This is a genomic window from Clostridium sp. AM46-21, from assembly GCF_003480025.1.
Lineage (GTDB): Bacteria > Bacillota > Clostridia > Lachnospirales > Lachnospiraceae > Coprococcus > Coprococcus ammoniilyticus.
This window is the reverse complement of record NZ_QUIB01000012.1, coordinates 57,672-110,728: the sequence shown is the minus strand read 5'-3', so window position 1 is coordinate 110,728 and position 53,057 is coordinate 57,672. Positions and strand designations below refer to the sequence as shown.

Sequence of the window (53,057 nt, the reverse complement as noted above, 5' to 3'; positions counted from 1 at the left end):
GAGAAAATTAATTTTTTTGATTTTCCGACCAAAATATCTACATGTCATACTTCTTTCTATATTCCTATCTGTTAGCTTTATCTAACAATTTTCCACATGTGGAAAATTTAGGCACTTATTATTTCATTTCTCTTGATTGTCAATATTATATTTATATTTCTTAACCAAATCCTAACCGTCCTAGAATTGACAGGTCAAAGCTCTATAAGCTATAACAAATTGAGTCCTTTAATCACCCCTTCTGGTTTACGTTTTATCTAACCAGAAGGGATTTTTAATTTATTCTTTTATAGTCTTTATAATCATCCACTTACCAAAATTTACATCAAACAGTACCATTTATTACATTTATGAACTTTTCTCTTTTATTTCTGATATGGTAATTTTGTCGACAAATCAGGTACCGGAAATTAAGAGGAATTTTTATGCATAATAAGGACACAAACACCACTTCACAGAACTCAAATACCAAACATTCAACGTTCAATATTTATCAGCTTTTTCCACAACGAACGGAAGATGAATGCCTTGCAGAGTTAAAACAATACCCAGAACTTTATTGGACATATAAGAACTGGCCTGATGACTGGAAAAACGTTTTATGGAATTTATGGAAGGCAAAAAAAGTCTGCCACTAACCTATGATCCATTTTTCAAAAAAATTTTCAACCCGGATATATATCCAGAACGATTATCACGACTGATCAGCAGTATTATCGGCACAAATGTAACCGTTAAATATATTCTGTCAAATGAATATAGCATGCTTCCATCAACCTCTCTCCTACTTCTGGATATTATCGTCCAGTTAGAAGACGGTTCTATCGCAAATGTAGAAATACAAAAAAATCCATATACATTTCCCGGTGAGCGAATGTCATGCTATTCCGCCGATCTACTACTTCGCCAATATACACGCGTAAAAAGCAAACTTGGGAAAGATTTCACATATAAGGATATGAGAACTGTTTATACAATTGTTATGTATGAAAAGAGTCCAAACGAATGTCTGAAAGACCGTTTCGCAAATATCTATCTGCATCATGGAAAAACCATTTTTGATACTGATGTAAATCTGAATCTTTTACAGGAATACTATATCGTTAACCTTGACGTATTTAAAAATAGCAAGTATGCTAAAGATATCAACGAGCTAAATGCATGGTTGTCTCTACTAACCACGGACTCTACAGACAACCTTGCCACACTGATATCCAACTATCCATGGATGGAATCTATATGCCAGGATATATCTGAATATCTGTATCGTCCTGAGGAGGTTATTAGTATGTTTTCAAAAGCATTAAAAAAGATGGATGAAAATACTGTTAATTTTATGATTGAACAGATGAAGAAAGCATTGGAAGAAAAAGATGCCACAATATCTGAGAAGGATGCTGAAATTGCTGCATTAAAGGCTAAACTTGCTGCGTTAGAACACTAACGCACGGTTCTTTAGCATAATTATTTTCCAACAATGTGATCATATAAAATAAAGTAATTTCGTTACAACGGATACTACAAAAAAGGGCTGCCGCACTAAGTGATTGGTGCGACAGCCCTTTTTTTCGGCGTCATTGCTCATAATACCATATACACAGCCGTACTGCCTATAATACTGACAAATGTATTCTTTTTCCACACATGAAGGGCGACACAAACTGCGGCTGCGATCAACTTCTTATAGCCGCCGCTTAAGAATTCGGTCGGTACTTCCTTCAGGCAGTATACGATCAGCACAGCCATGATGGCTGCCGGAAGGATTCGTCCGAGATACCGGATTTTTTCGGGGATTTGTTTTCTCTTTCCAAGAATGGTAAATGGGAGCGCCCGCATAAACAAAGTCGCCGCTGCAGACACAAGGATGTAGATCAGTACCTATCGATCATTCATGGGCTTCCACCTTTCTTTCACAAATCAGCAACAGACCTGATACCAGAATCAAAGTTGGAAGAAGGAAATAATCTTTTCCTATTAACAGAAGCAACAGCACACCTCCGATAAACCCGGCAAGTGCTGGCAAATGCACTTTCACACTTCTCCATTGATCGATCGCGATCGTAATAAATAACGCTGTCATACAGAAATCGATCCCCTCTAATTTCACCGGAAGGATCTGACCGAGTATTCCGCCAAGCACAGCACCTACCATCCAGGATATACGACTGAATAATGCCACATAAAACATAATATCAAATCTGCGCTTCCGGTCATTTTCCTTCTCTGCGTTACGATCTCTTATCACCTCAGAAGACAGCATGGAACAATTGACGGCATATGTCTCATCCGTCATTGTATGAACCATATATGGATAACGCTTACCCATTTTCTTGAAATCTTCAACAAATGTCAGTCCGTAAAAGAACTGTCTGCTGTTCATGAACAATGCAGTCAGTGCGATCGTGAGGATCAATGCACCGCTACTTAAGAATGTTACCAGCACAAACTGAAATGCGCCGGTATATACCGTCAGGCTGGTAAACAACGACCAGAACCATGAAAGTCCTGCTTCCTGCATCGTAAGTCCATATGCCATACTGACAAAGAGATAACTTCCGGTGATCGGCAGAGCTTTCACAAATGCCTGTTTTAATACTTCTTTTCTGTCTACAGTCTCCCCAGCCATAATTTTTCTCTGTACTCCTAACTCACATTACAATATCTCTGAAATCTTTTCCAGTACCGCTTCTGCAAGCGCCTTATGTCCATCTTCATCCATGTGCTCCTGATCCCGTTCCGATGGTACGGCATAATCAGAAGCCGCCAGATAATAAAGTCCTTCTTCTTCTGCAATCTGCCGGTAAATCTCCGGCAGCTCTTTGGACACTTGTACAGAATTTTTCCCAAATTCCGGATCAAATCCATCCCAGACCTTCTCGCCCAGTGCGATCGGTGACATCAGAAGGATCTTCGCTGATGGCGCACCATCCCGGATCTGTCGCACCAGTTTACGAATACCCAATCCGATGCTGCCTGCCGTTGCACCATAAAATGTCTTACAATCATTTGTTCCAAGCATTAAAATGATCAAATCCTCCGGCTTATGGGTTTCTAATATGATCGGAAGGAGTTCACTGCCACGTCTGCCCGGACGAAGCGGATCGTCAAATACTGTGGTTCTGCCACACAGACCTTCCTCCTGTACAATATATCCCTTTTCCATCAGTCCGGTTCCTACGATTCCGGTCCATCTGGTATCCCAGTCATAACGTTCTGCCGTTCCCGGCACATAACCATATGTGTTTGAATCACCAAAGCATAATACCTGTCGCATGGCATTTCCTCCTTCTTATATTTTACTAATGCAGTAACGTAATATCATCATGTTTGAACACTTTCGGCATTACTAATCCAGAGGACGCTTCCGCTCGTTTCGTCCTGCAACGGTACTAAGCTGCCGCTTACAGCGCCACCTAAGAACCGGCGGACTCAAATGCCTCTGTCTTGGTAATCCGAAATGTTCAACCTTAATACATTTTTTGTTTCTTTACATTATTATTTTACTATTCCTATTTGGAATGTATGAATTATATAATAAATTCCAACTAAAATACAATACATAAAATTTAGAAGTTGTTATAACTTTCTCTTATAGCCAATTCAAGCATGTTACAACATAGAAATTCCGTAGCGCAAGATTACAATATTATGCAGCAAGCCTATCGACATGTCGGTCCTTAGTGAACTGCCAAAAGCAGTGAACTTAGTACCGTTACATGTAGATAGAGCGAAAGCGCCTTGCGGAATAATGATTATGATCTCGCACTGTTGAATCCCTATGGTTATTCTAATTCAAATGCTCCGGTATAAAGCTGGTAATAGGTTCCTTTCTTTGCGATCAGATCCTCATGTGTACCACGTTCAATGATCGCACCATGATCCAGTACCATGATAACATCCGAATTCTTAACTGTAGACAAACGATGTGCAATGACAAATACGGTTCTGCCTTCCATCAGCCGATCCATTCCCTGCTGAACCATTGCCTCCGTCCTCGTATCAATCGAGGAGGTTGCTTCATCCAGTATCATAACCGGCGGATTGGATACGGCTGCTCTTGCGATTGAGATCAACTGACGCTGTCCCTGTGACAATCCGCTTCCATCTCCGGCAAGCACCGTGTCATATCCATTTGGCAGCATCATAATGAAGTTATGCGCATTTGCAAGCTTGGCGGCTGCAATACATTCCTCATCCGTGGCATTTGGATTTCCATATTTCAGGTTCTCCATAACCGTTCCGGTAAACAGATTGACCTCCTGCAATACGATACCGAGGGATGCCCGCAGATCCTTCTTGCGGATCTTATTAATGTTGATTCCGTCGTACCGGATCTTACCATCGTCTATATCATAGAAACGATTGATCAGATTGGTGATCGTCGTTTTTCCTGCTCCGGTCGCACCTACAAATGCGATCTTCTGACCCGGTTTCGCATAGAGCGTCACATCACGCAGAATCTGTTTGTCCGAATTGTAACTGAAATCCACATGATCCAGAACGATATCGCCCTCTAATTTCTGGTAAGTAAGACTGCCATCCTCATGTGGATGCTTCCATGCCCAGATTCCGGTTCGTTCTTTCACTTCCATCAGCTCACCATTTTCCTCTTTGATATTTGCAAGTGTTACATAACCATTATCCACTTCCGGTTCTTCATCGATCAGCTTAAAGATACGCTCCGCGCCTGCAAGCGCCGTTACGATCGCATTAAACTGATTCGAAAGCTGTGAGATCGGATTGGTAAAGTTCTTCGACAACGTAAGGAAGGATGCGATCATACCAAGAGTGGCTGTATTCGTTCCGACCAGCGTCAGATTCGTTGCACCGGAGATCGCAAGCCATGCACCAACAACCGCAACAACTACATACTGCACATAACCAAGTGCATTCATCATCGGCATCATTCCGCTTGCATAACCATTTGCACTGGCTGCTGCCTGCTGCCATTCCTGATTCTTTTTCTGGAAATCTTCTCTGGCTTTCTCTTCGTGGCAGAATACCTTAACAACCTTCTGGCCATTGACCATTTCCTCGATATAACCATCTAATGCACCAAGTGTCTGCTGCTGTTTTATAAAATAAAATCCACTCTTGCCACCGATGACCTTCACCAGCTTCATGATAAAGAACAGCATCACGACAACGATCAGCGTCAGATAAATGCTCTGATATAACATACAGCAGAATACCGCAACAACCGTACAGATCGATGAGATCATCTGTGAAAGGGACTGTGCGATCATCTGGCGGAGCGTATCGGTATCGTTGGTATAGCAGCTCATGATATCTCCGTGTGTATGCGTATCAAAATAACGGATTGGCAGGCTCTGCATCTTCTCGAACATCTCATCTCGTATGGTTTTCAGAGTTCCCTGTGCGATTCCTACCATCAGGTAGTTATAAAACCATGTAGAAAATACACCGATCAGGTAAATAACGCCGACCATGCAAAGTGCCTTGATCAGCCCGGTATAGACCGGATGATCCATTGCAAGGATCGGGGTGATATAATCATCGATCAGTATCTCGATAAACATTGCTGACGCTACACTTGCAAGTGCACTTAAGATAATACAGATAAATACAACAACCAGCGTCTTCTTATATGCTCCGATATAGGACAGCAGCCGTTTGGCTGTATCTTTATTAATCCTGCTGCCCTGCTCTCTGTCGGGTGCGTTCATCTGGTTCTTCTGTTTACTCATCCTGGCCGCCTCCCTTCTGCTGTGATTCATATACTTCTCTGTAGATCGGACTCTTTACGATCAATTCTTCATGTGTACCTACATCCATGATCTTACCATCATCCAACACCACGATCTTATCCGCATGCCGGACAGAAGAAATTCTCTGCGCTATGATAATCTTGGTCGTATCCGGCAGATATTCGGCAAATGCTTTCTGGATTATCGCATCAGTCTTCGTATCAACCGCACTGGTCGAATCATCGAGGATCAATATCTTCGGTTTCTTAAGGAGTGCTCGCGCAATACAAAGACGCTGCTTCTGTCCACCGGAGACATTTGTTCCTCCCTGCTCAATGTAGGTATCATATCCATCCGGCATCGCCTCAATGAATTCATCCGCACAGGCAAGGCGACAGGCTTCTTTTACTTCTTCATCCGTCGCCTGTTCATTTCCCCAGCGGAGGTTCTCTTTTATTGTTCCTGAAAACAGTTCATTCTTCTGAAGAACCATTGCAACCGCATCCCGAAGCACCTGCAGATCATATTTGCGGACATCTATGCCACCAACCATAAGTGTTCCACCTGTCACATCATACAGGCGAGGGATCAACTGGACAAATGAAGACTTTGACGAACCGGTTCCACCGATAATGCCAACGGTCTCACCGGATCGGATCTTAAGATCTGCTCCGTCAATAACTTTCTTATCCGCACGCTTACTGTAAGAGAAATCTACATGATCATACACGAGCGAACCATCTGCAACTGTCTGAACCGGATTCTCCGGATTCTGTATCGTAGTGGTCTCTCCAAGCACCTCAACGATACGTTCCATTGAAGATCTGGATATCATAATCATGACAAATACCATTGATAACATCATAAGTGACGTCAATATCTGCATCGCATATGTGATAAGTGCAGTCAGCTTACCGGTCGTAAGTCCAAGTGCTTCATTATTTCCACTTGCTACGATGGCTTTTGCTCCGATCCATGAAATCGCAATCATACATCCATACATGAAGAACTGCATTAAAGGTGAGTTAAATGCCAGAATCCTCTCTGCCTTTACAAAATCCTTATAGATGTCGCCTGATGCATGCTTGAATTTGCCGATCTCGGCTTCCTGTGAATTAAAGGATTTGACAACCCGCATTCCCTTTACATTTTCCTGAACGATATTGTTTAATCCATCATATTTGTGGAATACCCGTTCGAAGATCGGGTGAACCTTGGCTGCTATAAATATCAGACCGAATCCCATAAACGGAATAACGATCAGGAATATCCATGCCAGCTTTGCATTGATCGTAAAGGAAACGATCACAGAAAAGATCAGCATGATCGGTCCTCTGACTGCGATACGAATGATCATCTGATATGCGTTCTGAATATTCGTTACGTCTGTGGTCAGTCTTGTTACGATAGATGAAGTAGAAAACTTGTCTATGTTAGAAAATGAAAATGTCTGGACATTATCATAGATGTCCTGCCGCAGATTTGCGGAAAATCCTGCTGATGCTTTCGCCCCGAGAATGGCTGCAAGCACACCTGTTAAAAGCTGTAAGACTGCAAGCACAATCAGCCATATTCCATCCTTTACAACAATATTCATCTTTCCACCTTCGATACCAAAATCTAACAGATCAGACATACAAAGCGGAATTAAAATCTCAAATACTACTTCCATTGCTGCACAGAATATCGTAAACAATGTCGGCTTCTTATATTCCCGCAGACTTTTTAATAATTTTTTGATCATACGTCCTCCTTCTTTCTTTATCTGACATTATCATATAATTTTTCAAGCAGCTTTTTCACCTGCGCCGCCTCATCCTCTGAAAAAGAATGAAGCAGTCTCTGTTCCGACGCTCTCCTGCCTTCATACATTTTATGGAGCAGTTTTTCAGCTTCACAGGTGCTGCATACCATCTTATTCCGTTTATTATTCTCATCCAGATAACAGTTCAGATAACCTTTCTTTTCCAGACGATTCACGATGCCGACAACTGTCGGATGCGCCACATCCAGAAATACCTCGATCTCCTTCTGTGTCACCATTCCACCATTCCAATAAACATATTCAAGTACTCGTGCCTGTGAACTGGTCAGATCCACGTCACGCAAATATGCGTCAAATCCGGCCTTCAACTTATCATTGATCCGCTTGATATAATAACCAATATCCTTCTCCGGACCACACGACAGCTTTCGGTCTGTATCCATGTCTTTTTCCTGATTCATTACTGTTTTCTCCTTTTATTTACAGCTATGTATAATATCCCGAAAACGCTCTTACATCGAATGTTATATAGCTATCATATCTTATACATACCATGCATCTCTCGATGTGTAGCACGCTACATTTTATTCCAAAAAAAAGGTTGTGTCAACAACCTTTCCTGCTTTTTATATTAAAAAAACATAAAATCTTTCTCTTATAGTCAGTTATCTAATTATACAAAAAACGCTACAGCACTCAGTCACGGGAATGGCTCCTGTTATAAAATAACATTGCGAGATTTCGTTGTGAACTGTACATTGCCGGTAAATACGAGTGCTTGTCTGAGCCAAAGGCGAGTTAGCACAGAAGTATTTACGAATAGGGCAATGTCCAGAGAACAGAAATCGCAGCACGTTATTTATAACAGGAGCCATCCCCGTGACTGAGTGCTGTAGAGTTTTGAAGCTCTTTTCTATGAATCGCACATCCGGTATCCAACCCCTAATTCATTCGTTATGTAATTCTCCTTACCGGGAACTGCACCGAACTTCTTTCGGATATTCGCCATATTCACCTGCAGCTTCTTCCGGCTTCCCGAATCATTATATCCCCAGATCTCATTGATGATAAAACTGTAGGTCAGCATCTTACCTGCATGCTCGGATAACAACGCTACAATATTATATTCTGTCTGTGTCAGCTTCACTTCATTTCCGGCGATCGTAACCAGTCTTGCATCATAATTGATAACCAGCTCTCCAACCTCGAATCTTCCACCCGGCCGCAATCCATCCTCTGCCCGATGCGTAGCGATACGGAGTGCTGAACGTACCCTTGCTACCAGTTCATTTGAACTGAATGGCTTGGTTACATAATCATTTGCGCCCTCATTGAGTGCCTCTACTTTATCCCTCTCATCAGAACGTGCCGATAAAACGATGATCGGTGTAAATGATGATTGCCGCACTTCCCTTAAAAATGTCATTCCATCCCGATCCGGCAATCCCAGATCCAGAATGACCAGATCAGGGCGATGGGATGCAAACATCATCTGTCCCCCACGACAGGAATATGCGGAAACAGCCTGATATCCATTTGCTTCCATCAGCGCACTGATCAGATTATTAATATGTTCTTCATCTTCAATTATCAATATCTTATATCTGTTATTAATCATTCTCTGTTTCCTCCATATCCAGTGTAAACCGCACAACAGCACCGCCATCCTGCAGATTCTCCGCAGAGATCTCACCACCATGTGCTTTTACGATCGTGGTACATACCGACAACCCGATCCCTGCATTTTTCTTACTGCTGTCAAGTCCTGATTCACCATAAACCAGTTTCCCTGCAAATATATCCTTTACCTTATCAACCGGAATACCACATCCGTTGTCCCGAATCTCAAATACTGCAAAATGCCCACTCGTATATACACGAAGCCCAAGCTTATTCATGCCCTCTGCATGCTGAACTGCATTTTCTAACAGATTCAGGATCAACTGCTCGACTAAGATCGCATCCATCGGAATCATGATCAGTTCATCCGGAATGTCAATCTCAACATTCTGACCTTCATACCGTTTATTGAACTTAACCAGGACAGAATCTAACAGCTCATCCAGCGCGATCGGAATCTTAATGATCTTAACATTTTTTCCATCCAGTCTGGTAATCGATAACATGTTCTCAACCATTCGCGACAGCCATTGTGCATCCTGTTTGATTCCACGAAGCATGCTTTTTTTCTGCTCCTCCGTAAATTCATTCTTATCATCCAACATTGCAGAGCTTGCACCATAAATCGTTGTAAGCGGTGTCCGAAAATCATGGGATACGGATCGGAGCAGGTTTGCCCGCATCTTCTCCTGCTCACTCTCTGCCTTTAACTGTTCCTGACTCTTCAACTTATTTGTAAATCCGCAGGTAATAACTGCAATAGCTATCATGATAACGGCAGAGATCATATTTTCCGGGATCGTAAAATTAATCTTAAAATACGGAAATGTAAATGCATAATTTACCGCCAGAATGCTGATGACAGATGCGACCGCACCATATAAGAAACCATCTGTGATAACGGATACCAGAAATACATCCAACAGAAATATAGAGGGTATCAAAGTCTGATTTCCCCACTCCTTCTGCATAAACAGGGACAACAAAAATCCACATACCAATATCGCCGCTGTAATTAAAAAATTCTTCGTAAAATTCAGGAATCTGTTCATCGCTTTCTCCACTGTATCTTTTTGTAATCTGTTATAACAATCGTATCCATTTCAATCAATTCTGACAATCATTATTATATATTCATATTCTAAACTGTCACAACATATATTGTAGCACGTTTTATGGTTAAGACATGGTAAAAGGCTAAAAAAAGAAGACCTGATACCTGCGTTTCTCGGTACAACTATCAGATCTTCCTTCATCCGTTCCAATGTATGCTTTTCATATTTTGCAACCATAATCTACTGCACTCATTCTGAGTTTCCACAATCTTGCAGCAAGGAGAGCTGATTGGGCTGAAAAATATATGTCCTCTCTGACATAAATGCATATATTATGAACTTTCCCACTCAATAATATATCGGTTTTCGATATATCTATGAAGTTATTATATCAAAACATTTATCAGATACAATAAACCTGTCGTAATCTGCAATGTTTCCGTCGTAATCGACATATTTCTACAAATTCCAGATACGGTTCTCTGCTTATGCAGTCAGATACAGATGAGCTTCTTTCCTGTTATTCCACTGGAATCCCTCATGCCGCTCCATAATAAACTGGATGATCTGCTTATTATTCCGTATCTCCTTTCTGTTGTCTGAATTCATCTCAATACCCTTCATACGAAGTCCGATACCCTTAAGCACAACCTGAATATTTCCATCTGAGGATTCCGATGGTGCGATCTGAATCCGGAGTGTCCGGGGCAGTGACTCTGATACGGAATCCTGTTTATTCTCTCCCTGATCTTCATTCAACAAAATAACATTATGTACCATCCGCTCGATCAGATATCCCATGTCCAGTTCTACATTTGTATCAATCTGAATTTCTTCTGCTGCAACTTCCGGATGAATACCTGCACCCTCACAGGCAGATGTAACATTATTTAATACCAGATTCAGGATTGAAAGATCTGTGTATTTTATATACTCCTTCTGTTTTCCCGGTTTCAGATCTTCCTGTAACTGTCTGATCTGCTCCTGTTCCTTCCGGACATCTCCTGCCAGATCAAGTATATGCACATAATTATACAGATCATGCTTGATATCCCGCAGCCTGTTATAATCCGCCAGAAGCTTCTCATAATCCTCTTTCTGCTGCTTCATCTTTGCTTCCAGAAAACGTATCATTTTTCTTTGATAGCTATTATATACGATCGTATACAGATGATAAGTAGCTATAAAAGCAGATGCCCAGATTCCAAGTCCTATAAACTGTGACATCAGATTAACCTCTTTTACCATAGTCACAAAATATACAACCAACATCATATATCCGGTTCCAACAGCCAGAATCCACACCATGCTTCTGACAAATGATTGTCTCCGGAACTTCCTGTATGGCATAAATGTCCGCATAAACCAGACTTCAATGATCGTTCCTATGCCCTCACGCAAGGCTTCTACTCCAAGCCAGACAAGCAATGCTTTTGCACTGTATAATACCGGTGTATCATTATATGCATATCCAAACAGTTCCTCGATCACTGCTGACATCGTCACCGTAACAAGATCAAATGTCATAATACCCACCATAAATGATACCAAATTTATAACCATGCACTCTTTACGGTATAATACAACGCCTACAAGCATCATCGCAAATCCAAAAATATAAATGATGGCACGAAGCCATGCAGGTGCATCAAGCTGTATACTTGTATTTATTAAAACGCGGAGGAAAAACATATTTAAAATATTCAAGCCCAGATAGATCCGGTCTCTTCTTCCACGATCCATTCCCATATATGCACCCAGATAAATATTAAATTGTAATGCCGTGATCAGGGCTGCTCCGAGCACCTGCAGGAATGTCCATATGTTCATTTTTATCTTCTCGCTTTCTTTATACCATCATCAATATGCGTATATATATTTTGATATTTTTCTTGTTTTATGGCAACCTTTTTATTATAATATTACCAGTTAAGCAAATGTTTTCTACAGTGAAATTACCGGTTACAGGGGGGCTGCCATATATGAAACTCAAACTTCTAATATGTGATGATTCAGATCTACAATTAAAAGAAACAACCAGTTTTGCACATTCCTGTCTGGATGCTTTCGAATCCCTCACTTTCAAAATCGACTCCTGCGAGCCAGAGAAATTAAAAAAATTGCTTGAAACCGATACGATTAATTATGATATTGCAATTTTAGATATCGAAATGGGGGACTTCAACGGTATCGATTTTGCTTCCGAGCTTAATCAATGCTGCCCACAGTGTTCAGTCATCTTTCTCACCAGCCATACCGACTATATATCTGAATCTTACGAAGTCCGTCACATATATTATGTCACAAAGGATTCCATACAAGAATATCTGCCTAAGGCACTGGATAAAGCGGTTCAGCTTGTCATTGAACGAAAGACACGCTTTCTGGACGTTATCTCCAACAGAAAACGGTACACTCTTCCATGCGACACAATCACTCATATTGAACGGCTCAGCCGCGAGATTATTATTTATACTGACAATGGGGAAGCCTATAAAGTGTACGAATCCCTTCAGGCTGTAAGCAAACGACTGCCGTCCTATTTCTCACAATGCCATAGTTCTTTCACGGTCAATCTTAGATATGTAAAAAATTTATCCTCACAGGAAACCGAACTGACCGGCGGCATCAAACTTCCTGTTGGCAGACGCTATGCCAAACCATTCAAAGCCGACTACCTCAAATATATCTCCGAACACGCTATGTTGTAAATTACAAGCACACAAACCATGGCTGTTCTGTATGCCTTTTACAACATAATCGCTACTTCAAAGGCATCACCCTTGTCCGTGAACTCGACCGTTCCATCGTACCTGGCAACAATCTGCCTGATAATACGAACACCTCTGCCGTGGTTTTCTGCATCCAACTTCGTTGTATGGAACTGATTCTCCATAACGGCGCTCTCCGTTCTTTTGGAATTTTTAACAGTGATAAAGAAGTTACTCCCACGATTCAATATCGATACATGTATGAATCTTTTATTTTCCCCATTTGCATCCTGCACCGGCACACACTCGGCTGCTTCGATCGCATTGTCTAACAGATTGGCAAACAGACGAATCTTATCGACATCCTCCATACGAATCTCCGGTAACCCGGTTGGAATATTATAAGTAAATGCAATCTGCTTCTTTCTTGCAAGATCCCGCTTATCTGAGACCGCACAGTCAAGGATTGTGTCATTTGTCACAATCATCTGCCTGATCTCCTCAATCTCCTTCTTCTTTTTTTCTATGTACTCTTCGGTGTCTTTCTGCTCCCGGATCATTTCATTGATCTCGTTTGAAATCTCATATATCTTTTTGCTGGTGTCTTCTATACTCTTCATATGCGTATATGAAGATTGGATACTTTCTACAAACTGTTGTCTTTTTTTCTTCAGATTTCTTGCTGAAATGATATTGTAGATCAGTGATCCTATAAGCACAATAACTACTGCTACTATGATCATCCAGTTTTTCTCGTTCATCTGTGGCATATTTATCCTCTGGTCAAACATATTTTTTCATATATTCTGTTATCTGAATTCTCCAAAAAACACTATAAATTTTAGTATATCTATTATTTCTTTCCTGTCAATAATATTTTTATCTCTAGTTTTCTGTTTCAGATAACACCCAGACTGTGTTTTTCTCTTTCTATAAAAATTGTATAAACAGGTTGACTCTTTTTATTTTAAAGCTATAATAGTTCTAAAAAGAACTTAATTAAGAAATGAGGAATATATATGATCCTACAATCACCATCCAATATTTTTGATATGACAAAAAGCCTGATGAAGCTTCAGGAAAAATATCTTGAAAGCATCCGGATAGACTATAAGCTTTCACGGATTGAAGTTATCATCATTACTTTTTTACACAATAATCCGGTACATGATACTGCCAGAGATATCGTAGAGTTTCGTATGCTACAGCGCGGAAATGTATCCACAGCCATTGATTCTCTCGCCGACAAAGGCTATCTGACCAGACATCCGGATACAAATGATAAACGGATCATTCATCTGAAGCTCTCCGATCGATCAATTCCTGTTGTACATGCGATTGAGAAAAAGCAGGACGAACTGATCTCCTGCATCTTTGAAGGTTTTTCAGATGACGAAAAGAAGAATTTTGCATCCTATAACAAGCGTTTGTATGACAACGTATTATCACATTTAAAATAATATGGTCACAATACTACTGCTTGAATACCGGGCTGTTCGTACAATACTATATTCAGGCAGGCTCATATTGCAATTAACTTTTATACAATATAAAACATCAATCAAAGGAACGAGGAATATACATGAAGAAACAAAGACAAGCCTACAGCATGACCGATTCTCCAAACAACACATCAAAAGCTTCACCACCAACCGGCGGAGAATCCATATCGAAAAACATCAGGGACAATCAACCGAATCGGATTGCACACAACTCAGGCTCATCCGACCGGGAATTTCTGGCAAAAGAACCGATCGGTAAATTACTGGCAAAGCTCGCACTTCCTACAGTCGCCGCACAGATGATCAATATGCTGTATAACATCGTTGATCGTATTTACATCGGTCATATTCCACAAAACGGTTCACTGGCACTTACCGGTGTCGGTGTCTGTATGCCCCTTATCATGATCATCTCCGCTTTCGCGGCTCTGGTCGGAAATGGCGGTGCTCCACGGGCTACCATCTATATGGGCAAAAATAAAAAAGACGATGCCGAGAAAATCCTCGGTAACTGTTTTACCATGCAGATCATCTTATCCGTTATACTGACTGCTGTTCTTCTGATCTGGAATCGCGACCTGCTTCTGGCATTCGGTGCAAGTAAGAATACCATTAACTATGCAACCTCATATATGAATATCTACGCAATCGGCACAATCTTTGTACAGCTCACTCTGGGTATGAATGCATTTATCACTGCACAGGGCTTCGCCAAAGAAGGTATGTTGTCCGTACTGATCGGTGCGATCGCGAATATTATCTTAGACCCGATCTTTATCTTTGCGCTTCATATGGGGGTAAAAGGCGCGGCCCTTGCAACAATCATTTCTCAGGGTTGTTCCTGCATCTGGGTCTTAAGCTTCCTCTTCGGCAAGCGGACAACTCTCCGCATCCGTGTGAAAAACCTCGGTTTGCAGGCCTCCTATATCCTGCCATGTCTGGCACTCGGTTCTGCCGTCTTTATCATGCAGGGAAGTGAAAGTATCATATCCGTGTGCTTCAACTCCTCCCTTCTGAAATATGGCGGAGATATGGCCGTCGGTGCTATGACGATCCTTACCAGCGTCATGCAGTTCGCCATGCTCCCACTTCAGGGACTTGGCCAGGGTGCTCAGCCGATCATCAGTTATAACTATGGTGCAAAAAATGCATCCAGAGTAAAGGATGCATTCAAACTTCTGCTGAGGTCAGCCTGACATATTCTGTTTTATTATGGCTTTGCATTATGTGTTTCCCTCAGGTTTTTGCATCCATCTTTACCCCGGATACTGCTCTGATCGAGTTTACTAAAGTTGCACTTAGATACTACCTCGCGGTTATGTTCTTATTTGGAGTCCAGATCTCCTGCCAAATGACATTCAATGCCCTCGGTAACGCTCCGGCATCCATCATCGTTGCGATCATGCGTAAATTCGTCCTGCTGATCCCACTGATCTTCATTATGCCACATATCTACACCGCAGATAAGACAATGGCTGTCTACATGGCAGAACCGATCGCAGACCTGATCGCCGTAACCTTCACCGCCATCCTGTTCTTCTTCCAGTTCAGAAAGGCACTACGGGAGATTGAATAAATTAATTAATAATCCTATCCGGTCGTTTATATTTTTTATCGAGCTTTTTCATGCTTTAATTCAGGCAACACCGTGGCACACATTGTAAAGAAGCTGGCACATCCGCCGATCAGATTCGAGATTGGCTCTGCCCAGAATACACCATCCACTCCAAGATTTCCGATTTTCGGAAGCAGAATGGTAAGCGGCACTACGATAAACGCCTTTCGAAGCAGAGAAAAGAAGGTAGCCTTTTTCGCCTTTCCAAGCGCAAGGAACACACTCTGTCCGGTAAACTGCAATGCCATAAAACAAAATCCGAAGAAATATATATGTAATGCCGGAACCCCTTTTGCGATCAGTTCCGGTGAATGATTAAATATACGGATAAACGGCTCCGGGAACAATCTGAGAGTGCCCCATGCCGCAAAAGTATAGGTTACGCATAATATAGTCAGGAAACGGATGGCTTTCCGTACCTTCTCATATGCCCCTTCTCCATAATTAAAGCTCATGACCGGAGATGCACCATTTGTAATACCCATAACCGGAAGTGTACAGATATCCCGCACGGAATTCAACACGGTCATAACGCCCACATAGATATCCCCGCCATAGATCTGAAGTGTCGCATTACATACAACCTGTACCAGACTGTTTGTAAATGCCATGATAAAGCTGGACACTCCCAGACTGATGATCCGCAAAACCCGCTTCCACCGCAGCCACATACAGCTCCATTTCAAATGAAGCACTGCCCGTTTTCCGGTCAGGAATACAAGAACCCATACTGTCGAGCAAAACTGAGAAATGATCGTCGCAATAGCCGCTCCTCTTACTCCCAGATTTAAAACAAAGATAAATATAGGATCCAGTATTATATTTAAAACTGCTCCGATCAGAACCGATATCATCCCTGTATTTCCAAAGCCCTGACTGTTAATAAACGGATTCATTCCTACCGATACCATGACAAATACCGTTCCCAGCAGATAGATCCGAATATAGGAGCCTGCATATGGGAATGTATCATCACTTGCGCCAAACAGATAAAGAATCGGCTTATAAAAGATCAGCCCGATAATCGTCAATACAATTCCTGTTCCGATCAATAAAGTAAAAGCATTTCCCATCAGATGCTCCGCTTCCTTATCATTACCCTTGCCACGTTCCATGGAACAAAGCGGTGCACCTCCATTTCCATACAGATAGGTAAAGGCTGTGATCAGTGAAATGATCGGAAAGCACAGACCTACCCCTGTCAGTGCAGTTGTACCGACTTCCGGGATCCGTCCGATGTAGATCCTGTCAACCACGTTATATAAAAGATTAAGTAGCTGTGCCAGAATCATTGGTACAGCTACTTCTATAATATTTCTATATACATTTCCACTTGAGAAATCTGTCTGATGTGCCTGCAATACCGTCTTCCTCTTTCAAAATAACATATAATATGATCCATTCCTACTTTCAAAAGCATTCTCTGTCAGAAAATGCTTTTCAGAACTGTCTTTTATATTATATTCTTTTTTGAAGTGAAGTCAAATAACACTTATCCTCTATGCGTGATAAAGGTTGACCGCCTTTTCGATCAGTGCCAGTTCCTCTTCTTCCATCTCGGTTGTTCTCTGCTTCTCAGCAGCCTTCAGATTACTGAGTATCTGTTCCGGCTTCGATGCACCGATCAAAACGGTTGTAACCTCCGGTTTGTTCAGCAGCCATGCAATCGCAAGCTCTGACAAGCTCATATTATAGCCTGCTGCAATATCATTTAACTCTGTCAGAAGCGGACGCATCGATACGACCTGATCCTCATGAAGGAACCGTCCATCTCTTGCCACCCGGCTATCCTTTGGAATATTCTGCAGATATTTATCAGTTAACATACCCTGTGCCAGTGGAGAAAAGCAGATCAGTCCTCTTCCGGATGCATATGTCTGCTTCAGCAATCCGTTCTTCTCAACTGTCCGATCCAGAATACTGTAACGATTCTGGTTGATGATAAACGGACAATGCAGTTCATCCAGAATCCGTTCTGCCTTTGCCATCGTCGGACCGTCATAATTCGACAGACCTACATATAAAGCCTTACCGCTTCTTACGATCTGTGCAAGCGCTTCCATCGTTTCTTCTAACGGTGTGTTCGGGTCCATGCGATGGTGATAGAAGATATCTACATATGGAAGTCCCATTCTCTTTAAGCTCTGATCCAGACTCGCAATCAGGTATTTGCGGCTGCCCCAGTTGCCATAAGGACCTTCCCACATATCAAATCCTGCTTTTGTACTGATCACCATCTCGTCTCTGTAAGCACTCATTTCTTCCCGGAGGATTCTGCCGAAATTTTCCTCTGCGCTACCATATACCGGACCGTAATTATTTGCCAGATCGAAATGTGTGATTCCGTGATCAAATGCGGTAAAGCACATCTGTTTCATATTCTCATAATTATCTACACTACCGAAATTATGCCATAAACCAAGTGCGATCGGAGGAAGCATCAGACCACTTTTACCGCAATGGCGGTAAAAATCCGTTCCTTCTGTCTCTGTATATCTGGTCTTTGAAGCTGTATATTCTGCCATATAAACGAACCCCTTTCTATCTTAAACAAACAGGCAATTGTATCTTCTCTATGCCCTGTATTCCGGCACGTTTACAATTGCCTGTCTGTTACTTATTTACTGAATATTTTCATTATGCACCATAGCCATCCGGATTCATGCTCTGCCATCTCCATGAATCTGCGCACATCTCATCGATTCCGTATTCTGCTTCCCAGCCAAGTTCTTTCTTAGCAAGAGTTGCATCAGAATAACAGGTTGCGATATCACCTGCACGACGAGGCTTGATCTCATAAGGGATTTTCTTACCGCACGCCTTCTCAAATGCCTTAACAACATCTAAAACGCTGTATCCTTTTCCTGTACCCAGATTGTAAATCTTTACACCCGGATTCTCTTTGATCTTATTGATCGCTTTTACATGACCCTTGGCAAGATCTACAACATGAATGTAATCTCTGACACCTGTTCCGTCCGGTGTATCATAGTCATCGCCGAATACACCAAGACAAGGAAGCTTTCCTACCGCTACCTGTGCTACATAAGGAAGCAGGTTGTTTGGAATACCCTTTGGATCTTCTCCGATCAGTCCACTCTTATGTGCTCCGATTGGATTGAAGTAACGAAGCAGGATTACATTCCATTCCGGATCTGCTGTGTGGATATCTGTCAGGATCTGCTCAAGCATATGCTTGGTCCAGCCGTAAGGATTTGTGCAGACACCCTTTGGACATTCCTCTGTGATCGGAATAAATGCAGGATTGCCATATACGGTTGCAGATGATGAAAAAATAATGTTCTTGCATCCATTCTCGCGCATTGCCTTGCAAAGTGTTAATGTACCCGCAATGTTATTCTCATAATATTCGAGTGGCTTACGAACAGATTCACCAACTGCCTTTAAGCCTGCAAAATGAATTACTGTATCCGGCTTTTCTTTTGCAAAGATTTCATTCATTGCATCCAGATCACGGATATCCTTCTCATAAAATGTTACATCTTTTCCTGTTATCTCTTTTATTCTTCCAATTACTTTCGGACTCGCATTATACAGATTGTCAACAACTACTACATCATATCCTGCTTCTAATAATTCAACGCAGGTATGACTTCCAATATAACCAGCACCACCTGTTACTAAAATCTTCATATCATAATCCTCCTGTAAAATAAATTCTTAACCTTCGGTTATCACAACATTTATCGGTACCGGATTCTCTGTTACGATAACCACTATCATCATTATACACGAGAATAAAAACTAATCAATAGTTTTTGCTAAATTTTTACTAAAAGTTAGTAAATTTTATTCTTTTTTGTTTACTGCATGAATTCTACCGCATGCTTCCGCTTCCATATCGGCATCAGATTCCGCTGGCAGGTTGGATTCTTCCGCTGTTCAATCCCGATCGTATGAAAGAAGGTCTTCCAGAGTTCGGTATATTCATCCTTCAATAATTCCGTCCGTCGGAGCGTCTTTATTTCCTCATCGGACAACTCCCGCAAATACATCTTCTGAGCCTTTTCCTTCATATATCGGTTCTGTTCTGAAATCTCTCTTTCTCTATCTGCCTGCTGTCCTGAGTAATGTTTTCCCGGATGGATCACCGCATACTTCCGGTTATCATCAAGGATCATAAAATATTCGTCCGGCATCCGGTCTGCAAAATGCTCTGCCACCTGATAGATCACATCATGCTTCGGTTCCAGATGACAGACATACACCTTATTATCAATCGAATTGAATCTGGCAAATTCCCGAAAATGATGAATTTCATTTCCAACTGCCCGCCGAATCTCCAGCATCCGGCTGACCGGAGGCTCTGCAAGCATCCCGATCACCCTTGGTCCTACCTGAAATCCGATCCGCAAAAACCGGTAGATATCGTCCAGTACATCATCTTCCATCAGACAGGCATAATACACATCGATATATGCCTGCATCCCGATCTTATTTCGAACGGAACGCAGAACCTTTTCCGTCTTTTCTGCATCGGCATCCACATGGACATACTCGTCAAATAAAGTTGCCTGCACGATCGGCTCTGTCCGTAACCGCACCCTATCATGTCCGACCCGGAGTGCATAGACCCATGCATCATAGATGCAGGTCATCATATCTTCTAATTGATGTTTACAGGTAAATATCCTCATATTTACATTCTCCCATCTATATCCTCATCTATCTATAAAATCTATCCTGACAATATTTCTTCATACAATCGTCTATTCTTAAATAGGATTTTACATTTATTCACAAATCAATTCGGAACTCCAAATACTCCCTGAGCATCAAAAAAGGATAACTGCTTATATTCTTCTTCCTTATGCTCTACCTGCCAGTTTTCTTTTGCATGCTCGCCTATCAGTTGTCTGGTAATATACTGCTCTTCGATCGGTATCTTATACATCATCCGTCCTCCACAGGTAATAAAATAATGCGCCCGTTTCAACACCACGCCCATCTTCTTCAGATGGTCAAATTCCAGATGTCCGTACCGTCTCGCCTTTACGATCCTGCCTGCTGATTTCGGTCCTATCCCCGGCACCCGGAGCAGCGTATCATAAGAAGCTGTCTGCACTTCGATCGGGAACTGTTCCAGATGCCGGATCGCCCAGTCGCATTTCGGATCCATCCGGACATTAAAATTCGGTCGCTCCTCCGACAACAATTCATCTGCCTGAAATCCGTAAAACCGCAGCAGCCAGTCTGCCTGATACAGTCGGTGTTCTCTCAGAAGCGGAACCGGAGTCGCAAGAGACGGAAGTGCCGAGTCCTCATTTACCGGAATATAGGCGGAATAAAAGACACGTTTCAGATCATAGTTCTGGTATAACTTCTGTGTCGTCTGAACCAGCGTATAGTCGCTCTCATCGGATGCCCCAATGATCATCTGTGTACTCTGACCTGCCGGTGCAAATGCCCGTGGCTTCCATGTATCCTGAGTTGCCGGAGCAAAGGAAGCAGCTTTCTTCCAAAGAGAGCCGCCTCCATTACTCTGTGCTCCGGTCAGCCGTAACTGTTCTTTCCCGAATATACTTCCCGGCAGGTAACGATTCCCCAGACTGCGTTCCATTCTTGCATCTTTCCCTATCAGGGTTCTTGTCTCTGCGATCGTATCACGCACCTTCCCCATCGGAGTCATGATCGTCTGGAAGCTCTTATTCGGAGCAAGCTTCTTCAGGCTCTCCGCAGTCGGCAGCTCCAGATTCACACTGATGCGGTCGGCCAGAAATCCGGCAGCCGCAAGCAGTTCATCCGGCGCACCCGGAATCGTCTTTACATGAATATATCCGTTGAACCTGTATTTTGTACGAAGGAGCTGTAAAGTTATACAGATCTGCTCCATCGTGTATGCCGGATCACGGATCACACCGGAGCTTAAGAACAGCCCTTCTATATAATTTCTTTTATAAAATTCGATCGTCAGTTCACAGATCTCCTCCGGCGTAAAAGTGGCACGCTTGACATCATTCGATACTCGGTTCACGCAATACTTACAGTCATAAATACAATGATTCGTCATCAGAATCTTGAGCAGAGAGATACAGCGCCCGTCTGATGCAAAGCTGTGACAGATTCCGCAGGATTGTGCATTTCCGAGCATTCCTTCCTTTCCTTTTCGATCCACACCGCTGGATGTACATGCCACATCATACTTCGCCGCATCCGCCAGTATATGTAATTTTTCCTGTATAGTTTTATTCGCTTGTATTTCGAACATATGTTTATTATAAGAACTTACGTTCGATTTTTCAAGTGGAAATTTTTGTTTTTTTACATACGAAAAAGGCTTCCTGAAAGGATCCATGCAGCTAAATCAAACTGGTAATTGTTTCATATTGTGAAAATGTTACAGAATTGTTACAATCCCATTGTACTCGATCGATACATTTATAAATTACAACAGGAGGATTTTATTATGTGTATTAATTATAACTGTTCAGATCTTTGGAATATGATCTGCAAGTACCTTGGTTTAGGCTGTTAATTTTAAAGCTGAAAAGCCATTGGATAAAAAAATAGCAGTATCCATTATTTCACAAGACATCTCCTTGCTACATAATGATACTGCTGTTCTTTTATTTTACACTTTTAATTATTTCTTCTTATTCTTCAAGTCTGTCACCAGAATCATTGCTGCGCCGGCTACCATAACGATCGCGCCGATCAGCAGGAAGACGGTTCCATAGCCAAGACTATAGACTATATCGCCATTGGCATTATTCTTGATCTGTACCAGTGTATTGACCAGATCGATCATGATCACAGCCAGAGTCAGGATCGCTGTAAGTAACGTCCATTTTCTTGCATTTTTAAATACCATTATAATACTTGTGATCAATGCAAAAAATATAACAAGGATTCCGTCTCCACTCAGGAAATTGACGGATTCTGTTGTTCCATCCACAGTCGCCTGAACGAACGGCTGGAAGTTTGCCCATATCAGAAGCATCGCCATAAGTCCGATCAGAACTCTTCCGATTGCGACAGGTTTCGGTGTCTCCATCTTCTCATTTGCTACATTTGAAAACCGTTTGGAGATTCCGCCATAGGTCTTACTGTAATCCATAATGGATAAATCTTTCTCTCTGTGCTCTCCACTGCCGGAGGTTGTCTGCACAGAATCTTTCTCATTCTGTTCTGCCATAAAAAACTCCTTTAATTACTGCTCCCGGAAAATGATATTTCCTGTCGCTGCATCCATCTCGTCTACAATTGCAAGGGATTCCAGATGATATCCCAGATTCCGGATGATCTGTCCGCCGGTCTGGAAGCCTTTTTCGATTACGATACCGATTCCCGCAACATTTGCACCGGCTGATGTCACGATAGATATCAATCCCTGAAGCGCACAGCCATTTGCGAGGAAGTCATCAATGATCAGAACATTGTCATCCGGATTCAAGAATTTCTTTGACACGATAACCTGATTCTTACATTTGTGGGTAAAGGATTCTACCTCTGCCACATATACTTCACCTTCTATATTGATGCTTTTTGATTTCTTCGCAAAGATAACAGGCACATCAAACTGTCGCGCTGCCACACATGCGATCCCGATTCCGGATGCCTCAATCGTGAGGATCTTATTGATCGGCGTTCCTTCAAAACGCTTCTTAAATTCTTCACCGATCTGGTCAAATAACCGGATGTCCATCTGGTGATTCAAAAAGCTGTCAACCTTTAATACATTTCCTTCTTTTACAATTCCGTCTTTTACAATTCTTTCTTCTAAGAAATTCAACTGTAGTTCCTCCTTGAGATTGCTTTCGTCCTTAACAAACAATTAGTACAATCATACATCATTTCTCGACGAGATTCTACTGGAAATGTATTTTTTTATGATTCGGATTATTTACGCCTACCAGTCTGATCCCATTTTGCTGAGTGCTGATGCAATACTATCAATTCCAAGCACGATCAGATACAGTCCGATCAGATAACCGAATGCGACAACTGCCATAATCGGTTCTATCAGAAGCATAACTCCGATCACGATACCGATGATATTCAACAACAGGGATACAAGTCCAAAGCTGTTACCTGCAAAATACCGTACAGTGCTGATATGGGACAGTCTGGATATACTGTGCATAATGATCCAGAGTGCAAAGAGCCAGATCACTAACCGTTGTGCGGCTCCCGGACAGAGGATCAGCATCATACCAAGCAGGGTACTTAAGATGCCGGAGGTCAGGGATACTGTCGGTACAACTCCCATATGCCGCTCCATCTTTACATAGAATATAATATCTGCTATACCGCTGACTGCTGCCACGATTCCGTAACAGATGACAATACTGTTCAACATACTTTCAGGACGGATCATCGTAAAGATGCCAAGTATAGTGAGTATAATTCCAAGTATCAGCTCCATCCAGCCAAATCCTGTTCGTTTCCTCATAATTCTCACCTCTTATCCTGTAAAATGCTCATAAATTCGTCTCCTGTGATCGTCTCTCTCTCATATAAAAAGGCTGCCAGTTCATCCAGCTTTTCCCGGTTCTCCTCTAAGATCTTACGTGCTTTTTCATGCTGAACCTTCACCAGTTCTACAACCTTGCGGTCGATCTCCCTCTGGGTTTCCGGTGAACAGGTAAGGGATGTATCCCCGCCAAGATACTGATTATTTCTCGCTTCCATCGCAACCATATCAAAGTCACCATTCATTCCATACTGGGTGATCATTGCCCGTGCGATCTTCGTTGCCTGCTCGATATCATTCGATGCTCCGGTCGTAACCTCACCGAATACCACTTCCTCTGCTGCACGTCCACCGGTAAAGGTTGCAATCTTATTTTCCAGTTCTTCTTTTGTCAGCAGATATCTGTCTCCCTGCTCCACCTGCATGGTATAGCCGAGCGCACCTGAAGTTCTCGGAATGATCGTGATCTTCTGTACCGGTGCTGAGTGCGACTGCATGGCCGCTACGAGCGCATGTCCGATCTCATGATAGGCAACCACATGCTTTTCTTTATCTGATAAAACAGCATTCTTCTTCTGATATCCTGCGATAACTACTTCTACACTTTCTTCAAGATCTGCTTCTGTAACGATCGTTCTGCCTGCCCGTACTGTTCGAAGAGCTGCTTCATTTACGATATTTGCCAACTCTGCACCGGAAGCTCCTGCTGCCATTCTTGCGATCGTATGGAAATCCACATCATCCGAAACCTTGATCTTTCTGGCATGTACCTGAAGGATTGCTTCCCTTCCTTTCAGATCAGGAAGTTCAACCGGGACTCTACGGTCGAATCGACCCGGACGGGTAAGTGCAGGATCAAGCGATTCCGGTCGGTTTGTTGCCGCCAGAATGATAACGCCGTTGTTTCCTTCAAAACCATCCATCTCAGTCAGGAGCTGATTCAATGTCTGTTCTCTTTCATCATTTCCTCCGATCTGTCCGTCACGTTTCTTACCAATTGCATCGATCTCATCGATAAATACGATACATGGGGCTTTCTCCTTTGCCTGCTTGAACAGATCTCTGACCTTGGAGGCACCCATACCTACAAACATTTCTACAAATTCCGAACCGGACATCGAGAAGAACGGTACATTGGACTCTCCCGCAACTGCTTTTGCAAGCATTGTTTTACCGGTTCCCGGAGGACCTACTAACAGGACACCCTTTGGCATCGAAGCACCGACATCCGTATATTTCGCAGGGTTGTGCAGATAATCAACGATCTCTGCCAGATTCTCTTTTGCTTCATCCTCTCCTGCGACATCCGAGAAACGGATACCATTTGTCGACTGCACATATACCTTGGCATTGCTCTTGCCCATTCCAAAGGACATCGCATTCTTACCGCCCGCCTGTTCGATCAGCTTCTTACTGAAATACTGGCCCAGTCCGATGAATATAATAATCGGAAGAAGAAATCTCAACAGGAAATTCCAGACCGGTGATACCGTTTCATCAACATTCTTTGAAAATACCGCTCCGGCATCGTATAACCGTTCCGTCAGTCCCGGATCATCCATAGCTCCGGTCTTATAGTATGTGTTCTTATCCTTGTCTGTGAAGATGATCTCGGAATCATCCACCTCTACTTCGCCAATATTTTTCTCATTGATCATCTTCATAAATGTTCCGTAATCTACTTCCTTGACCTGTATCTTCATCAGAAGCGGATAAATAAACATATTAAAAACCAGAAGAACGACCAGCACGATCCCATAATAGAAGATCAACGGCTTCTTGGGTGATTTTACTTCTTTCATATGTCTCCTCTCTTTCCGGCAGGTACCTGTAATTTCTACATATATGTACTGCCTTTTCCTGTATTATTTCTGAGTTTCGCAAATTATCGCAGCAATCGCCGCTGACCTGTGTTGACACAGCTTTTGGTATTGGTTATACAGGCAAAAGTCTGTTAGCACTCATGTCGCAAGAGTGCTAAGTTTCTTTTAGAACAATATAGCCAGAAAAAAAGGAAATGTCAATCTCTTTTATAAAGATTTCACATTTCCTTTACAGCTTTTTATTTTCTATTATTTTGATACATCAATTATAAATTCCGGCGTTCCCATTGCTCCTGCGCCCAGCTCATATTTATTAAAAAATACCACAACCTGATCCTTGTCATTGATATAAAACTGTGTATCTTCATTGATCAGATCTTCCAGATCTAAATCTTCCCAGAGATAGAATTTCTTTTCGTCGTCCCAGGTATTGATCTGCCTCTGAACCTCATCGGCTATGATCTTCTTATAATTGCTGCCAAACCATTCTTTTAATGTAATATCCTTTCCTGTATCCAGATCAATGTTATAATAGAACATCTGGTAATAACCGGTTGCCCGGGTCTCATTTTCACTGATCACAAAGGATACATAATGTTCATCCAGACATTTGACCTCATAGTCAATGACGATATCATATGGAATAAAGTTCTTCGGATCTCCCCCGGTTAATATATAAGCATTATACTCTTCTTCCGCACGCTTCTTACTTGCTTCCACTTCCTGGTTGATCATCTTTGCTATCTCACGATTCACACGCTTTTCCAGTTCGGAATTTCCGGTATTATTCAACTGCGGAACTTTCACATTTACATATTTGGCTTCATCCGCATATTCATATTCCCGGAAGGTAAATACCTGACACACAGAACCGATAAACGGCGTATCGGCAGCTGCCTTTGCAAACGTCGGCGATACATTCAGCAGAACCACAAATATCAAAAATGTTGCAGCTACGGCCTCTCCTGCATAACGCAGTATATGTTTCTTCCGTCTCGTATATATATTAACAGGCTTCTGATCCGACATCCCTGTGCTCTCTGTCGTCAGTCCTTCTTCTATCGCATCCTGAACTATGGAATTCAATTGTTCCGGGATTTTTATATTTTCATATTCCTCTTTATTAAACTTCATCATAAACCTCCAAATCCAGCTTTAAGAGTTTCAAAGCCTTATACAACCTTGATTTTACTGTGTTGATATTATCTCCTGTAACCTCTGCGATCTTGTCAAATGGCATATCTTCAAAAAAACGCAGAAGAACGACTGTTTTCAATTTTGCCGGAAGCCGATCCATAGAATGATACAGATCGACATATTCCTCCTGCTTTCCCGTTCTGTCTGTACTGTCTTCAAGTGAATCATCCTCCTGCAGATAGACAACCTTTTTTTGTCTTCGCAAAGCCATCAGACATTCATTGATCAGTATACGATACGCCCATGTTTCAAAGTATTCCGGACTTTTTACCTGGCTCCGGTTCTGCAGTATCTTAACAACCGCATCATGAACCGCATCTAAAGCATCCTGTTCATTCTTCATATAGCTAAATGCCATCCGATAAAACTTCTCCTGATTATCCTCAATAAATCGTATCACCACAGTTGACCGGATTCCCGTATCTTGTGATTCCTGCTTTTTATAACCGGCACGTTCATTCTGATATTTCGTTTTTCTTAAAATACTACGCTCATTCACGTTCTGTTCCCTCTGTTAATATTTTTATTTATCCAGTGTATGTTCCTCCAGATATGTGAGCCATTTTTCACAATATTTCTTATTCAGATGAATTCCATCTGTGGCCGCATCATCCGGCAGAACTCCATCTGTTGATACCGCTTCCTGCACATTCACAAATGTAGCACCTTCATCCGCTGCAAGCTGCTCTAATCGTTTATTATATTCCGCGATCTTATCATTTCTGACATATCCGCCGGAATCCGATACCGCTTTACTTACCGGAAGTACCGACTGAATAAATATCTTTGCAGATGGATTTTGTGCCTTAATATCATCAATGATCTGCTTGTAATCTGAGATAAATATATCATTACTGATCCAGCCTGTCTCATTGATTCCAAACATTAAATATACACGATTATATCTTGTTCTGGCAAGTGCCTCCATCACTGACCGGTCTTCATCGTCCTGATGGATTACTTTTGCGGTATATGCGCTTGCAACAGTTAATCCCTTGTGTACATATGCGGTTGTCTGTATACCGGTTTGTAACACGAAGCCTTCCGTTCTGGAATCTCCGACAAATACCGCATCCGAAAAATCATTTGATTTGTCATCGCTCTTTAAATCCATGTTTTTTACTGATCCTGTTGTAGTATCATCTCCCCGGCCTGTCAGCAATGTCTCTTTCACATTACCGGTTCCGGAACTCTCTGTCGTACTTGTCTCTGTCGTACTTACCTCTGTTGTCACAGGCTCCTGCGTTGATCCTTCTACAATCGGTCTGTCTTTCGCCATATGTATAAACCGAATACTGATGCAGAACGCAAACAGAAGCATTGCTGCTGCCGTTCCACGCATAAATATCTGCTGTCTTCTTCTCCTTCTCTTTCTCTTTTGCTGCATTAAGAACATCTTTCTTCTTTTTTGTAATCTGACTCTATTCCTATTCTGACGCATTATCCGTTCCTCCTTATCTATCTCAAAAGTATTTCTTACTTTGTTTTCTATTATTTAGATGTTTAAGGATGAGAAAAAGTTGATACAAATTTATATTTTTTGAAAAAATTTTGATTTGACGAAATTTTAATCTGAAGTTCCTTGCTTTATGCAATAAGACTTTCCATAAAGAAAAAAACATCCGATCGGTTAACGACATATTCATATCTGTTATCCGATTAGATGTTTTTTGTTTATCTATTATTTTTACTTATCTGTTATTTTTATTATGCTTCTTCCCTTGCTTCCAGATCAAAATGCTCCCTGACCAGCTTCACAACTACACCGGAAAGCAAGAATACTGCGATCAGGTTTGGTATCGCCATCAGACCATTGAAAGTCTCTGCAATACTCCAGAGCAATCCAAGATCTAAGGTTGCACCAACGATAGCAACCAGTGAATAAACAAACATAAACGGCTTATTTACCTTTGTTCCGAACAGGAACTCGATACACCTCGCACCATATAATCCCCAACCAATAATAGTTGAAAATGCGAAACAGCACATTGCCACAGCTGTAAAAAGTGATACCCAGTTGCCATATGTAGCAGTAAACCCACTAATCGTAAGCTCAGCGCCCGCTGCCTGTCCATATGTGATCGGCACTTCGCTGCAAAGTATAACCAATGCAGTCAGGGTACAGATAACTATAGTATCTACGAATACTTCAAAGATTCCAAAGAATCCCTGTTTTACCGGCTTTCTTGTATCTGCACATGCATGTGCGATTGAACCTGTACCAAGCCCGGCCTCATTTGAAAAGATACCTCTTGATACACCCTTCTTCATGCTCATGAAAAAGCTTCCAACAACACCACCGGTTACTGACGCCGGTGAAAATGCGCCTTCCACAATCTCTTTAAATACTGCCGGCACATGATTGATATTTAAAATTACGACTCCAAGCGCAAGCACCACATAGAACAACGCCATAAATGGTACCAGCTTCTCTGTTACCTGTCCGATTCTCTTAATCCCGCCAAGCAGGATCAATGCAAGCAGGACTGCGAGCACAATACCGATGACCAGATTTATGTTTGATACGGAATCCTTTGAAATAATTCCATAATTAAATAATGCAGAATCGATCGCTGTCGTGATCGTGTTTACCTGTGTGGCATTTCCTGTACCGAACACTGTGATCACACCAAATGCCGCAAACAGATATGCAAGCCAGTGCCAGTGTTTCTTCAGACCATTCTTAATGTAATACATCGGTCCGCCGACAAATTCGCCCTTATCATTCTTCTCCCGGAAATGAACGGCAAGTGTTACTTCTGAAAACTTTGTACACATACCAAGAAGTGCGGATATCCACATCCAGAAGACGGCACCCGGTCCACCGATAGCGATTGCTCCGGCAACGCCTGCTATATTTCCTGTCCCGACCGTAGCCGCAAGCGCGGTACACACCGCCTGAAACGGTGTCATGGCTCCATCAGCAGCCTGCTTCTTTCGAAACATTCGCCCGATCGTAACTTTCATCGCATATGGGAATTTCCGGATCTGCAGAAACCGGGTTCGGAAGCTTAACACCAGACCGACACCAATAATACAGATCATGGCAGGGACTCCCCATATAAAGTTATTGACTACATTGTTAATTGATTCAATTGTTTCTAACATATTTTACTACTAATTTCCTTTACTATAATCTGGCAGGTTTTTCGAATTCAGATCGTACGCCCTTAAATATGTCCATGCGTTTCGGTGAAAATATCCGAAATCTAAATCTCTTCACGTCCGGTTTTTGCACGAATAAGCATTAGAATTACAAATAACAGCACGATGCAAACCGGAAGCGCAAGCCATGAAAGTGCGGCAAGCTTTGCAGCCTGAAGAATTCCGATCAACAGATATCCAACCATACATACAGCAGCTACAACAAGTGCATATGGAAGCTGTGTAGATACATGGTTTACATGCTCACAATGTCCCCCGGCAGATGCCATGATCGTTGTATCTGAGATCGGGGAGCAGTGGTCACCGCATACCGCACCTGCCAGACAGGATGCGATAGAGATTACCATCATCTGTCCGGATGGGAATACGCCGATCACGATCGGGATCAGAATACTGAAAGTTCCCCATGACGTTCCGGTGGCAAATGCAAGTAAGGCTGCAACAATGAATATGATCATCGGCAGGAAGCCTTGCATGGAACCGGCAGAACTGGATACCAGATCAGCTACATATACCTTTGCGCCGAGGAGATTCGTCATACCGGAAAGTGTCCACGCCATTGTAAGGATCAGGATCGGTGCGATCATTGATTTGAAACCTTCCGGTATACATTCCGTAAATTCCCGGAAGGATAAGGTATCACGCAGCATGAAATAAATAAACGTAAATACCAGTGTAACAGCACCACCAAGCACCAGACCAACCGATGCGGATGAATTTGCGAATGCATCTACAAATGATGTTCCGCTAAAGAAACCACCTGTATATACCATTGCAATGATACAGCTTATGATCAGCACAACAACCGGCAGGATCAGATCCAGCACATGTGCATTTTCTTTTAAAATTTCTTCTTCATTATCTTCATATGGTCTTCCCGGAGTTGTGAACAGATCCCCTGCGATCGCATTTATTTCATGTCTCTTCATCGGACCGAAATCAACACGAAGAATGGTTACTCCAAGTACCATGACTAACGTAAGAAGCGCATACAGATTATATGGAATTGTCTGGATAAATACTGCAAATCCGTTAATTCCGGCATCTTCCGGTACGGATGATGTAACAGCGGCAGCCCATGAACTGATCGGTGCTATGATACACACCGGTGCTGCTGTAGCATCAATAATATAAGATAATTTGGCTCTTGATACTTTATGACGATCTGTTACAGGACGAAGGACACTGCCTACAGTCAGGCAATTAAAATAATCGTCTACAAAGATCAGGATTCCAAGAACCATAACGGATAATTGTGCACCAATCCTTGTCTTAATGTGTTTTGATGCCCATTTTCCAAATGCCGCAGAACCTCCGGCTTTATTTAACAGGGATACCAGAATACCAAGCATAACAAGAAATACCAGAATACCCGCATTTCCTGAATCTGAAAGCTTCGCGATCATACCGCCATTTTCATTAAACAGCATGGTATTGATACCTAACTCCAGATTGAAATTCGAATATAATAATCCACCTGTGATAATACCTGCAAGCAATGAGGTATAAACCTCCTTTGTGATCAGTGCCAGACCAATCGCAATAACCGGTGGAAGCAGAGATAATATCGTTGCATAGGTCTTACATTGATAATTCTCCGGATCTGCGATCTCCCCCGGTGTTTTACCGGTTACCACCATGAGTACGATTATGATCGCAATGAATATAAGCATCGCTATCTGTTTTCTTTTGATCTTCAATTTCTCTCCTCCAAAATTTTCTTTTGTTTTTTATGCCCTATGATAAGCATTCTGCTACATTCGTTTCCATAAAGGCACACTACTTTTCCAGTATAAAGTGCTATCCCTGAGAAATCAAGTTTTACCTGACATTTAAAAGGGTATTTTCGGAATTTGTTCCAAAAATACCCTGGATTCTTATTTTATATCAGTATTGTACCTCTTATAAATCAATTACTTTTAGAAATCAACCTCTGAATCATAATAACAGCACTTTAAGAGTTTCTCCATCTCTTCCTGACTTGGCTGTCTTGGATTTGATCCTGTACATGCATCCAATATTGCATTTGCTGCGATCTCAGGCAACCGCTCTAAGAATACATTCTCAGGTACAAAGCCCTGCTCTGCCGGATAGCTGTCAGCACCATAATGTTTGATACAGTGTGGGATATTCAGATCATCGTTCATCTTACGCAGATAGTTGATCAGAAGTGTTACCTTCTCATCTAATGTATCACCGCCAAGTCCCATAAAGTCTGCGATCACTCCATATCTTTCTTTTGCAGTTTCATCCTTTGCATTAAATGCGATGACCTTCGGCAGATACATTGCATTTGCCGCACCGTGAATGATGTGTGCGCCATAATCCGCAAATGCTGCACCTGTTTTATGTGCCATAGAATGAACAATACCCAGAAGCGCATTTGAGAATGCCATACCTGCAAGGCACTGAGCGTTGTGCATTGCGTCACGTTTTTCCATGTCTCCGTTATAAGAACCAACCAGATCATTCTGGATCATCTTAATAGCATGTAATGCAAGCGGATCTGTGAAATCACAGTTTGCGGTTGATACATATGCCTCGATCGCATGTGTCATTGCATCCATACCGGTATGAGCAACTAACTTCTGCGGCATTGTCTCTGCCAGCTCAGGATCAACGATTGCTACATCCGGTGTGATCTCAAAATCAGCGATCGGGTATTTGATGCCCTTCTGATAATCCGTGATAATTGAAAAGGCCGTTACTTCAGTTGCAGTTCCTGAAGTAGATGAAATTGCACAGAAATGAGCTTTTTTACGAAGGGAAGGAATACCAAATACCTTACACATATCTTCAAATGTAATGTCCGGATATTCATATTTGATCCACATTGCCTTTGCCGCATCAATCGGAGAACCTCCGCCGATCGCTACGATCCAGTCCGGTTCAAACTCCAACATGGCAGCGGCACCCTTCATAACTGTTTCAACAGACGGATCCGGTTCAATGCCTTCAAATAACTGAACTTCCATTCCTGCCTCTTTCAGATTCTTTTCTACTTTATCCAGAAATCCAAAGCGTTTCATCGAGCCACCGCCAACACAGATCATCGCCCTTTTTCCTTTAAAAGTTTTTAATGCATCTAATGCATCCTTTCCATGATAAATATCTCTAGGTAACGTAAATCTTGCCATCTTTCCATCCTCCTATTACTCTATCTTATTGGTACGACTAAGGAGCCGCAAACGGCTCTTGCCTATAAAAAACAAAAAGTAGTGTACTACTACACTACTTTCTGATTATATCACAATTCTTTTCATTTCTCATTATATTTTTGTGAAATTTAAACAACTGTTTTTGTGAAAAATTAATTTTTCTAAACTTTTTATACAAAAAATGGCATTTTCTAATGTTGAGCTACTTTCCTGCAAGAATCAGCTGAAGCAGGCTCTTATCCAACATTAATGCACGGTTCCAGGGATTCAGAATAATGCCCTCTATATCGTCCGTCATTAAAGCTGCTTCAAAGAGATGGCTGATATCTGCCATAAAGGTTGACATTACGGCTTCACCGCCCTTTATCTCCTCATCAAAGCTGGTAAATGCCATCCACCAGTACCGCTCATCCTCGGTCTGGATCGCCTGGATCTGCAAACTGCTCTCCGCACCCGCCGGTGGTATAACAGCAACAATGAACTGTCCATTTGCTCTCGCACGTCGTCTTATCACTGTAAGTGTATGTGCAAGCATTTCTTCTGTCGGTTCCTGCTGTAAAACAAGGATTGCTTCTTCGATTGTCTCATTTCCCTGTAAACCTTCATCTACAGGTATCTGATCTTCATATTTTTTCGTATCCATATACCGTCTGATCTCCCAAATATCTTCTCATATTTTATCTTGAAAATCTTCTTTATAACAGTCCCTGAATCAGAATGATCAGGATCAGAACAGGAAGTACAAACTGGAAATATGGTTTTAATTTTACGGACATTTTCACTCCGGAACCGGTATTTACTTCCTCAATATAATTATCAAAGCCCCAACCCCATTTCGTAACACAGAACAACAGATAGATCAGTGAACCGAGTGGGAGCAGAAGATTACTTACCAGGAAGTCCTCACTGTCTAATACATCCCTGCCACCGATCAGGTGCAAATCACTCCACACGTTGTATCCCAGAACACAAGGAAGACTTGCGATCAGTATGATGATACAGTTGATGAAAGCCGTTTTATTTCTGCTCCATCCAAACATATCCATCGCAAATGACATGATATTTTCAAATACGGCGATAACCGTAGAAAAGCTTGCAAATGTCATAAACAGAAAGAACAATGAACCCCAGATCCTGCCGCCTGCCATATTTACAAATACATTCGGCAGCGTTACAAATATCAGCTTTGGTCCTGCAGTGACCTCTACTCCATAGCTGAAGCATGCCGGAAAAATGATCAATCCTGACATAACAGCAACAAATGTATCCAGGGCACAGATTCGCACACCTTCGCCTGCCAGCGCATGATCCTTGCTCATATAACTTCCGAAGATCTCCATCGCAGCTACACCAAGACTCAGAGTGAAGAAGGCCTGATTCATAGCCGCGGAGATCACATTTCCGATACCGACTTTCTCAACCGTTGACAGATTTGGAATCAGGTAGAACCGTAAACCTTCACCGGCTCCTGATAAAGTAATGCTGTGAACTGCCAGTACCACGATCAGCACCAACAGTGCTGTCATCATAATCTTACTGATTCGTTCCAGACCATTCTGAAGCCCACGGCTGCATACGATAAATCCGACAATAACCGTCAGGATCATCCAGAAGCCCATCTGCTTCGGATCGGCAAGCAGATCCGAGAATACAGATCCGGTCGCATCCGCATCCATACCGGCCTTGAATTCGCCTGTGACAAATTTATAAAAATAAGATACCATCCAGCCGGATACGGTTGTGTAATACATCATCAGAACATAACAGCCAAGGATCGCAAACCATCCATGAATGTGCCATTTACTCTTTGGTTTTTCAAGCTCCTTATAGGCCAGAACTGCACTCTTTCTGCTGCCTCGTCCGACCGCAAGCTCCATCGTCAGAACCGGAAGCCCCATCGCCACAAGGAACAGCAGATAGAACAATACAAATATTCCTCCACCATTTTCTCCTACCACATATGGGAATCTCCATACATTTCCAATTCCAATCGCACATCCCGCACTTACTAATAAAAAGCCTAAACGGGATTTAAATGATTCTCGTTTCATATTTTCTACTTTTTCTCCTGTATTTCTTGCTTCTCTATGCCGATGCCTTAAGCATCCGATCTCGCATAAGAATTCTTCATCTGATTACTCAGTTCATATAAGACTTTGGAAAGCGTATTACCGGTCTCTTTCCGGAGGATATCTGCCATTTCCTGATTGGCCTGCTCTCGAAGCGCACTTCGTTTACCGACATCCGGTTCTTTTTCTATCTGCTCATCGTATCGGTTGATCACCTCATGCCCTTTCGCAAGCATGGTTTCCTGATACCGTTCGATATGAAACAGCGACTTGCTGTAAGATGCATCTGCCATCGCTGCGATCATCCGGCTGTTCCAGTAGAAATTATCGGTAGATACATCAGCGGTCGTGTTCGCCAGATATTCCGGTGTTGTGTCCACATTTGCATAAAATGGCACCATGACATTAAACGCATTTGAAGCAAATGCCACCCACTCGATCACACGGCTGTCCTCTGCTCCATATGGTCGCATCTGGATCGCAGACATGAAATCAGTCCGGTTAACGCCGATGGAACGATATGCACCTGCCATCTTCTTATCTCCATATGGAAGATATGGGTCATATGGTGTTCCCTGATAATGCGAGGACAACACATATTTGACATCCTCCATCGTCACCTTATACTCCGGAATCAGACTCCATGGAATGTCGTCCGATACCGGTGTGTAATCTGCATTTTCACCATCCCAGCGGTACGTCTTCGGATTCAGGTACCGCTCCATAAACCATGCTCTTGGCGTATTGTAGACATGATCCGAATCATCATGCTGCCAAATATCTCTCTTGGATTAATGAATCTACCAAACGGCAGATCCGCATCTTCGTCCTTACGTTCTGTGCTTCTTCTAATAGTCAGATCCAGATGATTCTTCTCGATAAATTCCGCCAGATCTTTTGAGCACATATGTGCGTTCTGATCCGTTAATGCATCCTTCATATCAAATACATCCGTGCCGAACTGATTCGGCATCACAACATAGACATCATCCGGCACTTTCTTCGCGATCCAGTGATGTCCTCCGATCGTCTCCATCCACCAGATCTCATCCTGATCCTGGAATGCGATTCCATTCATCTCGTAGGTTCCGTACGTTTCAAGCAGATTTCCAAGACGTTCTACACCTGCTCTCGCACTTCTTATATATGGGAGTACCAGACAGACAATATCTTCTTCTCCGATTCCGCCCGATATTTCTTCGTTTCCGTTCTCTGCCGGCTGATACTCGACCAGAGGATCTGCACCGAGCACTCTCGGATTCGATGTAATGGTTTCGGTCGCTGTCATTGCAACATGGGCTGCATTTACACCGCTTGCCGCCCAGATGCCCTCACCATCGACTGCATTTGGCATCGAGGTATAGCGCATCGCTTCTTCCGGAAGCGGAATTTCCAGATGCGCCAGAACCGAATGGTAGATCTTTGGCTGTTCTTCCGGTTCTACGACTACAAATTTCTTCGGCATATAATGACCGGATCCTGAATCATCGTTTCTGGCAATGATCGTTGATCCATCATAGGATGCCTTCTTTCCAACTAATATCGTTGTACATGCCATCAGGCTTCACTCCTTTTTCAATCACAACTACTGTCTAAGTTTATTTTAACAGCTGCTCCTTTAACACCTTGATCACACCCTGATTGCGCATCGTATCTGCTACATGGGCTGCTACCTGCTTTACCTCATCTCTGGCACTTCCGATCGCATAGCTTTCCTTTGCACAGGCAAGCATACCAAGGTCATTGATATTATCACCAAATACCATAACTTCATCCGGTTTGATCTCATATTTATCAAGCAGAAACTGTAATGCACTTCCCTTGTTGATCGATGGTTCCGAACAGTCTACCCAGTAAACTCCGGCAGGTGCCAGTAGAATGGTATCCTTCCATTTGTCATAAAACCAGTCTTTTACGATCCGCTCTGCATCCTCCGGGTGAAATATCGAGATCTTCACGATATCATCATTAATATCGGTAAGATCCGGCACTGCCTTGATCTCATAGCGATATGCTTCCCGCATCCAGTTATACAGTCGTCCATCCTCGCTTCCAACATAGGCATAATCCCTTCCACAGAGCAACAGCTCTACATCCGGCAGCTTCTCTGCATCCTCCACGATCGCACGGATCAGGTCTTTCTCCATCGGACGTTTGAGCCATGTTTCGCCCTTGCTTCCTCTGACAAATCCGCCATTATCCGGGATATATAAGATCTGATCTGCAACCGGTGCAAATAACTTCTTAAGGCTCGCATACTGCCTGCCGCTTGCTGCTACAAAAGTTATATTCTTTTCTTTTAATGCCTTTATTACATCATAGATCTCAGGATTGATCTCAAATGTTCCGTCAGGAACAAGAGTTCCATCCACGTCACTTGCTACTAATTTTATCATTTTTACTTACGCTCCATTTTCATTTAACTAAAAACAGCCGTCCGGCAACATTCCTACAGGAAATCTCCTACAGGAACAAATGTCTCACGCCCTCCGCGTCAAAGGTCACCTGTGGTACATGATCTACCTCGATCTGGTAGAGTGCATTTGCTGCCAGATGCTCGGCTGCCTGCTCCAGATCACGGATACCGGAGGTATTCTTGAATTCTTCTATGACCGCATCCAGCCCATCCTCTGTAATGATACATTCATTCTCTTTCAGACCGATCCGCTTCAATACCTTTGGCAATGCAAATTTACTGAAAATGATCTTCTTTTCTTCAAAGGTATAATCCGGTATGTCGATAACCGCAAAACGTGACATCAATGGCGCACTGATATCTTCTTTATTATTTGCCGTTGCGATCGGATATACGCCAACGGTCGGGATCATACACTCCATATAGTTATCTGTAAATCCAAGATTATCAAGCAAAGTCAGAAGTACATCCGCAGGATTTCCATTTCCCTTTCCTGATGCAGCCTTATCAAGCTCATTGATAATAAATACCAGATTGGATTCTCCTGCGATCGAGAATGCTTCCATGATGATACCCGGCTTTGCATTTGCATAGATTCTGGAGCTTCCTGTAAGCTGCTCCGGATCATTGATCGAACTCATATCAAGGGTTGTCCATGGCAGTTTCAGAATACGGGCAACCGCATACGCGATCTGTGATTTTCCGGTACCGGCAGGTCCGACCAACAGAAGTCCATAAGCAGGAAGGGTATGAGTTCGGTTGATCTGGATAACCGTCTCCATGATCCTCTGCTTTACACGTTCCATTCCATATAATTCTTCATCCAGAATCCGTCTTGCTTCAACCGGATCGATCGCTTCAAAATAATTGCTCTTCCACTGAATATTCATCATGATCGAGAGTGCTCTCTGTGCATGACGACGCTCCTCCGGTGACACCTCATTTGATCTGGCAACAGCAAGATTTCTTCTCGCCCAGAGACGGATATTATCCGGCATCGTTCTGCCCGCACATGTCATAAAATCAGAAATGCTCTGAAGACTGGTCAGCTTCATATCGTCGCCTTCCTCGTCTGCATCGTCATCCTCCTCGACTTCCTCTGATGCTGTACTTGCAAGCAGTCGTTCGATCATAAACTGTAAAAATCCATCTGCCGCAGATAACTTGGTTCCGCCACCAAATGCTGTCTCTCGGATTCTGTATACTGCATATCCGTCTTCCAGATTTTTACCGGACAGACGTACACTGATATGATTTTCTCCCAGCCATTTGATCAGACTGACAAATCTGGAATCAATCTTTAAAATATCTGCTGAAAATGTCTCCCCATTTTCCTTGAATTCAAAAGCAGTACGCTTTGCCGGATTTGTAAAAACGCCCAGCGCATGATGGATCCACTGTCTCTCACTGTTATCTAACACCAGAATCGGTTCCTCCGGTGTCTTTTCCTTTGCATTTGACTGAAATGCCGTATAGGTACAAACCGTATCCTCATTCTTTACCGGTTTATCACTGAAATCAAAAACTGGCATATATAATTTCTCCTTTTATCATTTTTTCTATTCTTCTACACCCGCAAGTGCTGTAATCTTTGCTTTCGCCTATTAGTATGCATTTATTCTTATAAATGGCACCATTACAGGTCAATATCAAGTTCTACCGGACAATGATCGGAACCCAACACCTCTGTATGGATCTTTGCATCCACAAGTCTGGATTCCAGAACCTTTGAGGTCAAAAAATAGTCGATCCGCCATCCGGCATTCTTCTCTCTTGCCTTAAAACGGTAAGACCACCAGGAATAAATGCCTTCTGCGTCCGGATTAAAAAAACGAAACGTATCAACAAATCCACTGTCAAGCAGGGTACTGAATTTTTCTCTTTCCTCATCTGTAAATCCGGCGTTCTTACGATTGGTCTTTGGATTTTTCAGATCGATCTCTGTATGTGCCACATTCATATCCCCACATACTACCACCGGCTTTGTCTGTTCCAACTGCTTCAGATACTCTCTGAAATCATCCTCCCACTTCATACGATAGTCCAGTCTGGCAAGCTCATTCTGTGAATTTGGCGTATATACAGTAACCATATAAAAATTATCATATTCGAGTGTGATGACTCGTCCCTCATGGTCGTGTTCTTCTATACCGATTCCATATGCCACTGACAACGGCTCTTTCTTTGCGAAAATAGCAGTTCCGGAATATCCCTTTTTCTCTGCATAATTCCAATATTGATAATAACCCGGAAGCTCCAGTTGAAGCTGTCCTTCCTGCATTTTTGATTCCTGAATACAAAAAATATCTGCATCTGCCTCTTTAAAGAAATCCATAAAATTCTTTCCAACACATGCGCGAATTCCGTTCACATTCCACGATATCATCTTCATTGTAGTGCTTCCTCCTGTCTGATCTATATACATAAAAAGGCCATCCGCTACCTCCTGAAAGCTCCGCTCTGCCTACGCAATAGAAAAAAGAGTCATGGGTAATACGGCAAATGCCGCACTTATTTCTAAACGAATGGTCATATTTATTATACTACATATGGTTTATCCGTCAAATAGATTCATTGCATTGTCGGTATTTCAGATTACTATATCTATAACCGGTATCAGAATTTATCTGTTCATCGGAATCTCAATATCGAACTTTTCTATATCGATTATTGCATTTCCATCACAGAAAAACGAAATGCCATCTGCTGTCTGCGGCGTATAAATTGCTGTACTCATTGACAACGCTCCGTCATTCACAAACAGTTCTACCGAATTGCGGTCAAGAATAAACCGTAATGTTATCCGTTCTGCTTCCGATTCTACCTCTGCCCGCCTGATGCAGACTACATCCCGGTTCATTCCGGCAAAGGTCCGGTCAACTTCGATCTCCCATTTTCTTCTGTTATATGTAATTCTGGTATAATGCTCTGCATCTTTTGCTACATCAATATAAAACTCCTGAAATTCACCGGATTTTATTGTTACTGTCATATCCAGCGTTCTTCCCTTTATCCCATCAAAGTTCTGCCCGCCTTCTACCTTTTCATTCGAATAGGAAACCGGCCGAACCCGATATTGCTCCAGTTCTTTCACAGGTTTCTGGATGATCCTGCCATCTGACAGATATAATTCTCTTGGGATTGTCATCATGCCCTGCCACTCCTGTCCATCCGGGATAAATGAATTATGCCATGACTGCATCCATGCGATCAGGATTCTTCTTCCATCCGGAAGTTCTGTCGTCTGTGATGCATAAAAATCCAGACCTTTATCAAGTGTATGTGGCTGCCCCATTTGAAACTGCTTTTTTGCATGATCATATGTTCCAACAACATAGATCGCATTATTACCATTATGCAGTTCATTTCCCTGCGCCTGTACATCAGGTGGTGAAAACAACAGCACATCTTTTCCGTCCAACCTGAAATAATCCGGACATTCCCATACGCTTCCTAACCGTTCCATGTGCTCTGCAAATACGCCTCATATTTCCAACAACCTGCTACTTTCTCAAAAGCTTCTGTCTCCTGTTCGGTAAGCTCTGTTTTTTCCAGATATTGATGTATTTCAGAATTTGAAAATAACGCGATCATTCCTTTATTCTGAGCATCCCGGCTGCAGGTCAGCATATAGTAAATACCATCTTCTTCCCATACCTCGGATCTCTGAAATCAATATGGCTGAATCCCTCCGGCATCACCGCTCCTGTGAGAACAGGATTGTTCTTCAGCTTCTTATAACCTACACCATCTCCAACTGCCATACACTGATTCTGAAGATTGCAGCCACCATTCTTATCTTTACTGACTCCTGTATAAAACAACACATGTCCAAGATTTGTCATAACTGCCGAACCGGAAAAGCATCCTTCCTCATCGTATTCCATATCCGGTGCAAGTGCCGTCGGATACTGCTTCCAACTTATCATATCTTCACTTACCTGATGCCCCCAATGCATCGGTCCCCATACATTGCTATATGGATGATATTGATAAAACAAATGGATTTGTCCCTTATATACGGAAAATCCATTGGGATCATTCATCCAGCCGATCGGTGGTGTCACATGAAATAACGGTCTTTTATCAGCATCAACTTCATATTCTTTTTCATATTTTCTGGCTGCTTCTAATGTATGCATATTCTTTCTCCTTATCCAAGCTCCAAGGCTGTCTTTGCAATTGCCTCCGGGATACCCTTTTCCAGTTTACACGTCATCTCGTGCCACTGTTCGCCGCCCCACGAAGAAACCGACATGCCGTTATCCTCATATCCCATCTTCCGGTACATGGCAACCTTGGATTCCAGACAGGTAAGGATCAGTCGCTTTCGTCCATTCTGTCTTTCCCTGTTCTTATAACATTCCATCATCTCGGAAGCCAGCCCAATCCTGCGATATTCCGGCAAAACATCAACACCAAGGATCATTACATTTTCTCCGGCAGGATCATACAGATCTGCATTCTGAAAAAATTCATCACGCAAAACCGTTTCATTTGTAGACAAACCATTAATAAATCCGGCAATCTTACCTGTTGCTTTATTTACCGCAACCAGAAACATTTCCGGCACTTTCTCCACACGCAAATGCATCATCTCCGGAGTGCAGGCCTCATTCGGAGGAAAACAGATCCGTTCGATCTCTGCTGTTTGCTCTGCTTCATTCTTTTTAATATTTCGGAACTCAAATCTTACTAAATTTTCCTGTGTCACTGTTAAACTCCTTTTTGCTATTTGTTATGAACTCTGTATTATAGATAATATAGGAACTATTTTTTCAGGAGGTACTATTATGGGTATTAAAGACATTGATATAAACAAAGACGGGGTTACACTCGGCGATCATATTGAAAATATGAAAGAAAATCAATATATCTTTGGAATCTCCGCATCCTGCGGGATTCCATATTTTTTCCGGAAGACTTTCAGATCTTCTTTTCCACGGATCAACATGATATCTTCAAATATTCCGTTATGAATATCCTGAAAACCAGCGACCTGTTCACCGGTGCAGATGCTGCATTTGATGACCGGTCGTTTACTCTGACTGTCATATGATGCCTGCTCTTTCTTTTTTCGAAATAATCCCATATTAAACTTCCTTTACATTTCAATTTTTAATTCGCCAGTTGATATTCTTTTAACTGCTTCCGTCTCGCTCTATAGTCCGGGCAATACCGCGCTACCTCTGACCAGAATTCTTTGGAATGATTCATATGTCGTCTATGTGCCAGCTCATGCACTACCACATAGTCAAGTAATTCATCCGGCAGATAATATAACTGATAATTAAAATTCACATTTCCGGCACTGCTGCAGCTTCCCCATCTGGTCTTCTGGTTGCGGATCGTGATGCGCCCAACTGTCACCTGCATAACCGCACAATAATACTTTACCCGATCTGCTATCTTATCCTTGATCTTCTGAATCTCTGCATCTGATAACGCATCCACAGATGGAACCTTAATTTTCGTTCGTGCATCCGCACGCTTTTTTACCTGATCCACCTTCTTTAAGATCCAATCCTGTTGTTTCTCTATAAATGCTTTTAATTCCCGGTCAGATAATCTCGCCGGAATCCTTGCAAGTACCGTTCCATCCGGTCGCACCTCCAGGCCGAGACTTTTTCTCCCGGATCTTATAACCTGTACCCGGATATTTTCATTTGTCACTTTGTCATTCAGTATTATCTCTGTCAGCATATTTATAGCCGTCTATATTCCCATCCGATTATAGACAGTCTTCACCTCATGATTATAAATTTATTTCTTTATTACAGTGTCAACACACTGTACTCTTCCAGATTCCACACCTTTGTCACGATATCTGAATAGAACACCGGCTCATGGCAGACTAACAAAACCGAACCGTGATAGTCTTTCAATGCTCGCTTCAATTCGTCCTTTGCATCCACATCCAGATGGTTTGTCGGCTCATCGAGGATCAACAGATTCGTCTCCTGATTGATCAGTTTACACAGGCGTACCTTTGCCTGCTCTCCACCGCTTAATACCTTTACCTTACTCTCGATATGCTTGGTTGTCAGTCCACATTTGGCAAGTGCCGATCGCACCTCATACTGTGAAAATCCCGGAAATTCCTGCCAGATTTCTTCCAGACAGGTATTTTCTGTTCCGGCCATTTCCTGTTCAAAATAACCTTTATACAGATAATCACCCAGATGTACCGTACCGGATATCGGCTTGATGATTCCAAGCAAACTCTTAAGCAGCGTACTCTTTCCTATACCATTTGTACCAACGATCGCGATCTTTTCTCCACGCTCCATTCGCAGGTTGATCGGTTTGGAAAGTGGTGCCCGTTTGTCATACCCGATCACCAGATCCTCGGTTTCAAATAACATCTTGCCCGGTGTTCTCGCCTCTTTGAAATAAAATTCCGGCTTCGGGCGCTCCCTCGCAAGTTCTATCACATCCATCTTGTCCAGCTTCTTCTGTCTGGACATCGCCATATTTCTTGTGGCAACACGCGCTTTATTTCTGGCAACGAAATCCTTCAGCTCGCTGATCTCCTGCTGCTGTTTCCGGTAAGCAGCCTCCTGCTGTGCCTTTCTCGCCTCGTATACTTCCAAGAATTTGTCATAGTTGCCGACATAGCGGTTCAACTCCTGATTCTCCATATGATAGATGATATTTACGACATCATTTAAAAATGGAATATCATGACTGATCAGGATGAATGCGTTCTCATACTCCTGCAGATACCGTTTCAGCCATTCGATATGTTCTGCATCCAGATAGTTTGTCGGCTCATCAAGCAACAGAATCTCCGGCTTCTCAAGTAACAGCTTTGCAAGCAAAACCTTGGTACGCTGACCACCGCTCAGATCTGTTACGTCATGATCCAGTCCAAGTTCCAGAAGCCCCAGCGCTCTCGCTACCTGTTCCGTCTTGGCATCGATCATATAGAAATCATGATTTGTCAGAAGATCCTGCAGCGTGCCGACTTCCTCCATCATTTCCATGATCTCATCATCCGTTGCATCCGCCATGCTGTCATAAATCTGGTTGATCTTCTCCTCCATCTCAAACAGATAGGAAAATGCTGACTTCAGCACAGATTCGATCGTCATTCCCTTTTCCAGCACCGCATGCTGATCCAGATAGCCAACACGCACATGCTTGTTCCATTCCACCTTACCTTCATCCGGCGCAAGTGTTCCTGTCACAATATTCATAAAGGTACTTTTACCTTCACCATTTGCTCCAACCAGTCCGATATGTTCACCGGCAAGCAGCCGGAAAGATACATTATTGAAAATGGCTCTGTCTCCAAAACCATGTGTCAAATTTTCTACATTTAAAATCATTCGTCTTACCCTTTTCCGTTTATTTCGTGATAAGGTTACTATACCTTATGGATGGGATTCAGACAAGATAACTTTTTCCCATTCCTCGATTTTCTTTTTCCCCCGCCTATGCTAGAATGTGATTGCAGATGGTATTCGTGTGTGCACTTATCTACTTCTATATTTGTGTATCCTTAACATTCCCAATCAGGGGACGCTTCCGCTCGTTTCGGTCTGCAGCGGTACTAAGATGCCACTTATGTGCCATCAAGTACCGGCGACCTCAAATGCCCCTGTATTGGCAAGTTAAGATACACAAATAACATATAGGTTACGAATGCATACACGAATATCATCTGCAAATACAGCAAGAGGTGATTTTTATGATTCAGATAGATTTGATCACCGGATTCTTAGGTTCCGGTAAAACTACTTTTATAAGGAAATATGCCAAATACTTGATCGATCAGGGCTTAAATATCGGCATTCTTGAAAACGATTTTGGTGCAGTGAATGTCGATGCCATGCTGTTACAGGATATCCTTGGTGATAACTGTACACTGGAAATGGTTGCCGGCGGTTGTGATGCTGACTGTCACCGCAGACGATTCAAAACCAAGCTGATCGCAATGGGAATGTGTGGTTATGACCGCGTTCTGGTAGAGCCATCCGGCATCTTCGATATGGATGAATTCTTCGATGTCCTGCACGAAGATCCGCTTGACCGTTGGTACACGATTGGAAATGTTATCACGATCATTGATGCCACACTGGAGCAGAATCTCTCCGAAGCTTCCCGTTATCTTCTGGCTTCTCAGGTGGCACAGGCCGGCACTGTTTTATACAGCCACTCACAAGAAGTCACACCGGAACAGTTAGCCTCTACCAAAGATTATGTAAAACAGTCATTTGACATTCTGCACTCTAAGTCCACACAAAAGCAGGTTGTTCTGGAAAAAGGCTGGAAAGATCTGACCGATGAGGACTATAAAGCAATCCTCTCATCCGGCTATCAGGATGCCAATTATACGAAACTCTGGTTTGATGACAAACAGACCTACGACAGTCTGTACTTCATGAATATGGATTTTACAGAGGATTTCTTAAAAGAAAGCTGCCAGAAAATCCTGCACGATCCAGCCTGTGGTAAGGTCTTCCGGATTAAAGGGTTCCAGAAGCTCGCTGATGAAAACTGGATATCCATCAACGTCACCCACCAGAAGACCGAGATCAAACCGATCCCAAATGGACAGGCGATCCTGATCATCATAGGCGAAGGACTAAATCAGGAAGCTGTGGAAGGATATTGGGGAAAATCGAAGCCTTGAGTAAATTTTCTCTATATTTTCTCCCCTCTCTGTGGTATTCTCTTATAGGGCACTTCATTTTCTTAAGTGTCCACCGTATATTGATTAATTTACGAAGGAGAATTTCAAAAAATGAAACGCATTGGCTTCGACAATGACAAGTACCTGTCCATGCAGTCCGCACACATCAGGGAACGTATCGAACAATTTGGAGATAAACTATATCTGGAATTTGGCGGCAAATTATTTGACGACTATCATGCCTCCCGCGTACTTCCGGGATTTGCACCGGACAGCAAATTACAGATGCTCTTACAGCTTGCAGATCAGGCAGAAATGATCATCTCGATCAACGCCGCCGATATCGAGCGCAATAAGATCCGTCACGATCTGGGAATCACATACGATCAGGATGTTATCCGTCTGATCGATGTATATAAAAAGAAAGGGCTGTATGTCAGCAGCGTGGTTATCACACGATATGCCGGACAGCCATCTGCCGATATTTTCCAGAAGAAACTGGAAGCGATCGGCATCAAGGTCTACCATCACTATTCCATCGAGGGTTATCCGAATAACATTGACTATATCGTAAGTGATGAAGGCTATGGAAAAAATGATTATGTAGAGACAACCCGTCCGCTTGTCATTGTTACCGCACCGGGTCCGGGAAGCGGCAAGATGGCGACCTGTCTGTCACAGCTGTACCATGAGAACAAGCGTGGCATCAAGGCCGGCTATGCCAAATTTGAGACTTTTCCGATCTGGAATATCCCACTTAAGCATCCGGTCAATCTGGCTTATGAAGCCGCTACCGCAGACTTAAATGATGTCAACATGATCGATCCTTTCCATCTGGAAGCTTATGGTGAAACAACCGTCAACTACAACCGTGATATCGAGATCTATCCGGTTCTGGCTTCCATGTTCGAAGGAATCTATGGTTACTGTCCATACAAATCCCCGACCGATATGGGTGTAAATATGGCGGGAAACTGCATCATTGACGACGAAGCCTGCAGAGAAGCATCCAAGCAGGAAATTATCAGACGATATTACCAGTCTCTGAACCGTTTCGTCAAAGACGAAGCGACCAAAGACGAAGTATACAAACAGGAACTTATCATGAAGCAGGCAAAGATCACTGTCAATGATCGTGCTGTTGTTCCGGTTGCAAATAACCTTGCACAGGAAAATGGTTCCGCCGCCGCAGCCTTAGAACTGCCGGACGGAACGATCGTTACCGGTTCTACTTCCGATCTGCTCGGTCCTGCATCTGCCGTATTGTTAAATGCAATTAAGGTACTTGGAAACATTAATAAAAATACACATCTGATCTCACGTACCTTTATAGAACCGATTCAGCACTTAAAGACCGGATACCTTGGCAGCAAGAATCCGCGTCTTCATACCGACGAAGTTCTGATCGCATTATCCATGTGTGCTGTATCCGATTCAAATGCAAAGCATGCATTAGAACAGCTTCCAAAGCTGTCCGGCTGCCAGCTCCATGTATCATCGATCCTGTCCGCAGTCGACATGACAACCTTTAAGAAGCTCGGCATCGAACTTACAAACGAAGCCGTATACGAAGGTGCTGCTACACAGGAGAATGCATAAAGAATCATTAAAAAGCCAGATAAACACAATAATTAATGTTTATCTGGCTTTTTTATCCTATAACGCTCTTTTTATAACCGCATATTTAACAATATCCTGCATGTCCTGATAACTATCCAACACCATATCACGGACACCCCTACTTCTTCAGAAAATGCTCCCGGTTCGGGAATTCCTGTCGAAAGGCTTCAAGTGCTGCCTGTTGGAATACCGCAAACTCCTTATCCATATGAAGCATATGCGGTGTGGCAAATGCGATCGTGCTGACCTGATCTGCGATCTTCTTTGCTACACTTTCATCGGATAACTGCCCCATGCCAAATACAACAGAAGTAAATCCACGTCCGTTCTTGCTGACACCGATCAGCTTCAGGAAAGCATTTTTAATCTCATAAAATATCATTTCCTGCTTCTCGATATCCAGATTGTCATAGTTTCCGAGGAATAAACCTGTCAGGACTTCCGCAGCCTGCTTTCTTTTCTGTGCGCCAAGCTCATGCCGCCACCTTCTGCGATATATTTCATCTGCATCAGATAGCCCACAAATGCATCATTCTTTGGTTTTCGTTTGCCATACCGGGCAATCCAGAGCTTCTCTCGAAATGCGTCCAATTCGTCCTTTGGATCTCCTGTATGTTCTTTTAGAAATGCCTGTCGTTTCTCAGCATCAATTTCATTATAAAAAGATTCAATCCATATATCCTGCATACCTGCAAACCTCCTGCTGCATAGCTATTTTTGCAAAAATTCATCCACATTATTAACATCGACCTTACGATACTGTGCCATATAATACCGTTCATCCTCAAGTCCTAATACTCTCACATCATTTCCACGGAACAAGGCTACTGCAATCAGTGCAATCTTTCTTGCCTGTGCTTCTCTGTCATTATAGACAGTTCCTTGCATAGTGCCCAGCCGAACAGCTTCCAGCGCATCATCTAATCCATCGATACCAAAGATGACCGGATAATCACTCTGCATATATCCGGCATTCTTATAAGCCTCGACTGCACCGAGTGCCATCTCATCATTATTGGAAATAAGCATTTCTATCTGATCCCCATATTGACTGATCAACCGGCTCATTCGGTTCTCTGCCTGTGCGCGGTTCCAGTCTGCAAACTGATAGGTCAGTTTCTCAAGCTTCACACCATTTTCAAGAATGGTCTTTACCGAACAGTCTGTCCGGCTGATCGCATCCTGATGTCCGGCTTCACCCTCTAAGAGTACATACTGGATCTTACCATCCTGATTGCGATCCACCTCCGGATGATTCTTTATATATTCCGCAGCAATCTCCCCCTGCATCTCGCCGGACTGTGCTGCATCACATCCGACATAATACAGCTTATCCCATTGCAGCAGATCCTCTCTTACCGGCTCTCTGTTAAAGAAAATCACCGGAATATTATTCTGTCTTGCGAGTCTTATAATATTTGACGGAGCAGTTCGATCGACCAGATTTACACAAAGCACATCGCATCCGGCATCGATCATTTCCTCCACCACTTCATCCTGCTCCTGCTGACTGTTATCTCCGCTTCTGACTGATACGATAACCTTCATATCACTTGCTTCTAATGCTTTCAGATCCTCCTTCAATATATCTGTCATTGCGTTGATAAACGGATCATCCGGCGTATACGTAACAACGCCGACCCGCAGAGTTCTGTCTTTCTGATTTTTCCTGCTGTCGCAGGATACCAGAGACACCATAACTGCCAATATGCATATACAGGCTATTATTTTTCTTATTTTCTTTCTATTCATACGAATATAAAAACCTTTCTGTCTCTTCCGAAAACAGGTCATCCTTATAGATTACCCGTATCGCTTCTTCATGACTTTTTAATGTATATAATGGTCGTCCAAGTTTCTTTGCGATCTCATTTACACTCTCATAACCGATGCTGTACCCATCCGGCACAACAAGGCATTTAATCTTGTTGTAATCAAGCAGGGCTATGGATTCATGCTTGTACCTACCCCATATATTTCTGCCCCTTTATAATACCCATTTTCAGCATTTTCTCCGAGTGTATCGAGAGCTTCTGTATCCATAGCTGCTATATAATCAACCGCTTCCAGGGAATCCACCGCCTTACAGGTATCTTTACCGCTATTCTGATTATACGTCCAGGCAAACTCACAGTTATATCCTGCAAGTGCATCGGTAAGTCCCTTTACACGGCTGACACTTGCCTCAGTCTCTGCCCGTCCAACAATCACTCCGATCTTCTTGCCTGCCGACTTATCTGTATCATTTTTTATGATCTGCCTGCCGAGAGTATAGCCGATCTGATAGTTATCCGGCTTTATCGTTACAAATCCGGTCGATTCTGTGTCATCTGCCATATATGCATCCTCCGTTATCAGAACAAAGGTCTCTTTCTCCGCCTGCAAAGACGTAAGCATATCTTTTGTATCTGTTCCGGGAGCCGGACAGATGATAAATGCATCCACATCATTTTCAAGCTGTTCATCGATCAGCTCTTTTTCATCATCTACACTTACGATCTCATCTGTATTACAGATGATCAAATGAATATTATTTACCTGCGCAGACTGCTTCAGTCCATTAACCAGACCTTCCCATCTGGTATTACCGGAATCCGGAAGAATAACTGCCACACGTTTCTGTGGATTATCTTCCCGAAAGATCCGGTTGATAAATATACCGGCAATGGCAACCAGGATCAGCTCTGCTATGAGGAAAGTAATTCTATTTCTCTTCATCTGTCACTCTCCCCTTTCCATAATTTTGTGTTTCAAGCTGTTCCCGATTCTCCTCTGTATATGGAATAGCCGGTATGTGGATCACAATCCTTGTACCCTCGTCCGGCTCACTGTAAACCTCCAGACCATATTCATTTCCAAACATCAACTGAATTCTGGAATGAACATTGATCAGACCGACACCTGAACCATGTTTTGGTACTTTGTTATTATCTTTTAATATATTCTCTACAATGTCCTCATTCATTCCCATACCATTATCTTCTACGGAAATATATATATCGTCGTCCTTTTTCTCTCCCCGGATCGTGATTTTGCCGCCGTCATCCTCATCCATATTCCCTACACCATAATAAATGGCATTTTCAAGAATCGGCTGAACGATCAGCTTTACTGTACAGTACTCATTAATCTCTTCATCAATATCAAATTCGATCTGAAAACGCTCCTTATATCGAACTTTTTGAATATTCATATAACTTCTGCTATGTTGGATCTCATCCGATATTCTGATCACCGTTCTGCCCTTTGACAGACTGATACGGAGCAGCTTTGCAAGCTCGGAGATCATAAACACCGCATCCAGATTCTTCTTTGCTTCTACCATCCATGTGATGGATTCCAGAGTATTGTAAAGGAAATGCGGATTGATCTGGCTCTGCAACGCATCCATTTCACTCTTTCTTCGCTCCGTCTGTTCCCGTATGATCTCCTGCATCAAAGCTTCGATCTGTTCATAGGATTTCTGAACGGAATATCCCAGATGGCGGATTTCAGATGATCCACCGATGTAGATATCTGTCGGACCACCTGCCTCATATGCTTTTACTGATTCATTTAACTTCAGAATCGGCCTGGATATCTTCTTCGAAATAATACGGTTCACTCCTAAAAGCATCATCATAAGAATGATAACCGTTGTAATGATATAATACCGGAATCGGTTGATGCTCGCGATCTGTACACTTTCCGGTACTACACCGACCACCTTCCATCCGGTATAAGCAACACTGTTTACGATCACATTGCTTGTCCTGCCATTGACCGTAAGTTCATATGTTCCATCCTCATAGGTTGCTGCATCCCTGTATTCTTCTTTGAAATATCCTCTGTCCATATCGGTTCCGCGAGGATGATAGATCATCTGACCATCACGGCTGCACAGGTAATAATAGATTCCATTTGACGCATCGTTGATCCGTGCCAATGTATTCTCTATCACCGAATATTTCATATCGACCAGAAGGACACCACTTCCCGGCTGCTCACCATCGTTGATATCAACCGAACGGCTGAGAGATACAACCCAGTAATATCGATATGTGCCATCGACAAACAGATTCTGGATATGCGGTATAGAGAAATGAATATTCTCGATATCTGCCTCTGCATCCTGATACCAGTCCTGCTCCGACGGTTCCACAGCATCCTTCTGTACCGCGACCGGTTCTGCCGTAAGAAGATTTCCTTTATCATCATATAACGCCATACTCTGGATTTTATCGGCATTAATCTCATATAACAGACTGAACTGCCGGTTAAAATCCCGACTGGAAATATCATATTCCTGAATAATATTATAATTCACCGCATTCGTAATCTGACGCACATTTAACAGATCCGCATCCAGCTTTTCAACAGTATTTTCCACCATATTTTCCGTATTCGTGACCGCAGTCTGCTTAATTGCCATCTTAAAACGATTATACAACAGCAGACCCATGATAACGGTTGTGATAATCGTCAGGGCAGTAAGCACCGTCATAATGATCGACTGAATATCAAAACCTATAAATCTGCCGTGATAAAACCACCCCCGAAGACGTCCGATAATAGAACTTTC

At 42.6% G+C, this 53,057-nt stretch carries 46 protein-coding genes and 3 pseudogenes (1 of these 49 only partly in view); 6 read left to right on the top strand and 43 right to left on the bottom strand.

Features of this window, described 5'->3' with window-relative positions:
* Window positions 1-601: 601 nt before the first annotated feature.
* Entirely contained in the window at window positions 602-1,444 is an 843-nt protein-coding gene (locus DW959_RS09645; RefSeq protein WP_243023376.1) for a PD-(D/E)XK nuclease family transposase, read from the top strand.
* Between the two features lie 137 nt (window positions 1,445-1,581).
* On the opposite strand, the gene DW959_RS09640 is transcribed toward DW959_RS09645, so the two are convergent.
* The 9 genes from DW959_RS09640 to DW959_RS09600 all read right to left on the bottom strand — a co-directional run bounded on the left by DW959_RS09640 (window position 1,582) and on the right by DW959_RS09600 (window position 11,978).
* Window positions 1,582-1,866 carry an AzlD domain-containing protein gene (locus DW959_RS09640; RefSeq protein ID WP_279221001.1) on the bottom strand — a complete coding sequence of 95 codons (285 nt, stop codon included), beginning with the start codon at window positions 1,864-1,866 and terminating at the stop codon, window positions 1,582-1,584.
* Window positions 1,867-1,885: 19 nt separating this feature from the next.
* A complete protein-coding gene (locus DW959_RS09635; RefSeq protein WP_118615978.1) occupies window positions 1,886-2,626 on the bottom strand; it encodes an AzlC family ABC transporter permease in 741 nt (246 codons plus the stop codon).
* Between the two features lie 27 nt (window positions 2,627-2,653).
* Window positions 2,654-3,274: a GDSL-type esterase/lipase family protein gene (locus DW959_RS09630; RefSeq protein WP_118615976.1), complete on the bottom strand. Its 621-nt coding sequence runs from the start codon at window positions 3,272-3,274 to the stop codon at window positions 2,654-2,656.
* 508 nt (window positions 3,275-3,782) lie between these two features.
* Window positions 3,783-5,687 carry an ABC transporter ATP-binding protein gene (locus DW959_RS09625; RefSeq protein WP_118615986.1) on the bottom strand — a complete coding sequence of 635 codons (1,905 nt, stop codon included), beginning with the start codon at window positions 5,685-5,687 and terminating at the stop codon, window positions 3,783-3,785.
* A 13-nt stretch (window positions 5,688-5,700) separates the two neighbouring features.
* The gene (locus DW959_RS09620) at window positions 5,701-7,452 is read right to left on the bottom strand and encodes an ABC transporter ATP-binding protein (protein WP_117808827.1); all 1,752 of its coding nucleotides are present in this window, start codon (window positions 7,450-7,452) and stop codon (window positions 5,701-5,703) included.
* 17 nt (window positions 7,453-7,469) lie between these two features.
* Window positions 7,470-7,934 carry a MarR family transcriptional regulator gene (locus DW959_RS09615; protein ID WP_118615974.1) on the bottom strand — a complete coding sequence of 155 codons (465 nt, stop codon included), beginning with the start codon at window positions 7,932-7,934 and terminating at the stop codon, window positions 7,470-7,472.
* 452 nt (window positions 7,935-8,386) lie between these two features.
* Window positions 8,387-9,091, bottom strand: coding sequence for a response regulator transcription factor (locus tag DW959_RS09610; RefSeq protein ID WP_008402338.1), 705 nt, complete (start codon window positions 9,089-9,091; stop codon window positions 8,387-8,389).
* Window positions 9,084-10,145, bottom strand: a complete 1,062-nt coding sequence (locus DW959_RS09605) for a DUF4118 domain-containing protein (protein WP_118615972.1) — start codon at window positions 10,143-10,145, stop codon at window positions 9,084-9,086. The genes DW959_RS09610 and DW959_RS09605 overlap by 8 nt, the downstream gene beginning before the upstream one ends.
* A 489-nt stretch (window positions 10,146-10,634) precedes the next feature.
* Window positions 10,635-11,978, bottom strand: coding sequence for a hypothetical protein (locus DW959_RS09600; protein ID WP_147353080.1), 1,344 nt, complete (start codon window positions 11,976-11,978; stop codon window positions 10,635-10,637).
* A gap of 152 nt (window positions 11,979-12,130) precedes the next feature.
* Between DW959_RS09600 and DW959_RS09595 the strand changes: the two genes are divergently transcribed.
* Window positions 12,131-12,859: a LytTR family DNA-binding domain-containing protein gene (locus DW959_RS09595; protein WP_173783651.1), complete on the top strand. Its 729-nt coding sequence runs from the start codon at window positions 12,131-12,133 to the stop codon at window positions 12,857-12,859.
* Between the two features lie 38 nt (window positions 12,860-12,897).
* Here DW959_RS09595 and DW959_RS09590 read toward each other — a convergent pair whose 3' ends face one another.
* Window positions 12,898-13,629 carry a GHKL domain-containing protein gene (locus DW959_RS09590; RefSeq protein ID WP_173783650.1) on the bottom strand — a complete coding sequence of 244 codons (732 nt, stop codon included), beginning with the start codon at window positions 13,627-13,629 and terminating at the stop codon, window positions 12,898-12,900.
* A 249-nt stretch (window positions 13,630-13,878) separates the two neighbouring features.
* On the opposite strand from DW959_RS09590, the gene DW959_RS09585 reads away from it, so the two are divergent.
* On the top strand, window positions 13,879-14,319 hold the full coding sequence (locus tag DW959_RS09585; protein ID WP_021944509.1) for a MarR family transcriptional regulator: 441 nt from the start codon (window positions 13,879-13,881) through the stop codon (window positions 14,317-14,319).
* A 122-nt stretch (window positions 14,320-14,441) separates the two neighbouring features.
* Window positions 14,442-15,937, top strand: a pseudogene (locus DW959_RS09580) (MATE family efflux transporter).
* 35 nt (window positions 15,938-15,972) lie between these two features.
* Here DW959_RS09580 and DW959_RS09575 read toward each other — a convergent pair.
* The 28 genes and pseudogenes from DW959_RS09575 to DW959_RS09445 all read right to left on the bottom strand — a co-directional run bounded on the left by DW959_RS09575 (window position 15,973) and on the right by DW959_RS09445 (window position 45,569).
* The gene (locus tag DW959_RS09575) at window positions 15,973-17,337 is read right to left on the bottom strand and encodes an MATE family efflux transporter (RefSeq protein ID WP_117808819.1); all 1,365 of its coding nucleotides are present in this window, start codon (window positions 17,335-17,337) and stop codon (window positions 15,973-15,975) included.
* A gap of 138 nt (window positions 17,338-17,475) precedes the next feature.
* Window positions 17,476-18,501: an aldo/keto reductase gene (locus tag DW959_RS09570; protein ID WP_117808818.1), complete on the bottom strand. Its 1,026-nt coding sequence runs from the start codon at window positions 18,499-18,501 to the stop codon at window positions 17,476-17,478.
* A 112-nt stretch (window positions 18,502-18,613) separates the two neighbouring features.
* Window positions 18,614-19,630 carry a UDP-glucose 4-epimerase GalE gene (gene galE, locus DW959_RS09565; protein WP_008402329.1) on the bottom strand — a complete coding sequence of 339 codons (1,017 nt, stop codon included), beginning with the start codon at window positions 19,628-19,630 and terminating at the stop codon, window positions 18,614-18,616.
* A gap of 170 nt (window positions 19,631-19,800) precedes the next feature.
* Window positions 19,801-20,634 carry a TIGR03915 family putative DNA repair protein gene (locus DW959_RS09560; RefSeq protein WP_118615964.1) on the bottom strand — a complete coding sequence of 278 codons (834 nt, stop codon included), beginning with the start codon at window positions 20,632-20,634 and terminating at the stop codon, window positions 19,801-19,803.
* A 107-nt stretch (window positions 20,635-20,741) separates the two neighbouring features.
* Entirely contained in the window at window positions 20,742-22,205 is a 1,464-nt protein-coding gene (locus DW959_RS09555; RefSeq protein WP_118615984.1) for a putative DNA modification/repair radical SAM protein, read from the bottom strand.
* 375 nt (window positions 22,206-22,580) lie between these two features.
* Complete coding sequence (locus tag DW959_RS09550) at window positions 22,581-23,132, bottom strand: hypothetical protein (RefSeq protein ID WP_117808816.1); 552 nt, start codon at window positions 23,130-23,132, stop codon at window positions 22,581-22,583.
* A 15-nt stretch (window positions 23,133-23,147) separates the two neighbouring features.
* A complete protein-coding gene (locus tag DW959_RS09545; RefSeq protein ID WP_044945885.1) occupies window positions 23,148-23,729 on the bottom strand; it encodes a xanthine phosphoribosyltransferase in 582 nt (193 codons plus the stop codon).
* 117 nt (window positions 23,730-23,846) lie between these two features.
* A complete protein-coding gene (locus DW959_RS09540) occupies window positions 23,847-24,389 on the bottom strand; it encodes a DUF308 domain-containing protein (RefSeq protein WP_117808815.1) in 543 nt (180 codons plus the stop codon).
* Between the two features lie 5 nt (window positions 24,390-24,394).
* Entirely contained in the window at window positions 24,395-26,212 is a 1,818-nt protein-coding gene (gene ftsH, locus DW959_RS09535) for an ATP-dependent zinc metalloprotease FtsH (protein WP_117808814.1), read from the bottom strand.
* A gap of 270 nt (window positions 26,213-26,482) precedes the next feature.
* Complete coding sequence (locus DW959_RS09530) at window positions 26,483-27,370, bottom strand: DUF3298 and DUF4163 domain-containing protein (RefSeq protein WP_118483434.1); 888 nt, start codon at window positions 27,368-27,370, stop codon at window positions 26,483-26,485.
* Window positions 27,357-27,929: a sigma-70 family RNA polymerase sigma factor gene (locus DW959_RS09525; RefSeq protein ID WP_118483436.1), complete on the bottom strand. Its 573-nt coding sequence runs from the start codon at window positions 27,927-27,929 to the stop codon at window positions 27,357-27,359. Before DW959_RS09525 ends, DW959_RS09530 begins: the two co-directional genes overlap by 14 nt.
* A 24-nt stretch (window positions 27,930-27,953) precedes the next feature.
* Window positions 27,954-28,871, bottom strand: a complete 918-nt coding sequence (locus tag DW959_RS09520; protein WP_118483438.1) for a GDSL-type esterase/lipase family protein — start codon at window positions 28,869-28,871, stop codon at window positions 27,954-27,956.
* Window positions 28,872-29,137: 266 nt separating this feature from the next.
* A complete protein-coding gene (locus tag DW959_RS09515; RefSeq protein WP_118483440.1) occupies window positions 29,138-30,538 on the bottom strand; it encodes a sodium:alanine symporter family protein in 1,401 nt (466 codons plus the stop codon).
* Between the two features lie 101 nt (window positions 30,539-30,639).
* Entirely contained in the window at window positions 30,640-32,295 is a 1,656-nt protein-coding gene (locus tag DW959_RS09510; protein ID WP_330584347.1) for a Na+/H+ antiporter NhaC family protein, read from the bottom strand.
* A 219-nt stretch (window positions 32,296-32,514) separates the two neighbouring features.
* Entirely contained in the window at window positions 32,515-33,732 is a 1,218-nt protein-coding gene (locus tag DW959_RS09505) for an iron-containing alcohol dehydrogenase (RefSeq protein WP_021944524.1), read from the bottom strand.
* A 223-nt stretch (window positions 33,733-33,955) separates the two neighbouring features.
* Window positions 33,956-34,396: an SseB family protein gene (locus DW959_RS09500; RefSeq protein WP_117823017.1), complete on the bottom strand. Its 441-nt coding sequence runs from the start codon at window positions 34,394-34,396 to the stop codon at window positions 33,956-33,958.
* 52 nt (window positions 34,397-34,448) lie between these two features.
* Entirely contained in the window at window positions 34,449-35,804 is a 1,356-nt protein-coding gene (locus DW959_RS09495; protein ID WP_117823019.1) for a sodium-dependent transporter, read from the bottom strand.
* Between the two features lie 47 nt (window positions 35,805-35,851).
* A pseudogene (locus tag DW959_RS09490) lies at window positions 35,852-37,380 on the bottom strand (C69 family dipeptidase).
* A 40-nt stretch (window positions 37,381-37,420) separates the two neighbouring features.
* Complete coding sequence (locus tag DW959_RS09485) at window positions 37,421-38,218, bottom strand: HAD family hydrolase (RefSeq protein ID WP_117808598.1); 798 nt, start codon at window positions 38,216-38,218, stop codon at window positions 37,421-37,423.
* Between the two features lie 67 nt (window positions 38,219-38,285).
* Window positions 38,286-39,770, bottom strand: a complete 1,485-nt coding sequence (locus DW959_RS09480; protein ID WP_117823021.1) for an AAA family ATPase — start codon at window positions 39,768-39,770, stop codon at window positions 38,286-38,288.
* 104 nt (window positions 39,771-39,874) lie between these two features.
* The gene (locus DW959_RS09475; protein WP_044945919.1) at window positions 39,875-40,630 is read right to left on the bottom strand and encodes an exodeoxyribonuclease III; all 756 of its coding nucleotides are present in this window, start codon (window positions 40,628-40,630) and stop codon (window positions 39,875-39,877) included.
* Window positions 40,631-40,861: 231 nt separating this feature from the next.
* Entirely contained in the window at window positions 40,862-41,704 is an 843-nt protein-coding gene (locus DW959_RS09470) for a GH32 C-terminal domain-containing protein (protein ID WP_118615962.1), read from the bottom strand.
* On the bottom strand, window positions 41,692-41,868 hold the full coding sequence (locus tag DW959_RS14210) for a hypothetical protein (protein ID WP_182430074.1): 177 nt from the start codon (window positions 41,866-41,868) through the stop codon (window positions 41,692-41,694). Before DW959_RS14210 ends, DW959_RS09470 begins: the two co-directional genes overlap by 13 nt.
* Window positions 41,862-42,380 carry a glycoside hydrolase family 32 protein gene (locus DW959_RS09465; protein WP_182430073.1) on the bottom strand — a complete coding sequence of 173 codons (519 nt, stop codon included), beginning with the start codon at window positions 42,378-42,380 and terminating at the stop codon, window positions 41,862-41,864. The genes DW959_RS14210 and DW959_RS09465 overlap by 7 nt, the downstream gene beginning before the upstream one ends.
* A gap of 11 nt (window positions 42,381-42,391) precedes the next feature.
* A complete protein-coding gene (locus DW959_RS09460) occupies window positions 42,392-42,952 on the bottom strand; it encodes a GNAT family N-acetyltransferase (protein ID WP_117823025.1) in 561 nt (186 codons plus the stop codon).
* Between the two features lie 153 nt (window positions 42,953-43,105).
* Window positions 43,106-43,330 (bottom strand): aspartate dehydrogenase, encoded by a 225-nt coding sequence (locus DW959_RS09455; RefSeq protein ID WP_117823027.1) that lies wholly within the window; start codon window positions 43,328-43,330, stop codon window positions 43,106-43,108.
* A 26-nt stretch (window positions 43,331-43,356) separates the two neighbouring features.
* On the bottom strand, window positions 43,357-43,941 hold the full coding sequence (locus DW959_RS09450) for a M48 family metallopeptidase (RefSeq protein ID WP_179969997.1): 585 nt from the start codon (window positions 43,939-43,941) through the stop codon (window positions 43,357-43,359).
* A gap of 71 nt (window positions 43,942-44,012) precedes the next feature.
* Window positions 44,013-45,569, bottom strand: a complete 1,557-nt coding sequence (locus DW959_RS09445) for an ABC-F family ATP-binding cassette domain-containing protein (RefSeq protein ID WP_117823031.1) — start codon at window positions 45,567-45,569, stop codon at window positions 44,013-44,015.
* A gap of 362 nt (window positions 45,570-45,931) precedes the next feature.
* Here DW959_RS09445 and DW959_RS09440 point away from each other — a divergent pair, with 362 nt between their 5' ends.
* Entirely contained in the window at window positions 45,932-46,876 is a 945-nt protein-coding gene (locus DW959_RS09440) for a GTP-binding protein (protein ID WP_117823033.1), read from the top strand.
* Window positions 46,877-46,987: 111 nt separating this feature from the next.
* Window positions 46,988-48,475 (top strand): DUF1846 domain-containing protein, encoded by a 1,488-nt coding sequence (locus DW959_RS09435; protein ID WP_117823035.1) that lies wholly within the window; start codon window positions 46,988-46,990, stop codon window positions 48,473-48,475.
* Between the two features lie 139 nt (window positions 48,476-48,614).
* Here the strand turns inward: DW959_RS09435 and DW959_RS15110 are convergent.
* The 5 genes and pseudogenes from DW959_RS15110 to DW959_RS09415 all read right to left on the bottom strand — a co-directional run.
* Window positions 48,615-49,183: pseudogene (locus DW959_RS15110) on the bottom strand (DUF6553 family protein).
* A gap of 24 nt (window positions 49,184-49,207) precedes the next feature.
* Window positions 49,208-50,248: a galactose ABC transporter substrate-binding protein gene (locus DW959_RS09425; RefSeq protein ID WP_117823037.1), complete on the bottom strand. Its 1,041-nt coding sequence runs from the start codon at window positions 50,246-50,248 to the stop codon at window positions 49,208-49,210.
* Complete coding sequence (locus DW959_RS14605) at window positions 50,241-50,405, bottom strand: hypothetical protein (RefSeq protein ID WP_243023374.1); 165 nt, start codon at window positions 50,403-50,405, stop codon at window positions 50,241-50,243. The genes DW959_RS09425 and DW959_RS14605 overlap by 8 nt, the downstream gene beginning before the upstream one ends.
* A 35-nt stretch (window positions 50,406-50,440) precedes the next feature.
* The gene (locus DW959_RS09420) at window positions 50,441-51,214 is read right to left on the bottom strand and encodes a substrate-binding domain-containing protein (RefSeq protein WP_243023373.1); all 774 of its coding nucleotides are present in this window, start codon (window positions 51,212-51,214) and stop codon (window positions 50,441-50,443) included.
* A protein-coding gene (locus DW959_RS09415) for a sensor histidine kinase (RefSeq protein ID WP_181983915.1) crosses the window boundary here: on the bottom strand, window positions 51,201-53,057 show its 3' portion. It continues 39 nt past the right edge of the window; only the last 1,857 of its 1,896 coding nucleotides appear in the window; its start codon lies off the right edge, out of view; it ends in the stop codon at window positions 51,201-51,203. The genes DW959_RS09420 and DW959_RS09415 overlap by 14 nt, the downstream gene beginning before the upstream one ends.

What these genes read in the sequence shown, in the direction of transcription:
- DW959_RS09645 (WP_243023376.1), top strand. Translation starts at nt 602, where the DNA reads ATGGAATTTATGGAAGGCAAAAAAAGTCTGCCACTAACCTATGATCCA.
- DW959_RS09635 (WP_118615978.1), bottom strand. Translation starts at nt 2,626, where the DNA reads ATGGCTGGGGAGACTGTAGACAGAAAAGAAGTATTAAAACAGGCATTT.
- DW959_RS09630 (WP_118615976.1), bottom strand. Translation starts at nt 3,274, where the DNA reads ATGCGACAGGTATTATGCTTTGGTGATTCAAACACATATGGTTATGTG.
- DW959_RS09625 (WP_118615986.1), bottom strand. Translation starts at nt 5,687, where the DNA reads ATGAACGCACCCGACAGAGAGCAGGGCAGCAGGATTAATAAAGATACA.
- DW959_RS09620 (WP_117808827.1), bottom strand. Translation starts at nt 7,452, where the DNA reads ATGATCAAAAAATTATTAAAAAGTCTGCGGGAATATAAGAAGCCGACA.
- DW959_RS09615 (WP_118615974.1), bottom strand. Translation starts at nt 7,934, where the DNA reads ATGAATCAGGAAAAAGACATGGATACAGACCGAAAGCTGTCGTGTGGT.
- DW959_RS09610 (WP_008402338.1), bottom strand. Translation starts at nt 9,091, where the DNA reads ATGATTAATAACAGATATAAGATATTGATAATTGAAGATGAAGAACAT.
- DW959_RS09605 (WP_118615972.1), bottom strand. Translation starts at nt 10,145, where the DNA reads ATGAACAGATTCCTGAATTTTACGAAGAATTTTTTAATTACAGCGGCG.
- DW959_RS09600 (WP_147353080.1), bottom strand. Translation starts at nt 11,978, where the DNA reads ATGAACATATGGACATTCCTGCAGGTGCTCGGAGCAGCCCTGATCACG.
- DW959_RS09595 (WP_173783651.1), top strand. Translation starts at nt 12,131, where the DNA reads ATGAAACTCAAACTTCTAATATGTGATGATTCAGATCTACAATTAAAA.
- DW959_RS09590 (WP_173783650.1), bottom strand. Translation starts at nt 13,629, where the DNA reads ATGCCACAGATGAACGAGAAAAACTGGATGATCATAGTAGCAGTAGTT.
- DW959_RS09585 (WP_021944509.1), top strand. Translation starts at nt 13,879, where the DNA reads ATGATCCTACAATCACCATCCAATATTTTTGATATGACAAAAAGCCTG.
- DW959_RS09570 (WP_117808818.1), bottom strand. Translation starts at nt 18,501, where the DNA reads ATGGCAGAATATACAGCTTCAAAGACCAGATATACAGAGACAGAAGGA.
- galE (WP_008402329.1), bottom strand. Translation starts at nt 19,630, where the DNA reads ATGAAGATTTTAGTAACAGGTGGTGCTGGTTATATTGGAAGTCATACC.
- DW959_RS09560 (WP_118615964.1), bottom strand. Translation starts at nt 20,634, where the DNA reads ATGAGGATATTTACCTGTAAACATCAATTAGAAGATATGATGACCTGC.
- DW959_RS09555 (WP_118615984.1), bottom strand. Translation starts at nt 22,205, where the DNA reads ATGTTCGAAATACAAGCGAATAAAACTATACAGGAAAAATTACATATA.
- DW959_RS09550 (WP_117808816.1), bottom strand. Translation starts at nt 23,132, where the DNA reads ATGGCAGAACAGAATGAGAAAGATTCTGTGCAGACAACCTCCGGCAGT.
- DW959_RS09540 (WP_117808815.1), bottom strand. Translation starts at nt 24,389, where the DNA reads ATGAGGAAACGAACAGGATTTGGCTGGATGGAGCTGATACTTGGAATT.
- ftsH (WP_117808814.1), bottom strand. Translation starts at nt 26,212, where the DNA reads ATGAAAGAAGTAAAATCACCCAAGAAGCCGTTGATCTTCTATTATGGG.
- DW959_RS09530 (WP_118483434.1), bottom strand. Translation starts at nt 27,370, where the DNA reads ATGATGAAGTTTAATAAAGAGGAATATGAAAATATAAAAATCCCGGAA.
- DW959_RS09520 (WP_118483438.1), bottom strand. Translation starts at nt 28,871, where the DNA reads ATGCGTCAGAATAGGAATAGAGTCAGATTACAAAAAAGAAGAAAGATG.
- DW959_RS09515 (WP_118483440.1), bottom strand. Translation starts at nt 30,538, where the DNA reads ATGTTAGAAACAATTGAATCAATTAACAATGTAGTCAATAACTTTATA.
- DW959_RS09505 (WP_021944524.1), bottom strand. Translation starts at nt 33,732, where the DNA reads ATGGCAAGATTTACGTTACCTAGAGATATTTATCATGGAAAGGATGCA.
- DW959_RS09500 (WP_117823017.1), bottom strand. Translation starts at nt 34,396, where the DNA reads ATGGATACGAAAAAATATGAAGATCAGATACCTGTAGATGAAGGTTTA.
- DW959_RS09495 (WP_117823019.1), bottom strand. Translation starts at nt 35,804, where the DNA reads ATGAAACGAGAATCATTTAAATCCCGTTTAGGCTTTTTATTAGTAAGT.
- DW959_RS09485 (WP_117808598.1), bottom strand. Translation starts at nt 38,218, where the DNA reads ATGATAAAATTAGTAGCAAGTGACGTGGATGGAACTCTTGTTCCTGAC.
- DW959_RS09480 (WP_117823021.1), bottom strand. Translation starts at nt 39,770, where the DNA reads ATGCCAGTTTTTGATTTCAGTGATAAACCGGTAAAGAATGAGGATACG.
- DW959_RS09475 (WP_044945919.1), bottom strand. Translation starts at nt 40,630, where the DNA reads ATGAAGATGATATCGTGGAATGTGAACGGAATTCGCGCATGTGTTGGA.
- DW959_RS09470 (WP_118615962.1), bottom strand. Translation starts at nt 41,704, where the DNA reads ATGGAACGGTTAGGAAGCGTATGGGAATGTCCGGATTATTTCAGGTTG.
- DW959_RS14210 (WP_182430074.1), bottom strand. Translation starts at nt 41,868, where the DNA reads ATGCTGACCTGCAGCCGGGATGCTCAGAATAAAGGAATGATCGCGTTA.
- DW959_RS09465 (WP_182430073.1), bottom strand. Translation starts at nt 42,380, where the DNA reads ATGCATACATTAGAAGCAGCCAGAAAATATGAAAAAGAATATGAAGTT.
- DW959_RS09455 (WP_117823027.1), bottom strand. Translation starts at nt 43,330, where the DNA reads ATGGGATTATTTCGAAAAAAGAAAGAGCAGGCATCATATGACAGTCAG.
- DW959_RS09450 (WP_179969997.1), bottom strand. Translation starts at nt 43,941, where the DNA reads ATGCTGACAGAGATAATACTGAATGACAAAGTGACAAATGAAAATATC.
- DW959_RS09445 (WP_117823031.1), bottom strand. Translation starts at nt 45,569, where the DNA reads ATGATTTTAAATGTAGAAAATTTGACACATGGTTTTGGAGACAGAGCC.
- DW959_RS09440 (WP_117823033.1), top strand. Translation starts at nt 45,932, where the DNA reads ATGATTCAGATAGATTTGATCACCGGATTCTTAGGTTCCGGTAAAACT.
- DW959_RS09435 (WP_117823035.1), top strand. Translation starts at nt 46,988, where the DNA reads ATGAAACGCATTGGCTTCGACAATGACAAGTACCTGTCCATGCAGTCC.
- DW959_RS09425 (WP_117823037.1), bottom strand. Translation starts at nt 50,248, where the DNA reads ATGAATAGAAAGAAAATAAGAAAAATAATAGCCTGTATATGCATATTG.
- DW959_RS09420 (WP_243023373.1), bottom strand. Translation starts at nt 51,214, where the DNA reads ATGAAGAGAAATAGAATTACTTTCCTCATAGCAGAGCTGATCCTGGTT.